At 59.4% G+C, this 57,671-nt stretch carries 40 protein-coding genes and 15 pseudogenes (2 of these 55 running past the window's edge); 34 read left to right on the top strand and 21 right to left on the bottom strand.

The annotated features are described in order from the left end of the window. The 11 genes and pseudogenes from ABVQ20_RS29950 to ABVQ20_RS30000 form a co-directional block, all read left to right on the top strand. Positions 1-1,454 carry the 3' portion of a trimethylamine methyltransferase family protein gene (locus ABVQ20_RS29950; RefSeq protein WP_354463308.1) on the top strand. It extends 100 nt beyond the left edge of the window, so 1,454 of the gene's 1,554 nt are visible here — the last part of the coding sequence; the start codon falls outside the window, past its left edge; it ends in the stop codon at positions 1,452-1,454. Positions 1,455-1,511: 57 nt separating this feature from the next. Continuing rightward, on the top strand, positions 1,512-2,618 hold the full coding sequence (locus ABVQ20_RS29955) for a mandelate racemase/muconate lactonizing enzyme family protein (RefSeq protein WP_354463309.1): 1,107 nt from the start codon (positions 1,512-1,514) through the stop codon (positions 2,616-2,618). Positions 2,619-2,693: 75 nt separating this feature from the next. Further along, positions 2,694-3,821 (top strand): alcohol dehydrogenase family protein, encoded by a 1,128-nt coding sequence (locus tag ABVQ20_RS29960; protein WP_435528451.1) that lies wholly within the window; start codon positions 2,694-2,696, stop codon positions 3,819-3,821. A 10-nt stretch (positions 3,822-3,831) separates the two neighbouring features. Beyond that, positions 3,832-4,947 (top strand): mandelate racemase/muconate lactonizing enzyme family protein, encoded by a 1,116-nt coding sequence (locus tag ABVQ20_RS29965; protein ID WP_354463310.1) that lies wholly within the window; start codon positions 3,832-3,834, stop codon positions 4,945-4,947. Between the two features lie 1,177 nt (positions 4,948-6,124). Then, on the top strand, positions 6,125-8,005 hold the full coding sequence (locus ABVQ20_RS29970; RefSeq protein WP_354463311.1) for a CehA/McbA family metallohydrolase: 1,881 nt from the start codon (positions 6,125-6,127) through the stop codon (positions 8,003-8,005). An 886-nt stretch (positions 8,006-8,891) separates the two neighbouring features. Continuing rightward, positions 8,892-10,109, top strand: a complete 1,218-nt coding sequence (locus tag ABVQ20_RS29975) for an arginine deiminase (RefSeq protein ID WP_354463312.1) — start codon at positions 8,892-8,894, stop codon at positions 10,107-10,109. A gap of 200 nt (positions 10,110-10,309) precedes the next feature. Next, entirely contained in the window at positions 10,310-11,194 is an 885-nt protein-coding gene (gene ctlX / locus ABVQ20_RS29980) for a citrulline utilization hydrolase CtlX (protein ID WP_354463465.1), read from the top strand. A 215-nt stretch (positions 11,195-11,409) separates the two neighbouring features. Continuing rightward, the gene (locus tag ABVQ20_RS29985; RefSeq protein WP_354463313.1) at positions 11,410-11,571 is read left to right on the top strand and encodes a DUF309 domain-containing protein; all 162 of its coding nucleotides are present in this window, start codon (positions 11,410-11,412) and stop codon (positions 11,569-11,571) included. Next, positions 11,549-12,115, top strand: a pseudogene (locus tag ABVQ20_RS29990) (nucleotidyl transferase AbiEii/AbiGii toxin family protein); the annotation flags it as partial. The gene ABVQ20_RS29985 and the pseudogene ABVQ20_RS29990, both read left to right, overlap by 23 nt. 468 nt (positions 12,116-12,583) lie before the next feature. Beyond that, positions 12,584-12,838: pseudogene (locus tag ABVQ20_RS29995) on the top strand (transposase); the annotation flags it as partial. A gap of 237 nt (positions 12,839-13,075) precedes the next feature. Continuing rightward, entirely contained in the window at positions 13,076-14,443 is a 1,368-nt protein-coding gene (locus tag ABVQ20_RS30000) for an IS110 family RNA-guided transposase (RefSeq protein ID WP_354463314.1), read from the top strand. An 84-nt stretch (positions 14,444-14,527) separates the two neighbouring features. Here ABVQ20_RS30000 and ABVQ20_RS30005 read toward each other — a convergent pair whose 3' ends face one another. The 4 genes and pseudogenes from ABVQ20_RS30005 to ABVQ20_RS30020 form a co-directional block, all read right to left on the bottom strand. Then, positions 14,528-15,709, bottom strand: coding sequence for a hypothetical protein (locus ABVQ20_RS30005; RefSeq protein WP_354463315.1), 1,182 nt, complete (start codon positions 15,707-15,709; stop codon positions 14,528-14,530). An 81-nt stretch (positions 15,710-15,790) separates the two neighbouring features. Continuing rightward, positions 15,791-16,141 (bottom strand): annotated as a pseudogene (locus ABVQ20_RS30010) (integrase core domain-containing protein); the annotation flags it as partial. Between the two features lie 41 nt (positions 16,142-16,182). Next, positions 16,183-16,865 (bottom strand): annotated as a pseudogene (locus tag ABVQ20_RS30015) (IS6 family transposase). 620 nt (positions 16,866-17,485) lie between these two features. After that, positions 17,486-17,986, bottom strand: a pseudogene (locus ABVQ20_RS30020) (IS3 family transposase); the annotation flags it as partial. 19 nt (positions 17,987-18,005) lie between these two features. On the opposite strand from ABVQ20_RS30020, the pseudogene ABVQ20_RS30025 reads away from it, so the two are divergent. From ABVQ20_RS30025 to ABVQ20_RS30040, 4 genes and pseudogenes are all read left to right on the top strand, one after another. Continuing rightward, a pseudogene (locus tag ABVQ20_RS30025) lies at positions 18,006-18,083 on the top strand (nuclear transport factor 2 family protein); the annotation flags it as partial. A gap of 693 nt (positions 18,084-18,776) precedes the next feature. Continuing rightward, positions 18,777-20,963 (top strand): tetratricopeptide repeat protein, encoded by a 2,187-nt coding sequence (locus ABVQ20_RS30030; protein WP_354463316.1) that lies wholly within the window; start codon positions 18,777-18,779, stop codon positions 20,961-20,963. Between the two features lie 195 nt (positions 20,964-21,158). Continuing rightward, positions 21,159-21,510, top strand: a pseudogene (locus ABVQ20_RS30035) (Spy/CpxP family protein refolding chaperone); the annotation flags it as partial. A gap of 91 nt (positions 21,511-21,601) precedes the next feature. Beyond that, positions 21,602-21,787 (top strand): annotated as a pseudogene (locus ABVQ20_RS30040) (response regulator); the annotation flags it as partial. Between the two features lie 57 nt (positions 21,788-21,844). Here the strand turns inward: ABVQ20_RS30040 and ABVQ20_RS30045 are convergent. Then, positions 21,845-22,461 (bottom strand): annotated as a pseudogene (locus ABVQ20_RS30045) (alanine dehydrogenase); the annotation flags it as partial. A 443-nt stretch (positions 22,462-22,904) separates the two neighbouring features. Between ABVQ20_RS30045 and ABVQ20_RS30050 the strand changes: the two are divergent. The 3 genes and pseudogenes from ABVQ20_RS30050 to ABVQ20_RS30060 all read left to right on the top strand — a co-directional run. Then, positions 22,905-23,249 carry an NUDIX domain-containing protein gene (locus ABVQ20_RS30050; protein ID WP_354463317.1) on the top strand — a complete coding sequence of 115 codons (345 nt, stop codon included), beginning with the start codon at positions 22,905-22,907 and terminating at the stop codon, positions 23,247-23,249. Next, complete coding sequence (locus tag ABVQ20_RS30055) at positions 23,246-23,983, top strand: isopentenyl transferase family protein (protein ID WP_354463318.1); 738 nt, start codon at positions 23,246-23,248, stop codon at positions 23,981-23,983. The genes ABVQ20_RS30050 and ABVQ20_RS30055 overlap by 4 nt, the downstream gene beginning before the upstream one ends. 33 nt (positions 23,984-24,016) lie before the next feature. Continuing rightward, positions 24,017-24,103, top strand: a pseudogene (locus ABVQ20_RS30060) (SMC-Scp complex subunit ScpB); the annotation flags it as partial. Positions 24,104-24,220: 117 nt separating this feature from the next. On the opposite strand, the pseudogene ABVQ20_RS30065 reads toward ABVQ20_RS30060, so the two are convergent. Beyond that, positions 24,221-24,506: pseudogene (locus ABVQ20_RS30065) on the bottom strand (5-methyltetrahydropteroyltriglutamate--homocysteine S-methyltransferase); the annotation flags it as partial. Between the two features lie 805 nt (positions 24,507-25,311). On the opposite strand from ABVQ20_RS30065, the gene ABVQ20_RS30070 reads away from it, so the two are divergent. After that, positions 25,312-29,037, top strand: coding sequence for a Ulp1 family isopeptidase (locus ABVQ20_RS30070; RefSeq protein ID WP_354463319.1), 3,726 nt, complete (start codon positions 25,312-25,314; stop codon positions 29,035-29,037). Between the two features lie 132 nt (positions 29,038-29,169). On the opposite strand, the pseudogene ABVQ20_RS30075 reads toward ABVQ20_RS30070, so the two are convergent. The 3 pseudogenes from ABVQ20_RS30075 to ABVQ20_RS30085 all read right to left on the bottom strand — a co-directional run. Further along, positions 29,170-29,304: pseudogene (locus ABVQ20_RS30075) on the bottom strand (IS1595 family transposase); the annotation flags it as partial. 54 nt (positions 29,305-29,358) lie between these two features. Further along, positions 29,359-29,510, bottom strand: a pseudogene (locus tag ABVQ20_RS30080) (IS6 family transposase); the annotation flags it as partial. A gap of 46 nt (positions 29,511-29,556) precedes the next feature. Then, positions 29,557-30,642, bottom strand: a pseudogene (locus tag ABVQ20_RS30085) (IS1595 family transposase). A 600-nt stretch (positions 30,643-31,242) separates the two neighbouring features. Here ABVQ20_RS30085 and ABVQ20_RS30090 point away from each other — a divergent pair. The 5 genes from ABVQ20_RS30090 to ABVQ20_RS30110 all read left to right on the top strand — a co-directional run bounded on the left by ABVQ20_RS30090 (position 31,243) and on the right by ABVQ20_RS30110 (position 37,504). Further along, on the top strand, positions 31,243-32,409 hold the full coding sequence (locus ABVQ20_RS30090) for an MFS transporter (RefSeq protein ID WP_354463320.1): 1,167 nt from the start codon (positions 31,243-31,245) through the stop codon (positions 32,407-32,409). 234 nt (positions 32,410-32,643) lie between these two features. Next, positions 32,644-33,705: a saccharopine dehydrogenase C-terminal domain-containing protein gene (locus tag ABVQ20_RS30095; RefSeq protein WP_354463466.1), complete on the top strand. Its 1,062-nt coding sequence runs from the start codon at positions 32,644-32,646 to the stop codon at positions 33,703-33,705. Next, a complete protein-coding gene (locus ABVQ20_RS30100) occupies positions 33,596-34,954 on the top strand; it encodes a SidA/IucD/PvdA family monooxygenase (RefSeq protein ID WP_354463321.1) in 1,359 nt (452 codons plus the stop codon). Before ABVQ20_RS30095 ends, ABVQ20_RS30100 begins: the two co-directional genes overlap by 110 nt. Next, a complete protein-coding gene (locus ABVQ20_RS30105) occupies positions 34,918-36,948 on the top strand; it encodes a class I tRNA ligase family protein (protein WP_354463322.1) in 2,031 nt (676 codons plus the stop codon). Before ABVQ20_RS30100 ends, ABVQ20_RS30105 begins: the two co-directional genes overlap by 37 nt. Before the next feature lie 214 nt (positions 36,949-37,162). Next, positions 37,163-37,504, top strand: coding sequence for a hypothetical protein (locus ABVQ20_RS30110; protein ID WP_354463476.1), 342 nt, complete (start codon positions 37,163-37,165; stop codon positions 37,502-37,504). Between the two features lie 184 nt (positions 37,505-37,688). Here the strand turns inward: ABVQ20_RS30110 and ABVQ20_RS30115 are convergent, their stop codons facing one another. Together ABVQ20_RS30115 and ABVQ20_RS30120 are read right to left on the bottom strand one after the other, a co-directional pair. Then, positions 37,689-38,357, bottom strand: a complete 669-nt coding sequence (locus ABVQ20_RS30115) for a DUF2278 family protein (protein ID WP_354463323.1) — start codon at positions 38,355-38,357, stop codon at positions 37,689-37,691. Positions 38,358-38,367: 10 nt separating this feature from the next. Then, the gene (locus tag ABVQ20_RS30120; RefSeq protein WP_354463324.1) at positions 38,368-40,038 is read right to left on the bottom strand and encodes a phospholipase D-like domain-containing protein; all 1,671 of its coding nucleotides are present in this window, start codon (positions 40,036-40,038) and stop codon (positions 38,368-38,370) included. Between the two features lie 493 nt (positions 40,039-40,531). On the opposite strand from ABVQ20_RS30120, the gene phoB reads away from it, so the two are divergent. The 6 genes from phoB (at position 40,532) to ABVQ20_RS30150 (ending at position 45,171) form a co-directional block, all read left to right on the top strand. After that, positions 40,532-41,221: a phosphate regulon transcriptional regulator PhoB gene (phoB, locus tag ABVQ20_RS30125; RefSeq protein WP_354463325.1), complete on the top strand. Its 690-nt coding sequence runs from the start codon at positions 40,532-40,534 to the stop codon at positions 41,219-41,221. A gap of 75 nt (positions 41,222-41,296) precedes the next feature. Next, positions 41,297-41,629 (top strand): ArsR/SmtB family transcription factor, encoded by a 333-nt coding sequence (locus tag ABVQ20_RS30130; RefSeq protein WP_354463326.1) that lies wholly within the window; start codon positions 41,297-41,299, stop codon positions 41,627-41,629. Positions 41,630-41,640: 11 nt separating this feature from the next. Beyond that, positions 41,641-42,147 (top strand): arsenate reductase ArsC, encoded by a 507-nt coding sequence (locus ABVQ20_RS30135; protein WP_354463327.1) that lies wholly within the window; start codon positions 41,641-41,643, stop codon positions 42,145-42,147. Positions 42,148-42,152: 5 nt separating this feature from the next. After that, a complete protein-coding gene (locus ABVQ20_RS30140; RefSeq protein WP_354463328.1) occupies positions 42,153-42,842 on the top strand; it encodes an aquaporin in 690 nt (229 codons plus the stop codon). Then, complete coding sequence (arsC, locus tag ABVQ20_RS30145; protein ID WP_354463329.1) at positions 42,839-43,261, top strand: arsenate reductase (glutaredoxin); 423 nt, start codon at positions 42,839-42,841, stop codon at positions 43,259-43,261. Before ABVQ20_RS30140 ends, arsC begins: the two co-directional genes overlap by 4 nt. A 560-nt stretch (positions 43,262-43,821) precedes the next feature. Further along, positions 43,822-45,171, top strand: a complete 1,350-nt coding sequence (locus ABVQ20_RS30150) for a DUF7986 domain-containing protein (protein ID WP_354463330.1) — start codon at positions 43,822-43,824, stop codon at positions 45,169-45,171. A gap of 85 nt (positions 45,172-45,256) precedes the next feature. On the opposite strand, the pseudogene glyA reads toward ABVQ20_RS30150, so the two are convergent. From glyA to ABVQ20_RS30165, 3 genes and pseudogenes are all read right to left on the bottom strand, one after another. Beyond that, a pseudogene (gene glyA / locus ABVQ20_RS30155) lies at positions 45,257-45,484 on the bottom strand (serine hydroxymethyltransferase); the annotation flags it as partial. A gap of 118 nt (positions 45,485-45,602) precedes the next feature. Beyond that, the gene (locus ABVQ20_RS30160) at positions 45,603-46,064 is read right to left on the bottom strand and encodes a phasin (RefSeq protein ID WP_354463331.1); all 462 of its coding nucleotides are present in this window, start codon (positions 46,062-46,064) and stop codon (positions 45,603-45,605) included. Between the two features lie 157 nt (positions 46,065-46,221). Next, positions 46,222-47,673: a CYTH and CHAD domain-containing protein gene (locus tag ABVQ20_RS30165; RefSeq protein ID WP_354463332.1), complete on the bottom strand. Its 1,452-nt coding sequence runs from the start codon at positions 47,671-47,673 to the stop codon at positions 46,222-46,224. Positions 47,674-47,867: 194 nt separating this feature from the next. On the opposite strand from ABVQ20_RS30165, the gene ABVQ20_RS30170 reads away from it, so the two are divergent. The 3 genes from ABVQ20_RS30170 to ABVQ20_RS30180 all read left to right on the top strand — a co-directional run bounded on the left by ABVQ20_RS30170 (position 47,868) and on the right by ABVQ20_RS30180 (position 49,008). Further along, positions 47,868-48,053, top strand: coding sequence for a hypothetical protein (locus ABVQ20_RS30170; protein WP_354463333.1), 186 nt, complete (start codon positions 47,868-47,870; stop codon positions 48,051-48,053). Between the two features lie 228 nt (positions 48,054-48,281). Continuing rightward, positions 48,282-48,515 (top strand): hypothetical protein, encoded by a 234-nt coding sequence (locus ABVQ20_RS30175; protein ID WP_354463334.1) that lies wholly within the window; start codon positions 48,282-48,284, stop codon positions 48,513-48,515. Between the two features lie 280 nt (positions 48,516-48,795). Beyond that, positions 48,796-49,008 (top strand): hypothetical protein, encoded by a 213-nt coding sequence (locus tag ABVQ20_RS30180; RefSeq protein WP_354463335.1) that lies wholly within the window; start codon positions 48,796-48,798, stop codon positions 49,006-49,008. A gap of 458 nt (positions 49,009-49,466) precedes the next feature. On the opposite strand, the gene ABVQ20_RS30185 is transcribed toward ABVQ20_RS30180, so the two are convergent. Both ABVQ20_RS30185 and ABVQ20_RS30190 read right to left on the bottom strand, forming a co-directional pair. Further along, positions 49,467-49,778, bottom strand: coding sequence for a hypothetical protein (locus ABVQ20_RS30185; protein WP_354463336.1), 312 nt, complete (start codon positions 49,776-49,778; stop codon positions 49,467-49,469). A gap of 776 nt (positions 49,779-50,554) precedes the next feature. Further along, on the bottom strand, positions 50,555-50,806 hold the full coding sequence (locus ABVQ20_RS30190) for a helix-turn-helix domain-containing protein (RefSeq protein ID WP_354463337.1): 252 nt from the start codon (positions 50,804-50,806) through the stop codon (positions 50,555-50,557). Positions 50,807-50,975: 169 nt separating this feature from the next. Between ABVQ20_RS30190 and ABVQ20_RS30195 the strand changes: the two genes are divergently transcribed. After that, positions 50,976-51,416, top strand: coding sequence for a hypothetical protein (locus tag ABVQ20_RS30195; protein ID WP_354463338.1), 441 nt, complete (start codon positions 50,976-50,978; stop codon positions 51,414-51,416). Positions 51,417-51,572: 156 nt separating this feature from the next. Here the strand turns inward: ABVQ20_RS30195 and fni are convergent, their stop codons facing one another. The 5 genes from fni to ABVQ20_RS30220 form a co-directional block, all read right to left on the bottom strand. Next, a complete protein-coding gene (gene fni / locus ABVQ20_RS30200) occupies positions 51,573-52,655 on the bottom strand; it encodes a type 2 isopentenyl-diphosphate Delta-isomerase (RefSeq protein ID WP_435528457.1) in 1,083 nt (360 codons plus the stop codon). Between the two features lie 52 nt (positions 52,656-52,707). Further along, positions 52,708-53,610 carry a terpene synthase family protein gene (locus ABVQ20_RS30205; protein ID WP_354463340.1) on the bottom strand — a complete coding sequence of 301 codons (903 nt, stop codon included), beginning with the start codon at positions 53,608-53,610 and terminating at the stop codon, positions 52,708-52,710. Then, on the bottom strand, positions 53,607-55,157 hold the full coding sequence (locus ABVQ20_RS30210) for a hypothetical protein (protein WP_354463341.1): 1,551 nt from the start codon (positions 55,155-55,157) through the stop codon (positions 53,607-53,609). The genes ABVQ20_RS30205 and ABVQ20_RS30210 overlap by 4 nt, the downstream gene beginning before the upstream one ends. 307 nt (positions 55,158-55,464) lie before the next feature. Further along, positions 55,465-56,460: a polyprenyl synthetase family protein gene (locus ABVQ20_RS30215; RefSeq protein ID WP_354463467.1), complete on the bottom strand. Its 996-nt coding sequence runs from the start codon at positions 56,458-56,460 to the stop codon at positions 55,465-55,467. Between the two features lie 156 nt (positions 56,461-56,616). Then, positions 56,617-57,671, bottom strand: partial view of a cytochrome P450 gene (locus tag ABVQ20_RS30220; RefSeq protein ID WP_354463342.1) — the 3' portion only. The gene runs 289 nt beyond the window's last position; only the last 1,055 of its 1,344 coding nucleotides appear in the window; the start codon falls outside the window, past its right edge; it ends in the stop codon at positions 56,617-56,619.

The following is a 57,671-nucleotide window of genomic DNA, read 5'->3' on the forward strand; positions in this document are numbered from 1 at the left end:
GCAAGCTCCCAGTAACTGAGCTGATGGATGACGAACACGTGATCCGTATAGACGAAGCTTCGATGGCTATACTCGAGGAGGTCGGCGTGGTCTTTCGCGACGCGATCGCTCTCGAGGACTGGAAGAGAGCGGGGGCCGATGTCCGCGGGGAACGTGTTCATCTCGACCGCAACCTTGTGCGCGAACTGATTTCCACTATTCCCTCCAGCTGGACTTATCGCGCTCGGAATCCGGAACGCAGTCTACCATTCGGCGGCAAGCATTCGATTTTCGTCCCCATGACTGGCGCGCCGTTCATCCGTGACCTCGAAGACAAGCGCCGTTGGCCCACGATCGCCGACCTGAACATGTTTCACAAGTTGGCTCACATGTCCCCGGCCTTGCATTCGACCGCGCACCATATCGTCGAGCCGATGGACATGGTTGTTAGCCACCGCCATCTGGCGATCACCTATTCGTCCATGAAGTATTCCGACAAGACGTTCATGGCCATGACCACGTCAGGCAAGAACGCCGAAGACGTTATGGACATGTGCGAAATCCTCTTCGGCAAGGAGACGATGGAGGAAACTCCCGTCGTGACGGGAAACTGCAATGGCAACTCTCCCCTGGTCTGGGATGAGACAATGCTTTCAGCAATGCGCGCTCTATGTCGCCGAAATCAACCGGTTTTGTGCTCGCCGTTCGTGCTTGGCGGGGCGAATACACCGGCTTCAGTCGCCCCGGCCGTCGCCCAGTTGAATGCGGAAGCCCTTTCGGCTCTTGCATATACGCAGGTTATTCGAAAGGGCTGCCCTGCCATCTATGGGCACTTCCTCTCTACGGTGTCCATGAAATCTGGCGCTCCCATGGCCGGGACCCCCGAGATCAGCCTTATGAACTATTTGATCGGTCAGATGGCGCGGTACTACAACGTCCCCTGGAGGACGTCGAACCTGCTCGGCGGCGCGAAGACCTTCGACGCGCAGGCAGGTTACGAGAGCGCGATGACAATGAACGCCGTCCTGCATGCAGGCGCGAACTATATTTGGCACAGCGCGGGGTGGAACGAGGCGGGCATGCATTGCTCAGTCGCGAAGTTCGTTGTGGATGCTGAAATGTGCGCGATGGGGTACCGGCTGGCCGAGGGGGTCCGTTGGGACGACTTCGATGAGGCCTTGGCCGCCATTCGCGATGTCGGCCCCGGCGGGCATTACTTGGGCCACCCCCATACGCAGGCAAACTTCCAGCGCGCGTTCTTCATGCCGAAAATGTTCAACAACGACTCCATCGAGCAGTGGCAAGCCGAAGGGAGCGTAGAGATCACGGAACGCGCGCTCCAGCAGGCCAAACGGCTTCTCGGCGAGTATCAGGAGCCGAAACTCGACGAAGGCATCGACGAAGCCCTGCGCGACTACATGGAGCGCCGGAAGCGCGAAATCCCCGCAGTCGACGAGCTGAATCTCGAACACTAATTACATCATTCTCGCAACTGGCGTCTCTCGCCACCGGCCACTTTTTGAGGAACCCTCATGAAAATTGCAGAGTTGCACATCTATTCCCATGACATGCCGGTCAAGAACGGGCCGTACACGATCGCCAGCAGCACAGTCTATTCGCTGGACACCACGCTGGTGAAGGTGGTCGCTGACAACGGCCTCGTCGGTTGGGGCGAAACATGCCCGGTCGGCACGACGTATCAGCCACATCACTCCAAGGGCGCAGTCGCCGCCTTGCACGAAATGGCGCAAGGTCTCATCGGGACTGATCTTCTAAAGCCCGTTATGCTTCGCCGCAACATGGATAGCCTGTTAAACGGCCATCGATACGCAAAGGCAGCAATCGACATTGCTGGTTACGACATAATGGGAAAGCAATTCGGGGTCCGCGTGGCCGACCTCCTGGGTGGTGCTGTCACCGAACGAGTTCCGTCGTATTACGCGTCCGGCATCGGCGAGCCTGATGACATCGCTCGCATCGCCGAGGAAAAGGCTGCCGAGGGCTTTCCTCGGCTCCAGATCAAGATCGGTGGGCGCGACGTCGCGATCGACATCGCCGTCGTCCGGAAGGTCTGGGAGCGCGTCGGCGGGCGACTGCGGCTCGCCGTGGATGCCAACCGGTCACTGACGACGCGGGATACGTTGCGATTGAGCCGCGAATGCCTCGACATCCCGTTCATCCTCGAACAGCCATGCAACACGATCGAAGAGATCAAAGCGATCCGCGGGCAACTTCATCACGCCGTCTTTCTCGATGAAAACGGCGAAGACCTCGCCACCGTAATCCGTGCCATCGGCGACGGCGTATGCGACGGCTTCGGGATGAAAGTCACCCGCATCGGCGGCCTTCACGCGATGGCGACGTTCCGCGACATATGCGAGGCGCGCTCGATGCCACACACGTGCGACGACGCGTGGGGCGGAGATATCATCGCAGCCGCTTGCACCCACATTGGCGCGACCGTCCAGCCACGCCTCAACGAAGGCGTATGGTTGGCCCAGCCGTATATCGAAGGCAATTTCGATCCGGAGAACGGTATTAAGATCGAGGGCGGCCACATCAAGCTTCCGACCGGCCCAGGGCTTGGTGTGGTTCCTGACGAAGGTTTATTCGGGGCACCCGTAGCCTCGTTTGGTTGATCCACAAACTACCCGGGAGATCGGCAATGCCGTCCCCTGCCGCAAGCAATTCCGCATTGCCTCAGGAGCGCAATCGTGAACATAGAAGACTCCCACCGATCGGCACCACTACATCCCATTCCACCGACGATGTCGGGAGTTGTCCTGGTCGGACATGGCGGCTTTGAGAACCTTGAATTCAGAACGGACCTCCCAGTGCCAAAGGTCGGAGCGGGCGAGGTCTTGATCCGGGTAGCTGCCGCGGCGATCAACAACACCGACATCAACACGCGCATCGGCTGGTATTCGAAAGCGATCCGTGAAGGAACCTCGGAAGGCGGCCTAACTGGCTTCGCCGCGACCGAGGACGATGACGCAAGCTGGACTGGGCAGGCACTGAAGTTTCCGCGTATACAGGGTGCTGACTGCTGCGGCCACATCGTCGCTGTCGGCGATGGCGTCGATCCCACCCGTATTGGTGAGCGCGTCGTCGTTCGCAATCTCTTACGGACATATGTCGATTACCGACCGTGGGAGTGCTGGACATTCGGCTCCGAATGCGACGGAGCCTTCGCCCAATACGCAAAAGCTCCTGCCCGCGAGACTTTCAATATCACCTCCGACTGGAGTGATGTGGAACTCGCTTCAATCCCCTGCGCTTATTCGACAGCCGAGGGCATGCTTCACCGAGCGGGTGTCAAGAGCGGCGAGACCGTTTTGATTACCGGCGCGTCAGGCGGTGTAGGGTCCGCCGCAGTTCAGTTGGCGAAGCGCCGCGGGGCGACCGTCACTGCGTTGGCGGGCCAAAGCAAGGCAGACCAGGTTCGCAGACTTGGAGCCGATCGCGTCATTTTTCGGGGCAATGACCTCGTAGACGCGCTCGGGAAGGACTCGATCGACGTCGTGATTGACGTGGCTGCAGGCCCGCAGTTTTCGCAATTGTTGGATGTTTTGAAGCGAGGCGGTCGCTACGCCGTCGCCGGGGCGATAGCTGGACCGATCGTCGAGCTCGACGTCCGTACGCTTTATCTAAAAGACCTCAGTTTTTTTGGATGCACCTTCCAAGATGACGTCATCTTCGAAAATCTTGTTTCCTACATCGAGCGGGGCGAAATCCGCCCGCACGTTGGAAAAACCTATCCGCTCGAGAACATTGTCGAAGCTCAAAAAGATTTCCTCTCAAAAGAGATCAGCGGCAAGCTCGTACTCATCACCCCGAAGTGAGAAATGTGAAATGTCCACCCTTCGCATCGAAAAGATCGACGTATTCCAAGTGAACCTCCCGTACTCGGGTGGGGTATACCTCCTCTCGGGAGGTCGCGAGTATCGTGGCTTCGACGCTACGATCGTTCGGATGACGACACAGAACGGGATAGAAGGGTGGGGTGAGAGCACTCCGTGGGGCTCGACCTATATCGCGGCCCATGCCCGCGGGGTCCGTTCTGGTCTCGCTGAAATCGCGCCAAGTCTGATCGGTCTCGATCCTCGCCGCGTTGACCGCATCAACGAAGCGATGGACTTCGCGCTCGTTGGTCATGAGCATGCGAAAACGGCTCTCGATGTCGCTTGCTGGGACATTTTCGGGAAGTCTGTCGGAATGCCTGTATGCGAGTTGCTTGGAGGTCGGACGAACGTCCGTATGCCGATCATTTCCTCAATCTACGTAGGGGATCCCGACGAAATGCGAGACCGCGTCGCCGAACATAGAGCTATGGGCTATATCGGGCATTCCGTGAAGATCGGCGACGACCCCATGATCGATGCGGAGCGTATTGCAGCTTCGATGGCAGACAAGAGGCCCGGCGAATTCTTCCTGGTAGATGCGAACGGCGGAATGACGGTGGAGTCCGCACTACGCATGCTACGCCTGCTTCCTGATGGGCTCGACTTCGTGCTCGAAGCGCCCTGCGCCACATGGCGTGAATGTGTGTCCTTGCGGCGACGAACGAATGTTCCGATCATATTCGACGAGCTCGCCACCAACGACGCGTCTATTGTCCAGATGATCGCCGACGACGCCGGGGACGGCATAGGTCTCAAGATTTCTAAGAACGGCGGTCTAACCAAAGGTCGCCGCCATCGCGATTTTTGCCTTGCAGCAGGCTACACGGTCAGTGTCCAGGACACAGTCGGATCAGACATTGCGTTCGCAGGCATAGTTCATCTCGGCCAGACGGTCCCAGAGCGAAATCTCCGATGTATTCTTGAGTGCCGGGACATGGTGACGGTCCGGACAGCAGACGGAGATTTTGAGGTAAGTGGAGGCCGCGTCACAGCACCAGATGCGCCTGGATTGGGGATTGCGCCCCGCCTGGACGTGCTTGGTGAGCCGGTGGCCAGCTATTCTTGACGGCGGCGAATTGTTCAGCTCCTCACCCATGCGAGGAAAGAACACTCCGGCCGACCAAGCGGAGTATGATGGCTGGCTGGAACTCGGCCCGATGGCTCGCAGGCCAAGGGTTTCCTGGTCGAGGTGGTCGCGACGGAAGGGCTAGGGACATCCGTGAATTCGGTGGTTGGCGGGCCCATCTTTCGGCGAGTTGATCATTCCCCCGTGGAATTGTGCCAGGCGACAGCCACCCACGGGTCATTGCCGTTGCTGAAGCGACTGGTGGGAAACTGCTGGAAGTGGCAAGGATGATGTCAACGACGCCTCGACAAATAAGGCGGCCATTTTGAAGGCAGCCCGTTATCAAGCAAATAAAACGCGGGCCGTCTACTAAAGGCGGACAAGTCGCTGCTAAATCGGAGGTGAAATTGTGATCACGCCACCCTCACCGCATTTCAAGCCAGTGGAACTGAGTCATCACTTCAATGCGAAACGAAAAGACCTAACAGGTCTTTTCGCTAGAAAACCAAAGGATGATGGCTGGAGCGATTCGATTGAAGGGCTTCAATCTCTCCGAGGTATACCGTTTCTGTTTGGAAAGACCGAGCGATCGGACATACTTATGCTTCATCCCCAGGGTCGGTCCATAGTTGTCGGCATTGAGCCGACCATCCTGACCTATGTAGTTTTCGTTCAACTTGTGACGGACCGTCCAGATGCAGTTCCTCCTGGATTCGGCGATACAGTTCCGGTAGGCCCCGCAAGCGCTGAATCGATCGCGGGTAACTCATTGGGGGAATTGGTGTCTACCTATTCCCTTCAGTACGCCGACGGCACTGAGATCGACGTACCGGTCGTTCGCCGCTTCGGCATTCAACAACGTCATGTGTGTTGGGGAGCCAGTCCATTCGCCGCGATGCCCGCTCGGGGACCGCACGTGTATGCAACGCACGGGGAGGACATTGCTCTCGGACGCAGTCCTCGGTTCGACTATGGAACAGCCGAATTTCGCACGGAATCTGGACGGCTCTATCAGAAAGAAAACCTGTGGCTTTACGCTCTTCCGAACGAGCACCCGGACAGAGAGGTAGTGGGCATTCGGTTACGCGCGGAAGCTGAGAGCTCCCTCATTTATGCTATAAGTACGACCGGGCTCCGGGAACATCCGCTACGCCTCCAAAACCGGAGAAAGTTGCGAATGCGGCTCCCTCCGGGAGTGAGTCTGAATGCAATAGGCGAACTCGATACCGATGATCGCGGTGACCAGATCGGAATCGACCTAGGAACAGTAATTTCGGCTCGACGGGTACTGGACTACAAGGAATCTGACTGGCTGAGCCACCTCCCAGATGCGCAGCCCGCGCCTTCTGACTCGGAAGTCATTGTCGAATATTCTGCCCATCCAGACGCTCGAATATTTCTGCGAACGGAAGATGGCACGTTGCTGGCAGAAGAGCTTGCCTCATTTGACAATACTTCCGCCAACTCTGACCAGCGCAAGTTGGAAGCGATGCTTATCCCTTCGACCATGAAGCCTGTGAAGTTTGTCATAGTCGAGAAAGGGACAACCGTGCCCGTTGCGGCGAGGCTTCACGTTCATGGTCCGAATGGCGAATATCTTCCACCCAAAGGCCATCATCGGAAAGTGAACGTTGGTCTATTCGAGGACAATTTTGCCGAATTTGCCAACGGGCTAAATCAATATGCGTATGTAAACGGCCAATGCACGATCGATCTGCCATTCGGTTCTGTGTTCGTCGAAATATCGAAAGGACTTGAAGTACAGCCGATCCGTCGGATCATCGACATTAATGAGCATACCGAAGCAATTACCTTCGAGCTCGATAAGGTACTGCACTGGCGCGAGCGAGGATGGGTAAGTTCCGATACCCATGTCCATTTCCTGAGCCCTCAAACCGCATTGCTCGAAGGTCAGGCGGAAGGCGTTAACGTCGTCAACCTGCTCGCGTCGCAATGGGGCGAGATGTTCAGCAACGTCGGCGATTTCGACGGCCGGACTACCCTCGGCGCCAAAGACTTCGGAGGCGATGGTGAGTTTCTCGTGCGCGTGGGTACAGAGAACCGGCAGCAGGTCTTAGGTCACATATCGCTCCTCGGATATGAGGGCGCTATGATCGACCCTCTGTGTACCGGCGGCCCAGACGAAGCGGCTATCGGGGACCCTCTTGAGACCACTATGGCGGAGTGGGCGGAACGTTGCCGCCGGCAGGGTGGGTTAGTGGTGATGCCTCACGCGCCGAATCCACAGGCGGAGCGCGCCGCGGATATTGTGCTCGGCTTGGTCGATGCGCTCGAAATCATGAGCTTCAATCCAAGGCGATGGCAGATCAGCGCGTTCGCGCTTGCTGACTGGTACCGATATCTCAACATCGGCTATCAACTGCCCCTGGTCGCCGGTTCCGATAAAATGGATGCCGCGTCACTACTGGGCGGTATCCGAACTTATGCCAGGCTGGGAGCAAATGATTTCACTTTTCGGACTTGGATGGATTGCATTAGGGGCGGAGACACCTTTGTCACCGTCGGCCCGCTGGTGAATGTCACGGTCGAGGGTCGACTGCCCGGGAGCAAGATTTCGCTTCCGGCAGGAGGCGGAACGATTGGGGTGCATTGGGAAGTTGAGGCGGTCAGCGTGCGTGCAAGCGCCGTTGAAGTGATCCGCAATGGGCTCGTGGTAGAACAGGCCAAATACGACGACCTCTCGCTCTCCGGTCAATGCTCGTTAAACATAACGGAATCCTGTTGGGTGGCAATTCGGATTCGGGGGAGTGTGGCCGGACGCGACACGGACATCGCAGCCCATACGAGCGCCGTTTTCATAGAGGTAGACGGACGCGCGATTTTCGCGACCTCTGACGCAGTAGCGGTTCTCGCGCAGATTGAAGGATCAATTGCATACTTAGACACGCTTGCCCCCAGGAGCAGCGAAGCGAAGCAAGCGCGAATGCGGGCTGCACTCGAGCTCGCCCATCACCGCTTGCATCATCAGCTGCACCACCATGGTGTGGGCCACCAACATACTCCGGTGCACTCAATCCATATTGCGCACGAGCATTAAAGGTGCGAATGGTTTAGCACCTGACACGATTTAAAGCCCGGGCCAGTAGGCGAGGAGCTGAATAATTGTCGCCGCTATGATGTGCGACGCTCTTAGAAGAAGTGTTGTACCTGCGTAATCGGTGCTAACATTGTTATATTATATAATCTAAAAAACTTCACCCACCTTCCGTGCCGCAAGATATTGTTATCAGAAAGCTAATTTGCTGCGATCGGTCGAGGGGGGAGACCCTTGGCGAGATCATCGGAGATCAAACTCGATCGCGCCGGATATTCGATGACAGCAGAGCCGCTCTCAAATCCATCAGGGGCGGGGCTCGTTGTGCTTGCCTTTCGTCAAACGCCGGCCGGAATTGCTCCCTTTTGCACCCTCTGCCAAAATGCCAAACTGTGCCTTTCACAACCCAATTAGCTTCTCTATGTCAGAAGCCCGACAAATTTTGCCCGTAACGGACAGGCAGAAACGGCCGCGAACAGGCAAAATTTTGAAATCAAACCATTTTTTGGCTCGGTATGGCTTTTGCTCTCTAACCGGTGACGTATACCTAGGAGCAGGGCCGTTCGATGTCTGTACCGATGATTTGCTTGAGGGCCTCACTAGCAGAAAATTGTTCCAACAGTTGCAGGCGACCGCCAAATCCCGTGCCTGCGGGTCTATATTCTGCGGCTCGTCGGCTACACCCGACGACGTGCATTTTGTTTACGTCTCTATGTGCGATGTCCTCAATCTACGCCGCATCCTCTTCCAACTTTGGGCGGGGGCGCGAGCGGGGTGAGCGCCTTCGTTCCGGCCGATCCCTCCATGACCGCTCTCTTGGCGCGATGGCCTTGCCGCCAACGAGACAGAACCTCCGCCATCGGCCCGCTCTGTTGGCAACGCAACTCCCATGATGAGCTTAGGTGTGCATTCCGAGGTTGCCCGGCTGCGAGAAGTACTGGTGCACCGGCCAGGCCCTGGCCTCCGCCGCCTCACGCCGGGGAACTGCAAGGGCCTTCTTTTCGACGACGTGCCTTGGGTGGAGCGCGCCGGACAGGAGCACGACACGTTCGTGGAGGCCCTGCGCGACCGTGGCGTGTTGGTTCACCCGTTGGACGAACTGCTTTCTGCAACGGTGGCCTTGCCCGAAGCGCGCCGTTGGCTCCTCGACCGTCGCGTTCAATCCTCCGCTGTCGGGCAAGATATGGTCGATGAACTGCGCGGCTGGCTCGAGGAAATTCCTTATGACCAGCTTGCGACCTATCTGGTGAGCGGGATTTTGGTTGCGGAAATGCCGTTCAAACCGCGCAGCCTGACGGGGCAAACGCTGGAGCCGGAGGATTTCGTCCTCCCGCCTTTGCCGAACCAGGTTTTTACACGTGACAGCTCCTGTTGGATCTATGGTGGTGTCTCGGTCAACACTATGTATTGGCCCGCAAGACAGCCAGAAGCTTCGAATGTCGAGGTGGTCTACCGGTTCCATCCGCGGTTTCGGGAGGCCAGCTTCACTTACTTGGGGCCCGATGGACCTGACCCCGCTTCCAGTCTCGAGGGCGGGGATGTGATGCCGGTCGGCGGCGGTGTTGTGCTGATTGGAATGGGTGAACGAACATCACCCCAGGCAGTCGAGGTTCTGGCGCGACGCTTGTTCTCGACGAAGGATGCGACGCACGTCATTGCAGCACTGATGCCGCGGAATCGCAGCTCTATGCATCTTGACACGATCTTCACCTTCTGTGACCGCGACCTCGTGACGATTCACCCGCAGGTCATTGAGCTACTCAAGACGTTTTCGTTACGACCGAACAATGCTGAGGGTGTGCTCGATGTCACCAAGGAGACTAGGCCATTTTTATCGGTAGTGGCTGAGGCTCTGGGATTGAAGGCTCTCCGCACTGTCGAGACCGGTGGTGACAGATTTGCGGCAGAGCGGGAGCAATGGGATGCCGCTAATAATGTGATCACCGTCGAGCCGGGCGTCGTCATTGCCTACGAACGCAACGTACACACGAACACGCTGTTGAGGCGCGCCGGCGTGGAAGTGATCACGGTCGACGGTGCTGAACTCAGCCGTGGCCGCGGCGGCGGACGCTGCATGACTTGCCCACTTGTGCGCGATCCGATCTGACCAAAAGGCACTTTGACATCGACCCGCCAGGCACAGCAAGGCCATCCGCGATCTCAGCGATTTCCGCCTCAACGGGATCGCTGACCCGAATGCCCCGGGCGGTCGCTGCAGCATACTTCAATGCACTCGCTAACCCGATCGGAGGCTTTCCCGTGGCAGCACGTACAGAATGCTCGGTTCAGGCCCCTTCCGCGGTGGTTATGGTCCGTCCGCATCGTTTCGCGGTCAATATCGAGACTGCGGCCGACAATCGCTTTCAAATATCGAACGTTGATGCTGGTGATCTGTCGCCGCTTGCCTATGCGGAGATCACCCGTGCCGCTGCGCTGCTCCAAGAGCAGGGTATAACGGTGCATTTGTTCGAGGGCGAGGACAGCGACGCTCCGGATTCAGTGTTTCCGAACAACTGGTTTTCAACCCACGCTGGCGGTTACGTAGCGATCTACCCCATGAAGGCCTTGAGCCGCCGCCGTGAGCGCCGGAGCGATATTATTGATATGCTGAAGCGACGATATAGGGTGCAGGAGGTGATCGACTATTCTGGCCTTGAGCCGGACGGCCTCTTCTTGGAAGGTACCGGTTCGATGGTGCTCGATCATATTGATCGGGTCGCCTATGCAGTGAGATCTGAGCGCACCGATCCAATCGCACTTGAAAGGTTCTGTACCCAGTTCAGTTTTGAGCCGATGGTGTTCTCGGCGAAGGACCCCGGCGGGTTCGACATCTATCATACGAACGTGTTGATGTGCGTCGCGACCGATTTCGCCATGATCGGGCTCGACATGATCACTGAATCAGGGAGACGACGCGAAATCGTCAACCGCTTCGAACGCGCCGGCCGTCGGGTGATCGGGCTCACCAACGCACAGATTGAGAAGTTTGCAGGCAATGCGATTGAGCTCCTGGGCGCGGACGGGCGCATCTTGGTCCTGTCGACGACCGCACTCTTGGCATTGACGAAGGAACAGATCGACATCATCGGCGAAAGCGCGCGGCTGCTGCCGCTAGCAATTCCTACGGTCGAGCGGGCCGGCGGTTCCGTGCGATGCACGATCGCCGGCGTGCACCTCACGCCTCGGGTTTAAAAGCGGTCCGTCGGCTGCGAACCAACCCCGCGGGAACAGGAAGACGCAACTCGCCGATGCTCCACTGCCGCCGGGCTGCCATCCAGGCTTGGAGCTACCCCTTATCCGAGCAGACAGAGTTGCCGATTGCCGAGATCGCAGTCGCCTATGGCCTCTCGTAGGCGTCGCACCTCTCGTCGAGCTTTCGGCTGGGTCACAGTTACCAAAGCGAGCCGGTGACAGTTGTTGCCGTCGAGGAAGCACTTAGCTCAAACGCATTCCGATGGGGAAGCGACCTTTTCAACCATGGCTATTACTGGGAAGCTCATGAGGCTTGGGAGCCTCTATGGCACGCTGCGAAACAAAGCGCTCAGCTATCCGACCGCGACGCCTGTTGAGGCGTATGTCCGTCCGGCAGTAAAGATTGAGTCAGGCGCGAAGTCGGCACTCGATCCGAACACACCGCAGATCATTCGACCCTATGTCGATGAGGACGTGCCAGGTCTCGATCTGAGCGTGGCCAACGTCACTACGGTCGATCCGGAGCGGACTTTTTGGGACAAGGTCGTGATCCTTCATGGCCTGCGGCGCTGGTTTGAGCGTCGGGGTGAACTGCGCGGTGGCGGACAGCGGATTTCACGCCACTATTATGACATTCATCGGCTCATGGAGTCCGAAACTGGCCGCCGGGCAATCGCGAATAGGGATCTTGGCGCCGACTGCGTCGCTCATGCTCGCATGTTTTTCAACCGCAAGGACTACGACCTTGCATCAGCCGAACCGCCGACCTTGCCCTTGCTGCCACATGACGAAATGGTTGACGCCCTGCGGCGAGATTATGTTGCCATGGCCGCGATGATCTTTGGGCCTGTGCCGAATTTCAACTTGGTGCTCGAAAGCGTCCGACAATTGGAAACGCTGTTGAACGCGCCAAAAGGTTGACGTTCAGCCTGCTGTATGTTCGCCATTTGCGCTCGAAAAGTCGCATAATTGGCAGTCTGGTGTGATGTCCGGAATTATTTGTCATCTGTGAGACTCCGAGTCCAGAATTATCTGTCGTCGGCCAGCCTGTTAAGTGGCTCATATCGCACCGCTTTCGCCAGAAGAGGTTCCCAATGCCCTTCGGTCAACAGGTTACCAATGTGCCCCAACGACAATTAATTCCGGACTGGCGCTAAAGGGCTGTCTTCATTAAGCTTATTGCGGTCCTGATTGGGAACCTAAGGTCACACAACACGCGAATTGGTAACCCACCTGGACAGGTTTGGTAACCCATATCGAGTGAGTGCCGCTCGCACTTCTCGGCGGTTTCGTTCCAGTTCTAAGCCCGGCTTAATTCGGGACAACTGGCCTGCTGCCGGTTCCATGGACACCGAGTTAAGGTGTTGAAGATGGAACCGGAGTTTTCCCATGGAGAGAAGAAAGTTCAGCCGCGAGTTCAAGCTTGAGGCTGTGAGGCTGGTGAAGGAACGAGGTGTTGCGGTCGCGCAGGCGGCTCGGGATCTGGACCTGCACGAGAATGTGCTGCGCAAATGGATACGTGATCTATCGGCCGATCCGCAGCATGCGTTTCCCGGCCACGGCCAAATGAAGCCGGAGCAGCTCGAGATCGACAAGCTGCGTCGCGAAGTGGCCAAGCTCAAGGCGGAGCGCGACATCCTAAAAAACTGTCACGGGCCGTTGCCCGCCTGCGCGCGGTAGTAACAGCCTATGCTACCCTAGCACCTCGGAGGGTAGCGGCCGTCAGCTTATTGGAGGCGCAGTCCCCGTAAAAAAACGTGGTCCATGGGTGCATGCGAACTTGAGAGTGGTGACGCCGCTCTAACGGCGATCCCGATTAGGAAGATGAAGATAGGCATAGCCCAGACCCTCCCGCCCACAATTTTTGATGGAGGATTTGCGATGCCCAAGATGACGACCGGCGACCGCCCGGAGTTGAAGCCGGTCAATGTTGGTGCCGCTGGCATCGACATCGGATCAAGAATGCACATGGCAGCGGTCGACCCGGCCTGCACAGACACGCCAGTGCGAGCGTTTGGCACATTCACGCAAGACCTGCATGATCTGGCGGACTGGTTCACAGCGTGCGGCGTGACCAGTGTCGCGATGGAATCCACCGGGGTCTATTGGATCCCGGCCTACGAGATTCTCGAGCAGCACGGGTTCGAGGTCATTCTGGTCAATGCGCGTTACGCAAAGAACGTGCCTGGGCGCAAAACAGATGTCAGCGATGCCGCGTGGCTCCGCCAGCTTCATTCTTACGGTTTGTTACGCGGGAGTTTCCGTCCTGATGCCGAGATCGCAACCCTGCGCGCCTATCTGCGTCAGCGGGAGCGGCTCGTGGAATACGCAGCCGCCCATATCCAGCACATGCAGAAGGCCCTGATGGAAATGAACCTGCAACTTCACCACGTCGTCTCCGACGTCACCGGCGCGACCGGTATGCGGATCATCCGAGCGATTGTAGCGGGCGAGCGCAATCCCGATATATTGGCTACCTACCGTGATGTGCGCTGCCATTCCTCTGTCGAGACGATCCGCGCTGCACTGGTGGGCAACGACCGGGACGAACATGTCTTCGCCCTGACCCAGTCGCTGGAGCTTTACGACACCTACCAGGCCAAGATGCTCGACTGCGATCGCAAGCTGGAATCCTTGATAGCGGCGCTGACTGACAAAGGGACCAAGCCGGTCGGCAAGCTCTCCAGGCCGCGGGTGAAGACCAAGCAGGTCAATACACCATCGTTCGACGTGAGGACCGCTCTATACGGCGTGCTTGGCGTTGATCTGACCGAGATCCATGGATTGGGTCCGTCACTCGCGTTGAAGCTTATCGGCGAGTGCGGCACGGATCTGAGGGCTTGGCCGAGCGCCAAGCACTTTACCTCCTGGCTGTGTCTCGCGCCGGGGAACAAAATCTCCGGCGGCAAGGTGCTCTCTTCACGCACGCGGAGATCATCCAGCCGGGCAGCAGCGCTCTTGCGGTTGGCGGCCACGACTATCGGGCGGAGCGATACGGCGCTCGGAGCATTCTATCGTCGGCTGTCCTCTCGTGCGGGCAAGGCGAAGGCCGTGACGGCGACCGCCCGCAAAATTGCGGTCCTGTTCTACAACATCCTCAGGCACGGCATGACCTACAGGGATCCGGGCGCCGATCACTATGAGGAACAATATCGCAGCCGTGTCCTCGCCAATCTGAAGCGGCGCGCCAAATCGCTGGGCTTCGTTTTGCAAGCTGTTCCATACGAGACTGAGGCGGCTGTTTCTTAGGAAGGCCGCAGCCTACTTCGCGAGGGAAGTGACATGAGGTTCGCTTTCATCGCGAAACACCGGAGCATCTGGCCGGTGCCGACTTTACTTTTCGGCATCGCGCCGAGGCAAGGAATTAGGAAGTTCCTTTGGGATTTTGTCTGTCGGGGGAGCCAACTGATACATCAAGGAATAGGCAAATACATAGAGAAACAGGAATGCTGAAAAAGCCAATGGTGCAGTGCCTGCTCGGCTCACCCTCAATTGCCTCCTCGCGAAATTGCCATGTGCAGTCGTCGCAACGCCATCGAGAATGATAACCACAAGCGCCAGGATAATCATGAGGTGTCCAACCGCATCGATCTTTCCGAATTCAGCAATTGCCGAGGTGAATATCGCCAACAGCACTATTGAAGCCAATATCTGGCTCGCTCTGCCGAACAGAACGAGGAAGGCTGCGACGAACTCCACGAATCCAGCCAAAATGATGTATTCATGATGGTCTATGCCGAGAGCTAGATGGCTATGCTTCTCCAGCAGCAGCATGGTCCAGGACCAATAGAGCCACTTCTCAACCGCAGCCCAAAGGAGCGTGGCCGATAGCGAGACGACAAGGATCATGTCAGCATGGCGGTAGAAACGTTCCAGGCGGGCCGACTGGATGATCAGATAGACCGCGATGCCGAGGAACAACGGATAATCCATCATATGGAACACCCCATAATCATGGATGCCATAGGCGTACAATCCAATCAAACCTGCGCCAGAGATCAGGGTCGTTGGCCAGGTCAGGGTGCACAGGGCCAGGAAAAATTGCAGCCAGCCGATATAGGTGCTGCTGATCCTTAGCTCAGGCGTGAGGATAATTCCTCCAAGCAGCCACAGTGCCCAAAGAAATAGCCCTAGCCCGATGCGAAGGAGATCTGGCGATGCCCTCCGCCAATGTTCAAACCGACGCATGTAGTCGGCGTAGGCAGGCCAGGAGGCGAGCCAGGCATCGAACCAGAACATTACGATGACAAAGCACATCGAAAGCAGTACCGACCCGATGAACAGCGGGTTGATGAGCGACGTAAGCGGCTGAGGGGGCATGCCCAGGTCGTATGCAGAGAACCACTTCACATGGGCAAAGGCGGGATCGGTGCCTAGAGCTACTAAAAAAGCGACCGCGTACAAAAGCATAATCCTGGCTGCGCAGGATCTACATGCAGCGCCGGAAGGCAGGATTTTTCCCCTGCCCGGATAAATCCAATTGAGGAGCATCGGAAAACCGAACCCATCGATCATATGTTGGACCTTTAGACTTGAACTCACTGCTGCTCCGATACCATTTTCTGGACCGCCGGAAGGTAGAGTTTCCCGGCTTTCTCACGATCGCGGGCTGGCGGCGCCATCGGGATTGAGCAACGAGATCGGGGCCTTGTGCCCGATCGCCCCATGCGGGCGCACCTCGTTGTAGTATCTGCGCCAATCCTCCAACTTTTCGGCGGCGTCGGCAAGGGTCAGGAACCAGTGGGCGTTCAGGCACTCCGCCCTGAAGCGACCGTTGAAGGCTTCGATGTAGGCGTTGTCGGTGGGCTTTCCCGTCCTGCTGAAGTCCTTTCGCGTACGCCCATAGGGGTCGCGGGAGACGAACTCGGAGCCTTGGTCGACGCGGATCGTCTTGGGATAGCCGATCTTCGGACAGACCTGTTCCAGTGCCCTGACCGGCGTTGTCCCGTTGTTTGAAATGTGGCCGCGCGAGGCCGACACCGCGCTTTTCAGGCAGGCCGTGCACTCACGGCTTCCCACGCGGCCATTGCCTGGCGTCGATGGGTTCGAATTTGTGCTGCGGAGCGGTTGGTCTGGATGGGATGGGACGAAGAGATTTCGGAGATTTCGGACGGCGGAGAAGATCGACACGAAATGCTGCAATGAGCCGACCGACCGGAAACCCTGTCGCGTTCGTTCCCGTTTTCGGAACGGCAGGTGAGAATCTCCACCCGGTTGTTCAAGCCTTTATGCGAGCGGTGTTCCACGTTCGGCATGACTTGGCGTTGGGCCGCCCCGTAGGAGCGCAGTTTGTCGGTGATCATACGCTTTGGCGGCAGACCCTGCTTCTTCAGAAGTCGCGTCAGCAGGCGCCTGGCGGCCTTAGTGTTGCGACGCGTCTGGACAATCTCGTCGAGCACATATCCGTCCTGATCAACCGCTCTCCAAAACCAGCATTTCTGACCGTTGATGCGCACTCGTCTTTCGTTGGTGCCTTGCGGCGTATGCGGCGCGCATAATCAGGGCCGTGCTTTCGGCACCATCGGCGGATGGTCTCGTAGGAAACGACGATCCCGCGATCGAGCAGCATTTCCTCGACATCGCGCAGGCTCAGATTGAAGCGGAAGTAGAGCCAGACAGCACGGGCCACGATTTCGATCGGATAGCGGTGGGTTCTTGTAGGTCGGTGCACTCACGGTCATGGGCGCGCTGCTACGTGTTCTAACGCGGCGCTCTTCGTCGGACATGGCCATGGTTCGGGCGGTCCCTTTTTTAGGCGTCCAGATGTCGCTGAGGTATCCTCCGCCGCAATAAGGTAATGACGCGCCTATAGCCGCCAGCACCACAGCCCGAGTTGCTATGTGCCCGGCAATCCCACTGTTATGCACCGCCGAACGTCGGTTTCCATTTGTGGTTGCGTTCCCGGTGATGGCCTTTGGAATAAAGCTTGACCGCCTCGGTTCCATAAACGATGCTGAATATACCGCCCCCCGGCTAGACAGAGGCAATTCTGTCTAGGGTCCTTATCGAGCCGTCGCAGAACGGCACTTCGAGTGGAACGAGAAGCTGGCCGTCAAGGCCGCTGGTTGGGGAGGAATCCGAGAATGACATACAAGTCGGTTCAGGAAGCGCTGCGGGCAGCTGGAATTGTCATGAGCAAGAAGGGGCAAGTCCTCCGTATTAACTTCTTCAGCGGGTTGGAAGACACAGCGCATTACACTGTCAGTCTGGAAGAGGCTTTGGATAAAGGCCTCGCTATGACGAAACGGCGGTCGCACAGAGCCTAGACGGAGGCGTAGAGGAGGACGCGCCGAGTTGGGCCGTCATCTCGGCCTTCATCGACCAGCCGACGACGCGGCGCGAGAACAGGTCGACTACTGCGGCGACGTAGAGCCAGCCTTCCGCGGTCCAGATGTAGGTGAAGTCGGCCACCCACTTCTGGTTCGGCGCCGATGCCTCGAAGGCACGGTCGAGGATGTTCTGCGATACTGACGCGACCAGCCGCTCCCCAGCATCCTTCGGCAGGCCACGCCGACGTGGCCGGGCTCTCAGGCCGTTCTCCCGCATCAGCCGTTCGATGCGATGCAGGCCGCAAGAGAGCCCCTCCGCCAGGACATCGTGCCAGACCCGGCGTGTGCCGTAGGTGTGGTCGCTGCTCTTGGAGCTTCGGTCTATTTCGACAAGAAGAGCCTCATCATACCGGGACCGGGCGCTGGGGCTTCGGTTGAGCCAGGCATGGAAGCCGGAACGGGACACATCCAGTGCACTGCACAGCCGTGCCATTGTTTCAACATCCCCTTTGATGAGGTGGATGAGGCGTTGTCCCGTTGTTTGGCTGCGCAGCTCGTATTGGCCCGATGCGCACGACAATCATGGCGTTTATTCCGGCTCCGCCGAGGGCTTCATCCAGTCCAGGAAGATATCGGCCAGGACGCTGGACGTAGTCCGGGTCTCGCGTCGGATCGCTTCGAGACGTGAGATGTCGACACGCGCCGCAGGCACTCTAAGAGGCGCCGGCGATACGGGAATGCCGGGCGGCTGAATTCCGACGGGAATAACAAGGGGAAGGTCGTCATTTCCGTCGCGCGGCTTTCCCTGTGGCGCAACACTCCCATGCAGTCGCAAAATACAGAGAGGTTTCGTCCAGATCCATCAGCCTGAACAGCTTCTCGAGCTGCAACACTTCTCGTGCGTGAAGGGAATCCGCGAGGTTTTTGAGCGAATGGCACCGGCGCAACCTAACCAAGATTGTCCAACACACGACAATTCTGTCGCCCTGTGGGTTGAGGCCGGAGGCTCATGCGGGAGAAACCTAATATCCAGAATCAATTGAGAACGCTATGTAATTTCTGTGTCTCGAACACGCTACATAAAGTGGCACCAAAGTTGCTTTTTATCGCTTGCAGGGTGCTGACAGCAAGCGGGCGTACGGCAGCATGACTGGGAGTGGCATCCGCCATACAAGAAAGGAAAGCACCATGAAGAAGAAGATCGCAGAAACCACCACGGTCATCCGTACGACCACGCCGTACACTGGCACGGTCTAATGACCTGGGAGGGTGGCAATGCGCCACCCTCCCTCAATCAAAAACAGGGGAGCAACATGGTCGATTTTGTACAGTCGCACGCGTTGGCGTTGATTTCGGAGGCGGTTGGCGCCTCAACAATAACCGTGCTCAAGGCTGACAAAGGCATGGCTCCTCAAGCCACCATCGCGACAGCTCTTGCAGACTGTGGATCTGATGTCGAGTTTGTCGATGGAGATTGGCAACGTGGCGGCTATCTCGCGGGATTCCAAAACCTGGTTGATGCTGCTTTGGAATGGACGACCAAAGAATGCCCGGACCTGATCGAGAAGCACCAGCAATCGCTTAAGCGCTTGTTTCCGCTTCTGTCCAGTTCCGCCTTTACCGTTCCAAAAGACCTCACCAACACATCGAGCAAGGAAGAGCGAACACGGTTTTATCATCACGAATATCAGAACAAGCTGCTCGTCGGGCTCGCCGAGTATCTGCTCGAATATGCTAGCCGAAGCGGTCTCCGCTTTGTGCTGGTCATCGATCGAGCTTCAGAAATGTCACCTACGGCCCTCAACCTAATAAAGGTCTTGCGGCGGTTCGACAGCGAACGCCATTTCCGCTTTGTTCTCGTGGACCATTCTAACGCAGTGTTTATCGAAGGGGCCCGTGAAGTCGATCTCGGCTGCTATCCGATCGATGAACTGGTCAACCTCTTTAAGCCTAACATGGCCCCCCAGAAGCGGCGGTCAATTTTTGAGGCGGCTCGCGGGAATCCGCTACTCGTTCGCGCCCTGATCACCTGCGAGGAGGCCGGCATTCCAGTCGTTGGCTACTTGAGCTCCAATGCTGCTATCGACTTGCACCTCGCGAGCCTGAGCCCTGAGGAACGCAGCGAGATGCTGCGATCTTATGTGGAAGCAGACTGCAACCCGGCCGATCTGATCGCCCAGCGCAATTATGAGACCTTCGATCACGAGTATGCTGATGGTCTGCATGCAGAAATGCATCGGGCCGCATTTGAAAAATATCTCGCCGGAAAGTCACCTTTGGTGACATTCCACGCCTTATCTGTTCGCAACAAATTCAAGCGGCTCGAGCTTGTTGTGGAGCCAAGTGAAATTCTAAAGAGCATTGGGCTCTACGATACTTGGTTCAGCTATTTCGGCGAAATGTTTGCGGATCCCGAGCTGCGCGTTTACGGAACGGGAAACGATGCGGTCAACGCTGTTTTCATCAATGCAGCCTTTGTTCTTTACAGCTTGGGATGCGGCCGCGTCTCTGTTCCCTATCTCGATCTTTTCTACTCAAAATTCCCATCAAGCCGCTACACGCCCACGGTCCTTTACGCTCAGTCAATGACCTATGCCAGATATCAACAGCCAGTGAACCTTCCCTTGGCGGAAGAATACGCGCTGCGAAACCTCGAGACGATTGAGCGTGATTTCAGAGATTACGACAAGTATCACTACATAAAAGTTTTTGCGGAAAATGCCTATGCATATATCAAGGCAAGGCAGGGGAAATTTGATGAAGCCCTCAAGCTTTGCACAGAAGGCAAGGCGAGAATGTTGGAGATATATGGCGACAATCGCTTCGAACTCCATCAGTCGATTTTGATTTATAACACAAGTCAGGTCTACGAGCTTGTAAACGACCTTTCACGGGCGGAGAAGCAGCTTGGCAAGGTCATCGCCTATGATCCCTGCTACGGCGAATACCAGAACGATCTGGGCAATCTCCTCAGCAAAATCCCGGGCCGTGAGGTTGACGCGTCAAATGCATATGCGCGCGCGATCGAGCTCTGCCCGCCTTACTATGAGGCGCATTTAAACCGAGCAGGTCTGCGTAAACGTCTCGGTGATACACAAGGTGCGCTTTGGGATCTTGAGCGCGCGCTGTCAATCAAGCCCGAAGAATGGCGAGCTCTGCTGGAGAAAGGCAATATCCTTCTCTCAATCGGAAACCCTTCTGATGCAATTGAAGCTTACATTGCGGCCGCTGAGGTCGTTCCGTCACATGCGGACCTGCAGAGCAACTTGGGTCTTGCGTATTCCGAGTTGGAGAAGCCTGAGCAGAGCATCGCTCATTATCAGAAGGCTCTCGATATCAATCCCCGTCACGCGCCGGCGCACAACAACCTTGCAATTGAGTTGTTCAACGCCAAGCAGCCTGACGCGGCCTTGGAGCATGCCAATCAAGCGGTCGATTTTGCCGGCGATCCCGACTACGAGGCCACGCGCAACCATATCCGCATGGCATTGGCCAGTTAAACAAACAGGTGGGCCTGTCGCAAATTTTCGGTAAGAGGCTCCGTGGGCATTTCTACACTAATATCCGCTACAATCAACAAGGATGCTGCGTGCCGTAGGCGCAGGAATTTCCGCGGCGCTTGCTCCCGCGCTTCCCCGCCGCAATAGCGCCTTGCCGGCTTCACACAACTTTACATTCGCCCGCAACAGCCGAGCTTCGGGGGCGGGGGCCACGGCGGCGGTTTTGATTGCTTGCTCAAGGAGATCGACGCCACACCCGAGCAGGAAGACCAGTTGGAGGCGATCATGGGCAAGCTCCATTACGACGTCCGCCCGATTATCCGAGGCTTCCGCGACACGCAAGACGAAGTCGCCGAGCTGCTCGGCGCGGCAACCATCGACCGAGAGGCAGTGGAGAAGCTGCGCGCCGAGCGTATCGCGGCGGCCGACGAGGCTTCGCGCAAGCTGACGACTGCCCTGCTCAATGCCGCCGGAGGTATTGACGGCTGAGCAGCGCGCGGAGTTGGTCGAATATTTCGAGGATCGCAGTTGGCACCGACGCGGGTAAGCTCTGTACCGGCATAGGTCCGAATCGGAGCAGACAAACGAGCATGGCGGACGAGGTTCTCATCGTCGACGACGACAAGCGCCTATCCGCCATGCTCGCGGAATATCTGACGGGCAACGGTTTTCGTGTGCGAGCGGCGGATACGGCTGGCGCAGGCATTGCCGATATCGAGCGGCTGTCGCCCGATGCCGTGGTTCTCGATGTCATGCTGCCCGACATGGACGGCTTAGAGGCGCTCAAGCGCATCCGCGCGAAGTCCGACGTGCCGGTTGTGATGCTGACGGCGCGAGGCGACGAGACTGACCGCATCCTGGGGCTGGGAATAGGGGCCGATAAGCTGGCGCAGCCGCGGGATCGAGCGGTCGATGATGGTGACGTCGGCGCCAAGATCCGCCGCCATCCTGGCAGCATGCCGGCGACGACGCCACCGCCGAGCACGGTGACCTTGCCGGGCAGAACGCCGGGTACGCCGCCCAGCAGCACGCCACGGCCGCCATTGGCTTTCTGCAGTGCCGTGGGGCCGGCCTGCATCGACACCCGGCCGGCGACTTCCGACATCGGCGCGAGTAGCGGCAGGCCGCCACGGTCGTCAGTCACGGTTTCGTAGGCGATTGCCGCCACGCCCGAAGCGAGCAGGCCCTTGGTCTGCTCCGGATCCGGAGCCAGATGGAGATAGGTGTACAGGATCTGGCCGTCGCGCAGCTGCACCCACTCATTGGGCTGCGGCTCCTTGACCTTGACGATCATGTCCGACTTGGCAAACACATCGGCAGCAGTCTTGGCGATGGTGGCGCCGGCAGCGCGATCGGCGTTGTCATCGGGGTCGATGCCGGCACCGGCGCCGGTTTCGATCAGCACTTCGTGGCCATGGGCGACATATTCGCGGACCGAGCCTGGCGTGAGGCCGACGCGGTATTCGTGGTTCTTGATTTCCTTGGGCGCGCGCCACAATGTATAATACTCTTAATAAAACAAAATATTTGTATGGTTACATAGCATGATACAGTTCAAATGTCCTTCTGCGCTCGGTAAGCCGCGAGTTATATCGCCGTCCTAGTGAGCGACGGTAGAAACCATAACGACCGGCGGACGAAAACTCGGCGCTTGGCTTACCTCGCGCCAAAGGTGCGGTAGTGCAATGCAAAAAGTATGCGCACGCCAGAGAGTTCGTCGACCACAAGGATAACGAAATGGCCAAAACCGAAGATATAGTCGTCGAAACCGTCTACTTCCCGGCATTAGACCCTGCCAAAGCCACCGATCGGCTCCGTGCCGTCGCCGAAAAAGGCGGGCGAGCAGTCGACCGGAGTTCTTGTCGAATTCGCGTTGGGCAACACCTTGGGTGAAATCCGAATGCAGCGTCGTGCAGCGGTGAATTATCACTCGCCGGGTTGTTGTCCAACACGTGCTGCGATCATCCCCTACGAGGTGAGGCCGCGTTGGCTGCCCCTCACCGCCGGCTCGAAGAAGAGATGGGATTTGATTGGGACTGCGGCCAGCCGGGGTCTTTCATCGGGCGCGTCGAGCCTGGACTGATCGAGCACGAGATTGATTATTTGTTCGTCGCTGTATGCAACGAAATTCCAGTGCCCAACCAGGCTGAGGTGAGTGACTGGACCTACGTTCCTCCTCCGACACTCTCGCGATGTCTGAGCGAGAACCCTTCCGAATTTACTGCTTGGCTACCATACGCCTTTGCGCACGTCCGAAATCATCTCTCTGTAGTTACGCAGTTATGAAGCCACGGCTCCACCTCATCATCGGACCGACGACGACCGGCAAAACCGCCGGGTCCATCGCGCTCGCTCAGCGTACGGGCGCGCCGGTGCTCGTTCTCGACCGAATTCAATGCTATCCCGAACTCGCGGTAGGAAGCGGCCGACCCTCGGATGCTGAACTGCGGTTGACCTGTAGAATCTACCTTGCCGAGCGGGCGGTCATTGCTGGAGAGATTTCCGCCTCAGAGGCGAACTCCTTGCTGCACGATCATGTAGCGCAACTTGGTCGGCGCGCGCCGCTGCTTATCCTGGAAGGCGGCTCGGTTTCATTGCTGCGGGCAATGGTCGCCGATCCGAATTGGAAAGCGCACCACTGGACTTGCGAGCGCCTCCACCTGACGACAAGCGCAGACTACATCGCGAAAGCTAGGTCGCGCGTCCGTGAAATGCTAGCTCCCGTAGATGGTACCCGCTCGATGCTGAACGAGATTGCTCAAGTGTGGTCTGATCCGCGCTCGCATCCGTTGGTCCGGGGACTGGATGGCTATCGGACGGTCATTGCGTATGCCGAAAGCCTAGGAATTCCCGTGGACGCACTCCCGCGTGCGATCCAGCCACCTCAGATCGACTACCTCTGTCAGGTGATCGCTCTTGAGTATTTGGCGCATGCTCGCTGGCAAGAACGCGAGTTTCCCTGCGTTCCTCCGGAGTGGACGAGCGGGACCGTGAAGGGTATCGAGCTGAGGCGCAGTTGAAACAAATTCAGAAATATAGAACTAACCGCGAACGAGCTCGCCGGCCGGCCCTACGAGTTGGTCGCCGTCGCCGGCGGCTGGCAGCATCGTACCGGGCCGGCCTTCGCAGACGCCATTCGACCGCGACTCTCGGGCGGAGCGCGTATGTTTTTCGTTCATAGGTTATGAAATGGATGCTGGGGTGGAATATTAGTTGTCCTCTCTGCAATACCCTCAACAACAGGTTCCAATAAGCAAATGAATGCCATAAACGGCTGGCCCGATCTGGTTCGGATATTTGTAGCTGCGGAAAGCGTCGAGCAGTTCCATCTTCGAGCGGGACGTCTCGATGGAGATGAAATCCGAGTCCATCGCTGCGATGGCGTCGATGATGTCGTTGAACTCATCTGAGTGGCACATATGAGTGTGGATCTGCTCGCGTCCGCCACGCCCGAAGATGTGAGCCGGAAGGACTCGACCGCCCAGTCGAGATAGGTTTCCCATCGGCCATGCGGAGCGGCAGACCCTCCCGAAGTGCTTTTTCTGACTTACCGTTGAACTGATCCAAAAAACCGCGCGCCTTATCGATCGCATCCGCGCTGGCTGCATCGGTTAATACCTCGATCCTCTGGAAACAATCGAGTTTCTAAACTTCCCCGAAGCTCTTTGCCAGAACGGTTATGCACGAAGGATGCTATCCTAGGAATACGTATTCTGCGCATCGCAAGCGGGACAACCGGCCGAGCCGCAGCAAGTAGCAGGCGAAAGACCGCAGATCCCCGCGCACCTTCCCTTCGAGTACTGTTGCCTCCGATGAAGACGAGGCCCTCATCGAGGCGGCGGCTCTGGTGGCAGCGGAGAGCGGGACGCACACGGACATCATCAAAAATCATCGTGCGCGTCTCTGTAGGTTGTATGTGGCGCTCCGGGCTGACGGGCTGAGTCTTGCTGCACTTGATCCCAAGACGCTGCGTGATGATACTAAAGAGCGTCTCCCGCACAACGTGGGTGCATTGGGTATGCTTCAGAGATACCGTCAGCACCTCGCCGGGGAGGGCAGCTCTTCGCGAGTGAATCGGCGCCCCAGACATATTGTATCCGCTGAAGAAAACGCCTCATCAACAATGCGGCGGCTGCCGCGAGCGAGAGCGGCCTGGACGGCGTTCTCCGTGCGTTGTCTGAGGCGCTCGGGCGTTACGGGCTGAGTCTTGCTGTTTGATGACCAAACGCTGGACCAATATGCTGAGAATTGCTTAGCGGGCACGTTGTCGTCAGGTTCTCGACAGCTTCCTCTATGTCAGATGCAAGCCCAGCTTCAAACTGGCTTATATTGCTGAAAGTGTGAACGGATGGATTTCGCCTCGACCAAGCGGGTGCGCGGACAATCGAACAGGGCCGGCCTGCAAGATAGCTCACGGGCGGCTCTGTCCGCAGGTGCGGCCGCGTTTGAGCAGCAACTGAGCGAGATCCGCAATTCAGGTGGAGGTGGTGGAGCAATGCCGGCCGGCTCGGCGCCGCAGCCGGCTCAGTTTGTGAAAAGGCTCAGCAAGCGCCCTCTTCATTTCAGGGATGAAGACTTTATCCTCAGCCTTGAAAAGGCCCTCATCAAGGGGAACGCCGCCGAGAACACCGCCAGGGTCTATGTAGATCTTCTTCTCAGCTTTGGCCGCTGGCTCTTCGCAAACAACAAAGACCCCATTATGGATCGGCTCGACCACGAGTCGCTGACCGATGATGCGCGCGAGTTCGTTGGAAAGAGTAACGCCGCGAAACTCTTTACGGCGATTGGTCATCTCAGGACCGCGCAGTCGACCGGCGGAATCGTGCCGATCGCAGGCCGCGCTGAATTCACTCCTCACTGCGAGGATGTAGCCCTCATCAATGAGTACAAAAACGAAGCAGCGATATCGACCAACAAAAGAAATGCAATTGCTCTTCGCAGCTTCAGTGACTATCTGCGTCAAAATAACAAGAAGGGCATTGCTGGTCGACTTTCCGGCAAGGCATTAGATGGAGATGTCAAGGACTATAAGAAGGAGGCCGGTGGTGATCCAAAGATCGGTTACGCACTGGCTTGTCTCCGAAAATCGCAGGCCGGCGCTAAAGCGATGCAGCACGAGCGCCATATTCCCCTCGTTCCTATTCCCGAGGACGCGGCACTGATGCAGCCGAGGCGGGTCGGCGAGGCGATTGCGCAGCACAGCGCGTCGCAGGAAGCTGTCAGTTGGCCAAAGGACCTTGCTGCGGCAGCCCACGTTCAGGACGTGCTCTTGGAGCTGATGGACGGACCGGGCCCGTTCTCGGCGCCGCAGCCGACTCAGTTTGTGAAAAGGCTCAGCAATCGCCCTCTTCACCCCGGGGATTCTGCGTCTATTTCGGCCCTTGAGGCGGCCCTCATCAAGGGCAACGCCGCCGAGAACACCGCCAGGGTCTATTTAGGTTCTCTTCTCAGCTTTGGCCACTGGCTCTTCGCAAACAACAAAGACCCCATTAATGATCGGCTCGACCACGGGTCCCTGACCGAAGATGCGCTCAGATTCATCGGAAACCGTAAACCCAAGACACTCCTTGCGGCAATAGGTCATCTCCGGACCTCGCAGTCGACTGGGGGCGTCGTGACGATCGCAGGCCGCGCTGAGTTGACTCCGTATCCCCATGACGCGGCTCTCATCAACCAGTACAGCGACGAAGCCCTGAGCAGAAGCACTGTAACGGCTCTTAGGAGCTTCAGTGACTACCTGCGCCAAAACAACAAGGAGGGCATTGCTGATCGGCTTTCCGGCAAGAAGCTGGATGGAGATGTCAAGGGCTATAAAGAGGACGCCGGTGGTAATCCAAAGATCGGTTACGCACTGGCTTGTCTCCGAAAATCGCAGGCCGGCGCTAAAGCGATGGAGCTCGAGCGCCGGGTTCCCCTCGTTCCTATTCCCGAGGACGCGGCACAGATGGAGCCGAGGCGGGTCGGCGAAGCGATTGCGCGGCACAGCGCGTCGCACGAAGCTGGCAGTTGGCCAAAGGAGCTTCGGGCACAGCAGGATGATCAACCAGTCCCGTCATTTTTCATCGCTCCAGGGAAGTTGCCCGCTGGACCGGATAACCTCAACAGCATCGGGGCGGGCGCTTTCGGAGCAGCCGGCTCTGGGCACGCTGGGGTTCAGGCCGCCGCCCGGCCGTTGTTAGCGCTTAGCGAACAGCAGATTCGCCGCTCGCCTGGCGCTGACAGGGGCAACCTCCTGCCGACCGAGTGGGTCATCATCAACAATGAACATTCCACAGCGCTGTTGAGGCCAGCGAAGCGGCAGAGGAACCTGAATGCGCCGCCAGCCGTCGCCATTCAGCAGCAGCTGAACGGGATCGGCGATTTAGGCGGCCGCATGCCGATCCAGCCCTCCACCTACCAGGTGGGCGCATTGATGACGGGGAGCGAGTCCGAACACATCCCAAGGCTGCAGTCGGAGATTAGAGGCATCGGAGGCGCCACTGCGCAGCACAGTGCCCCGCATGACGCTATCGTTTCGCGATTCGTCGTTCCTATGGAAGATTACGATCAGGATCTACTTTGGGAGGGAGTGGATAAGGCCGGCCCACTGCCATCTCTAGGGTCAAGTGCGAGCCATTATCAGCCGCCGGCTTCTGCAGGAGCCGTTCATGCTTTGAACGGGCGCCACGACTACCAGTCGGCCGCGGACGAGTTGGCCGGGAGCAGCGTCCTGCCGAGGCGGCAGGACGGCGGGTTCGAGGCAATGGTCCATCAGAATCCGCCCACACCATTCGAGCTCAATGCTTGGGTTCCAGCGCCTGATTTTCCGCCGCCGTTTACCGGGCCAGTACCGGTTCATCACCAGGGCGCTCGACAGCCCGGCTCGCCGCAGGAGCTTTCTCCCGTGCCAGCGTCCTCGGACGATGAAGGTTTGGCTTGGTTGAGCGAGGAGTTGGTGCGGCGGCGGATGCAAGAACTGGCGTCACTATCAAGTGCCGGAGCTCAGGATCTCTATCCTGGCTTTGAGGCATTGGTTGCTCCAGATCCGGCTGAGTTGGGTTACAATGCTCACTTTGCGCCAACGCCTTCTGCCAGAGCTTCCTCAGACATCTACGGCGGTCTTCAGTCTTTCGTTGATCTGAATGCGCCCACGCCGTCCGACATGCGCGACGATGCTCATTCCGCACCGGTGCGTCCGCGCGGGCAGATGCTCGGCGAGTGGCAGTCCACGATGCAACGGACAGGGTCCGCCGCCATCTTGAGGTCGGGAGGGCCCGACGACACCCAGCTCATCCCTCACGGTCAACTTTGGGCGATGGGTGAACCTACGCCAGCGGCAGAGGTACCGGCAAGGGCTCCACAACCCGCCTCGCCAGTGACCGCCGGGCCGTCAGACACCTATCGCGGTGTTCCCGTGGTTGATCTGACCACCTCCTCCTATGCTGAGATCGAAGCCTTGGATGCGACCGCATTGGCCGAGGCGACGGTGCTCGGCACCACCGAACACCTGAGCGACGCCCACATCGGCAGGGATTACCTGTTGCTGGAGCAGGTACTGCAGGGGGCCAATCCAGCGCTCGCCGCCCGCACGCGGCTGCTGGAAGGGCTGATATCCGTGCAACTGCGCTCGCCCCACCTGGACGAGCAGCAGGGGCAAAGCAGATTGAAGGGCATCTATGGTCGCGACAACGACACAGCCGACTTCCTGTTCCTGCCGGTGAACAATGCCAGTCCTGATGATCTTAGGTCCCTCGGCACCCACTGGTCGCTGCTGTTCGTTGATCGCCGCAGCCGGGAAAGAGCAGTCGCCTATCACTACGACTCCGCCGGGCACTACAACCGCAGCATTGCACAACAGCTCGCAGGGCTGCTGAACGCCACCTTCGCGCCAGCCCCCATGGCCCGACAGCCGAACGATTACGATTGCGGCGTCTATGTGCTGGACGCCACGTGGGCGCTGGTTGGACGATTGATCGGCGGGGAGGGACCAGACCACCAGCTGCTGCCCCTTGACGACCTCGTCGCTGATCGGCAGGCGCTGCAAGACCGGCTGAGGAGGCGTTTGCCGCACGAGGAAGAGCCCCTGCAGCTGTGAATGATGAAACCGCCTTCCCATCAATGATGGAATTCGAGCCAGCGGAACTCCGTCGACGGCATCGTAAACTTAACGTGCCAAGGCCAAGGAGAGGGCATCGCGTTGAAAGTACGCCAAACAACGCGGTCTTTATCAACCAAAGACAGCTACGGCCGATTTGGGTGATGCCGCCCTCGGGCTTCGGCGCATCTGACGTCCCGTGGCAGCGCGAAAGACACTCGGCAGTTGCAGCGCTGGCGGCATCCGTGACCAGGGAGTTCGCATGAGGTTTTTGTTGCAATGGCTGAATAGGGGCACAGAGAGGCCCTGATGCGAGGTCAATCAGGCGGCGAGGATTTCGAACTGCTCGGCCAAGGACGATTCGGATTGAAGGCGTACATGGCCTGTCGCTTGCGCCTCATGTGAATCACCATCCTGACCGGCATCGAAATGGCTGCGGTGGCCGTCGATTGGAAGCCGAGCATCGGCCGGATAAACGGGGTCGGAACAAGAGCAGTGCGAAATCGTACGCGGCCTTTATCAACCAAAGACAGCTACGGCTGATTTGATGATGATGCCGCCATACGGGCTTCGGCGCATCTGACGACCCGTGGCGGTGCGAAAAACATTCGTCAATTGCAGCGCAGCGGCACGCGCGACCACAAGGTTCGCACGCTCTCCCGGCCATGCCGGGTTTTGCGAATGACGTTTCCTGTGACGACGCGCTGCGACCATCGGAAGCCGATCTCGTGGAAATACAGGTCGACATGCTGCGGGCTGATATGATGAAAGACGCCGGCGATGGTACGGCGGACGCGGGAGTTGAAGCCCTCCACCGAATTGACGTGGACGGCGTCGCGAACATACTCACCGCTGGAATGCTTCACGGTCTCGTGCTTGGCAAAGCTCTCACCAATGGCCATGACTGCCTTCCACTCGTCGCTCATCAAATGAGCTCCCAATCCGATCTGCGCTTCAATGACGCGTTCGCTTGCTCGCGCCGAGAGACCGGTCACGACCGCGGCACACGCGTCACCGGCCAGGCATGACGTCAGTCGGCCGCCGCACCATCGCCATGACTGGCGTTTTGTCCGTATTCGCTTGGCCTTTCCGGCCGCGGCCCGGAGGCGGGTCGTCGGGATTCTTTCTGGGCCTTCCACCGAGATGGAAATGGTCGATCTCCACCGTGCCGGCGAGCATGGTCTCCCGCGCCACCATGAGACGAAGTGCATGTCCCGTCCGCCAGGCCGTTGGCTGGCTCACCCCGAGCGCCTCGGCCAGGCGCACCGACGACAAGCCCTTGTCGGATTGCAGTAACAGCCACATTGCCTTCAGCCAAACACGCAAGGGAAGCTTCGTGGAGTGCAGAGGCGTGTGTGTCGTCACCGTGAACTGGAACCGGCAATCGCCGCTGGAACATTGATAAAGACCCGGTCGGGCGCGACGCTTGCCGGTATCTCGACCGGCAAGCGCAATCGAGCGTTTGTATCCGCAGGCGGGGCAGATCCGGCCATCCGGCCACACCATGCTTTCAAGCAACCGACGGCAATGCTGCTCATCCCGGAAGGCCGCGATCATTTCTTCAACAGTCCGAATGTTGGAAAGCGCTGCAAGTATTTCAGGCATTCTCACCTGCTTCGGACCAGCCCGAAGAATCGCATGAAAAGCCATAGGTCACCAGGATATTGCGGTCTTTGGTTGATAAAGGCCGCGTACGATTGCGAACCGCTCTTGTTCCGACCCCATTTGGACACAGCACGATGTTCGTGGCTCACCGGCGAGGTCAGAGCGGAGCAGTCTCAACAACGCCATCCGACATCTTTTGTCGGGTTTGTCGAGTTCGCGATATGGCCATTTTCAGTCGATCTCTTGCTTTGCTTCGGGCTAATCGACTGAAAAGCAATCACAAAGTTCCCTCTTCAGCTCAATCAAGCAAGCTGGCATGACTCTTGAGAGCCTTCGTTGCCGGGCGGGCAACAGCTGCCGGCCATAACTCGTGTCACGGGTAGCCACGATGAACAGGCGAAGGACCGCAATGCTTCAGGCTCTCGATCTAAGGCAACGTATTCCTTCGACCATGACAATGGTCGCACCAAAAACGCAAATCATATTTGGATACATAATTTATCTTCGTCCTAACCGACGCAAAGTACAATTTCATGGCGTAACAAAATGAACGCTCGCAGCATCTCGATCACTAATACGCGCCTTTTGTGGTGCAGGCGCATGTTCATTGCTGAACGATCTCTGATTTCCTTCGCGATGGGTGTTTTTGCGCTGTTTCCAGTCTACCTGTTGTCGGTTGGGCGCGACGAGATCTTTTTTGGTTCGATCTCAGCAGCAGGCATGGCGGTCGCTATATTAATAGTTTTGATCAGTCCTACGCTGACACGCCAGTTTAGTGTGCGGAGGCTCGCACCCATCGGCGGCCTTCTCTATGCAGCAGCCTGCGCGACCATACTCTTGAACGAATTGTCGGGGGTGCGCGCGACATTCCCCTACTTCCTCAGCTACATGCTGCAATCAGGCGGATGGGCGCTGCACTTCACTATGGGCTCGATATGCATTTCCGCCCTCTCAAGCGATGCAGACCGGCCATCGAGCTTCATGGCCTATTCTGCATTCTCCACCTTAGGGTTAACCTGCGGACCGCTGCTAAGCAGCCTCCTTACCCGGTACGCCGGCTTGGGCACGCTGGATATGTTCATTCTGGCAATGCTCGCGGCGACGGCAGGGTCAGCGTTGTCATCGTGGGCAGCGCAACGTGCGGCGAACATCCGCGAAGCCGATATTCCGAATAACGCCTCGATTGCGCGCGACCTTTTCGATCTCCTCTTCAGCAAATCTGCTCTGTTTTTTGTTCTTGTACTGTTGTCCGCAAGCATTTACACTAGTTTGATAAACTTTCAGGCTCTATTTGCGAATAATTCAGGTCTTCCGTACGAAATATTCTTTGGCTTTTGGGCCATAGGAGTAGTCGGCTCCAGATTTGCAATTGGTCCGCGCGTAACCCGCAGTGCGGCCGACCGCACCTTGCCGCTACTCCTGGGCGGGATGGTCGTTTCGCTTCTCGGCTTTCACTACTCCCCGGGCCACCCCGTCATTTACGCAATGGCATCGCTGGCGACCGGCATAACTTATGGGCTATCCTATCCACTGATGCAGGCAGAAGCCGTCCGCGTGACTGCGCCGCAGTCCCGGACTTTGGTGCAGATCATCTTCAGCCTTTCCTATTTTCTTGGCCTGTATTTCTTCCCCTTCGCCGCCGGGCTCGTCTCAGTCCAGCTGGGATATGACGCGCTGACGCTGTTGATTGCCGGCTTGGCTCTACTGCAAACGGCTATCGCTCTCCTTGGCTATCGCACGATCCGGCGCAAGCCGACCCCGACCTAAAGGCTGAAGCAGGGCACTATGCGCGGGAGATCACACGTCGTCATCGGAGCCGGGCCGGTCGGTCGGGCAGTGGCGCTGCAACTTGCGGGCCAGCCGGACTCGTTCGTTGTCGTGATTGACAGGAGCCATTCTGCGCTTGCCGTGGCGCAACGGCTTCTGGGCAATCTCGAAAACGTCCGCTTCGACGTGTCGTTGGGTCCATCCGCTCTCTCGGTTCAAGCCCGATCACTGATCATGGCTACGTCTTGGAGAGATTCCCGAGTTTTGGTCGGCAAGCTTTTGCACCAAACGCACGAGGCAGGTCTACACACCCCTATTATTTGCGTCGGCAGGCCGAGCCCTGGGGATCCTGACATTCTCCAGGTACCGCCTAACGGTCCGCCCGTAGTCTTGGGAGCGGGTCTTGAACCAGGACTGGTTGAATCTTTAGTCTCGCTGGTTGCGGCTGAAATAAAGGACATAGAGAGCATAGTAACTCATTGCGGAGGGATTCCCAGAATTCCGGAACCTCCGCTGAACTATGCTATCGCCTTTGGGCGTCGGCTGCCCATGGAGCAGAGGCTCGCGTTGGCTCGAATCGATGGCCAAGCCGTAACGCGAAATCGATTCGAAAGCGTATCTCAGCTGTTCGTGGATGGTGTCGGCCTTCTCGAAGCATACGATGATGCAATGGTTTCGTCGACGGCTGCAGGCGCTCATCCTAGCATTCCAACGCTTCGACAATTGACTGTGCGGTGGCCTGGCTTTGCGGATGGTGTTCGGATGTTGCATCGCCTCGGGCTGCTGTCCGACGAGGAGATCGAAATCGGGAGCGCGCGCCTGCAGGTCAAGGAGGTCACAGAGGCGCTTTTAAGTCGCCGGAGCCCAAATGACGATGGCGACCAGGTCGTCCTTGACATCGCCATTGAGGATCGCCAAGGGCGGGTTGGCCGCTGGACGTGCATCCTGCGCTCCGAGCTTCAGGAGCGAGGCATCTCAAGCATGGCTATCGCCACCGCAGTTCCGGTGGCCGCAGCCGTGGAATGCGTCACGCGTCAACAGTTGCGGGGTCCCATACACCCCGGCAAAGCCGCGCTCGCCGATGTCGCCGCGATGGCCCTCGAGCAACTGAGGAGAAGCCGGATCGCTGTCTTAGCCGAGCGCGCGACCGGGCTGTTGGAAACAAGCACTATTTTGGGAGCCGGTCATGCAAAGACGAAAGACACTACTCGTGGGGAGCGGACCAGCAAACCTGGCACTGCTGACCTGCCTCAAGGAGCGGGGATCCTCAGTTCTGGATTCGCTGGAAGTCCTTGAGCGCCGCGACAGCGCAGAATGGCACCCGGGCATCGCTTTCGCGGATTCGATGCTCCAAGTGTCGTTGTTCAAGGACCTGGCGTTCCTGAGGAATCCGGCAAGCCCATTCACTTTTTTCTCGTTCCTGCGTGACAAGGAGCTTCTCTATCACTTCATCCATACGAACAATCTGTATCCTTCAAGGAAGCTGTTTTCCGACTATCTGGTCTGGGTAAGCCGGTTCTTTGCGAACAAGATTTCTTTCGGCAAGGAGGCGGTGGCGGTCAGGTTCCACGAGAAGCCGTCGGGAACCCAAACCCTTGTCGTCATGACCAGGGATGTCTCGAGCGGAGATGTTTCAGAAATCGAGGCAGACGACGTGGTCGTCAGCCTTGGGCATGAGCCATACATCCCTGAAGAACTGGCCGTCGACTCCGGCCGCGTGGTGCATTCAAACTTCTTCCTATCCCATGCGAACGAGGGAATGATCAACGCTAACGCTCGCGTTGCGGTCGTCGGGTCCGGGCAAAGCGCCGGCGAGATAGTCAGATTCCTGCTCCAACACCGGGAAGTGTCGGAAGTTATCGTCGTTGGTCGGCGCCACCTCTTCGAACAGACGGATGACAACCCGTTCGTAAATGATTTCTATACTTATCCACACTCGCTGAAGTTCGCGGAGTTGCCACTCGAAGATCGCAAGAGGTTTCTTTCCGACACGAGGAACACGAACTTCTCCACCGTCACCAAGGACGTCCTCAAAAGCATCTACGATCTTCGATTCGAGGACCAGGCGTGCGGACGCGACAGGCTCAGGCTGTTCCCGTATACTGAAATCACGGCGGCAAAGCGTCTCGAGAATGGTCTTCGTCTTGACCTTCGCGGAATCGGAGGCAGGCCGGACTCGACGACGCTTGAAATTGAACTCCTGGTATGCGCGACGGGCTTTTCAAACCGTCGCCATCTATCATTCTTCCAACTGCTGCAACCGCGAATGGAAGATGCCGACGTCGTTGTCGACGAGTCCTTCGAAGTGGGACTCGATCAGACGCCAGGATCGTGTCTCACCGGTCCGAGACCTCGCGTTTTCTTGGTGAACCACTCTTTTGGCCTTCGGGGCCCAACGGAGCACACACTCGGCGGTCTGGCCGAACGGGCTGCGGTGGTGGCGAAGGCGCTGCAAGACGGGCACGTGCTTCAACCTGCTCAAGGTCGCCCCGAGACCTTGCCAGCGGCATGGCCAACCGGAAATTCGAGAGTGGAAACGAAATGATGTGTTCGCAAGTAATAGATCTCAAAAATGAAACACGCGCGGTCCCCATCTCGATCGAAGGGGGCATCGTCATGCATGATCCCTTCCCGGAAGGGGGCGACGTTTCCATCCGACTATTGAAGCTCAGTCCAGGCGCGACCACTTGCCGTCACAACCATACGGAAGTCGAATTTTGGACGGTGATCTCTGGCGGCGTTCGAATTCATCTAGACGAAAAGACGTTCCTCCTGCTTGGCGGAGAGAGCATTAGGATGGACCCGCTGAGCAGGCACATGATTGAGGCTTTGGACAGCGGTGCAGTCATGCAGACGGTGTGGTGGCACAGCCGCGCAGCCTTCGAAGAGGCGACTTCCACGAACGAAGCGATAGGAAAGAGCAGACCGCTGCTACTGGTGCCCGCAATGCTTACCCCCAATGGGAATATGCATATAGGTCATGCTTCAGGACCGTTCCTCTACGCGGATGTGTTGCGCCGAATTGCCGAGACCGGCGGCCGAGAGGTTTTCGTGCTGCAGGGCACGCACGGTCACCTTGAGCACATTGCAATTGCGGCCGACGCTGCTGGACTGGAATACTACCAGCTGGCCGAGAAAAACACGGCTTCTTTCCAGGAGGCTCTGCATCGGCTCAATGCAGTTTCGGATATTTTCCTTGGGACAAAGCCTGACCGCCGCGGCAAGGCGGTCGTTCTCGAGGTCTTCAAGCGACTTTGCAGCAAGGGCCTGATCGCTGAAAGAGAGCATTTGGTCCCGTATGACGTCCAAAGTGGGCGCTTCAAGGTGGACGCCTTCGTCCACGGCAAATGTCCATATTGCGGCGGCTATTCCTCCGGTCACGAATGCGAGGATTGCGGCGCGCTGGTCCTCGATGCCGAACTCCAGGATCCGGTCGATCTCGACGGGCGCTCGCTGGAACGTCGTCCCCTGAAGCGCCTTTTCCTGAACCTCGCTCCATTGCATGACGCACTCGAATCCTTCGCCTCGCGGAACTTCCTGCCCATTTACGCCAAGCTCTTTGTCGAGTCCTGGCTGTCCCGGGGGCTTCCGGCAGTCTGCATCTCAAACCCAAACCGGGAGGGAATTCGGATTCCAATCCCAGGATTTGAATGCCAGCGGTTTACCATCACCATGGAACACGTGCCTCGGCACTTGCTCGCCTTAGAAACGATAAGAGAAAAGAGCGGATGCCCCGCCTTCTGGTACCAAATCCCACGGGACGAGATGCCGGAGCTGGACATTCTCTTCGGGGCGGACAACGCCTTTGGACGTCTGTTGGTTATTCCCGGGGTACTTTCGGCGCTTGATCTCCATGAGATGCTCCCCCGACGGATTTTCGTCAACCAGATGCTCACGCTTGAGGGGAAGAAGTTCTCAACATCACGAAATCACGCAATCTGGGTGAACGACATCCCTGCGGAAGAAACTGCCGAGCCGCTTCGCTTCTACTTGTGTCGGTGTCGTCCGGATGGTTCTGTCGAGGACTTCTCCATGGGTGCCTACGAGAGCTGGAAACGGGACTTCTGGGACGGACGGCTGTCGAGATCGGTCGCGAAGGCTAACGAGGTCATCGGGCGGGTCGCGACAGACGAGCTCCCGTGTCCTGGCCAGTGGTCAGCCACCGACATTGCGTTCCTCGCGGACTGCAGACGCTTCAACGCGGAAGTGCGGGCGCGATTCGAAGCGGATTACCCGGACGTACGTCAGCTGACACGCGCAATCGAGGCGTTCGTCGACGCAATTGACCACTATTCATGTTCAGTGCTGCAAGTTCCGGCTGCCCCGAAGGTGAACGAGGCGCTTGCCCGGACTGCGGCCCGCGCGGTGACCTTCGCGCTCGTCGGACTCTGTGTCGCGACATACCCGGTCGTACCTGATTTCGCCATCTCCATCGCAAGGAGTCTGGGGCTAGAGGTTCCCAAGCTCAGCTGGTTCGACCGCGACTGGATGGCCGAGCCAGTCCGTCTGTCTGCAAGCTATTACGCCGGAGGCCGTTGAATAACCGATCAAAGATTTCGGGCGTTCACCGCAGCCACTTTTCCGTGCCGGGTGCGGCTTTGCGGTTGTGCAATCGGTGTGGCAAATCGAGCAGTCAGTGAAATCGTTGGCGAAAAATCGAGGCTGTCGTAGCGCGAGCTCGACAGGATTCTCGACGGTTCGGGGCCAAGACGTGCGGCAATCAACAGGGCCGCGGCCGAGCTGCGCCGCCCACATGGACATCCGCACCCCGACCCACGAACTCACCCGGGCGCACGCGGTTCTGCGAACCCGCCGGCGAATTTTTTCGCAAAAGCCGGACTGGGCGCTCGGCCGTATCGTCCATGCCTACGTTGAGGACGTCCGGCCTCACAAGATCCATAGTCAATCTGGCTCCATCCTGGTGGAAAAGCGCCAGGGCATTGTTCTTTGCTGGAACAATCAGCGCGGCAACCGCGGTTATGATAGCGGTAGGAAAACCGATCCAGTCCTTGGCAAATTTTGCAAACCCGACGAGGCTTTCGCGCTTTTTTTGCCCTGGTGTCTTTTCCTCAATGTCGAGGCGACGATCATCTGAGGGACCTGCAGCGCTGGCGCAGGGCTGGAAAAGAGATGCGCAAGCGCGCCAGCACGCTGCCAACCACGAACAGTCAGTGACTTGTCGTCCTCCTGGCCGAGCTCGTCGACACCGCGATCGGGGCGCTCGGCAAGCGGCTTTTCGGCGTGCCGGATAATCATGATCAGCCTGTCACCCATATCGGCTACTCGATGGGCTTGCTATCAGCCGTCGGATTTCCAAGCGCGTCGGTCGGCACGAGCTGGTGCTCGAATGCTGCGAAATAGCCCGCCCATCGGTCGGCAGATGTAGCAAACAGCACTGCCCCGTCCTGCCAGATGTCGTTGTGATCGTTACGATCGTCGCCCTTGCGGTGGGCAAATTGCTTGCCGGTCGATCCTTGGTTCATATGGGTGTCGTGGATGCCATCGCCTTCGGCATAAAAGCGCCCAAAGACATAGACGTCCCAGCCGTTTTGCGCCGCCTGACGAAGCAGCCGGTTCATGGATGCCACCGGTTCAGCCTCCATGCTTCCGTCCATGGGATCGCTTAAACGCCAGCGTCCGGTCCCCGAAAGGAGGTCGGAGCGCATGAAATCCAGCGCCGGCAAGGCATTCTGGTCGGTCAGTTGGTTGCGTCCCGCCGCCGCCGCGGCCAGGGTCTGGATGACAGCGTGATGAAAATCGAACACCAACTTATATTGCAAGAGGTCGTCGGAGTCGTTGGTCCCGACATTGATGGCGACATCCCAAGCAGCGCCTGCCACATCGAGCGGAACATGAAGATGGTACTGCGTTTCGTGGCCCAACGGCTTTGACTTGAGAACCGGGGCGCCGTTGATTTTTGCCTTCGCGAAGCCATAGCTGGGAGACATCGGCGGAACCTCACGACATCCAGAAGTTCAGTTCCTGGGTGCGGGAGCCTCCCGGCTTCCACCCATCCAGCGGCTTGTACAGCGAATTTGGGTCGCCATCGTTCTGCAGATAGTTGCGCCATGAATAGTGGTCGTAGATGCCGTTCAGGTGCAAGGCATAGGCCTGCGCAAGGGCCTGGTTGCCCCTGATGATCACGAGGTTTTCGTCATTGTTCTCCGATGCGTTCGGAGAGAAATTGTGGGACCCGGTGACCACGACGCAATCAGGGGAGAACGGGTCGATGACAATGACCTTGGAATGCACGATGGCCATCATGTGGTTTTCGAGCATTTCGCGGGCCGTGAACTCCGCTTCCGCCCAGGCAGGTTTGTTTTTGTCTGTGATGCCGGATGGAATGAGCACATCCCGGTGGAAACTGCCTGAGCCGGGCCCTGATTTCACGACCTCGCCCTGAACTTCGACAATGTCACTATTCTTGGAAGTGACCACCCGGGAAACGACACCGCGCACATAGATCTTGTTCTCCCGAGCGCGTTCGAGGAGGGCTTCCAACAAAGGGGATTTTCCCGGCATGAACATGGCGAACAACGCGCCTTGCTTTGCAGCCCCGATGGCCTCCAGAACCGGTTGGAACTCAGCCTGCCCGGTGCTCGCGGCAAAGTAGAGTTCAATCTCCTTATCTGTCGTTGGATTGGAATTCTCTGTGCGCAGGGCAGGCGGCATGTCGTCTCCCGCCTCGACCAGCTTTCTCCACTGCTGAAGATAGCGGTCCGCGATTTTTGGACGCTGGGCGATCAGAACATTGTTGAGCTGTGCACAAAGACCGGTGGTCGTCCAATTGGTGCTCCCGGTCAGCACTGCCGTACCTGTTCCGTCGCCATCGGTGCCACGAGGCACTTCGACGACGAACTTGTTGTGGACGCTTGGCGACGACCTTCCCGCATGAGATAGATCGCGGTGATGGACGTCCAGCCCAGCGCGCTCTAGATCAGGTCCTACTTCCGGGTCTGTTCCGTCGCCATTGCCGATAAGGATATGCCCGCGCGATCCGAACGGCTTCAGCGCATCGATCAGTTCGGCGTCATTGATCTCGTAGATTGCAGCAAAGATTTCACTTTCTCGACGGTCTGCCTCGCTCAGAAAGGTCAGGATCTGATGGCGGGCATCGCCCGACAGATATCGTCGCGCGGGAAACCCCGGCGTCTTGAGATCGTTGGCAAATTTGTGAAGCGATTGAGGGGTGACATCGCCATGCACGAACCTGCTGACGACCTGGGACATCAAGGTGCCGCGATTGAAATAGGCCGCAAGCCCATCCCCCACCTCACCGGAGGCAACCAACGGATCGGTCCATTCGGATACGCTGTTTTCATCTGCACTAAAGCCATCTTTCGCCGCGCGCATGGCCGTCACCCGATAGGAGACACTGTCCGTGGACGCCACTGAATGATCCGTCCAGATGCAACGACGGATCGGCGACTGGTCGGAGGCAATGCCTGCGTCAGGAACCTGCTGCCCGCCGGGCTGAGCCGGAATCCGGTTCATGATCACACTTTCTATGCCTGTCTTGGTGTCGCGACGTTCGAGTTTGAAACCGACCCAAAATTCATCCCAGCCTGATGCGTTCCAGGCAATCAGAACGTCGTCCGCATTCGCGTAGGCTTTGATTACTAGCGGCACTTTTTTCCCCCGATAACAGCAATCTTGTCGGGACAGTAGCAGCCGCTAATTTACAGCTGTGTGACATTCACGCGAAAAACAACTTGTCCCTACTATTCGGGTCGGCAACAGAATGCGATCTCAGTTTGAAAATGATTGTTTTTACTACGATACCACAACAGTGGTTTTAGCAGGCTACCGAGCAGAGCCGCACATGCTCGGCCGCGGATCGTCGTCAAGCCTGATGGCATTGTCCCTGGCCGACGGTATCGCCATGCTTCCGCCCGATGTCGTTTGGATCGAACGTGGCCTGCTGCTGAGCTCCGAATCCTTGTTTTCGAACTGAAGCCCAGCCTCTGCGAAATGCGTGGTGGTGCATCCGCATCCGCATATAGCGGCCATATCGAGGAAGGCAGATATCTAGCTTGTCAGGTATCTGTCATTAAAGTGTTGCAGGCGCTGCCCTATAGCCTCTTGCGAACCCTGCGCGGGGGTTGAGAGCAAGCGTTGATTGATGATCACATCGCACATTCTGGTGGCGGAGGACGACGGGCCATTGGGCGCCCTCCTGTATTACAATCTCGAAGCCGAAGGCTATCAGGTCGAGGTCGTGACGCGCGGCGACGAGGCCGAAACGCGGCTTATGGAAAACGTTCCCGACCTTCTGGTGCTCGATTGGATGATGCCCGGTGTCTCCGGTATCGAACTGTGCCGCCGTCTCAGGGCGCGCCCCGAGACTGGCCGATTGCCGATCATGATGCTGACTGCGCGTGGCGAGGAGAACGACCGGGTGCTCGGTTTAGCCACTGGCGCCGACGACTACCTCGTCAAACCATTCTCGATGCCCGAGCTTGTGGCGAGAATACGGGCGCTTCTCCGACGGGCGAAGCCTCACGCACTGGCAAACGTCCTGGCCATCAAGGACTTGCTTTTGGACCGACAGGAGCATCGGGTATTTCGCAACGGCTGCCCGGTGCATGTGGGCCCGAGGGAATATCGGCTTCTGGAATTCCTGATGATGTTTCCCGGGCGGGTATTTTCGCGCGGCCAGCTCTTGGACAGCGTCTGGGGTGACACGATTTCTACCGATGAGCGTACCGTGGACGTCCATATCGGACGGCTCCGTAAATCCATCAATGCGGGTCGGTCCGCGGATTTGATCCGCACGGTCAGAGGGACGGGGTATTCGATCGCGTATGAGTAACCGCGCGGGAGCGCGTCAGGTTTCCTGGACCCTGAGACGGGTTTGCAATAGAGCGGCAAGCTAAATAGAGACAATATGGACAAAAACGACGCCATATCCACGCTTTCCGCCCTCGGTCAGGACACACGGCTTGAGGTCTTTCGGCTTTTGGTGCGTGCGGGACCGGATGGCTTGCCCGCCGGAGAAATAGGGGCGCGGCTCGGCACGGTTCAGAACACCATGTCCGCGCATCTCAAGATACTGGATCATGCTGGGCTTATCCGCGCCGAGCGTGACGGCCGGATGATCCGCTATGTCGCTGACATGACGGGTTTGCGGGACTTGCTGGCTTACCTGATGGAAGAATGCTGCAACGGTGCGCCGGAGCTCTGTCAGCCCGTAATCCAGGCCGTCACATGCGATTGCTGAAGGAGGATGCGATGAGCGAACCATACAACGTTCTTTTCCTGTGCACCGGGAACTCGGCACGGTCGATCCTGGCCGAGGCGATCCTGAACCGCGTCGGCGCTGGCAAATTCAGGGCATTCTCAGCCGGATCGCAGCCGAAGGGCGAGGTCCATCCCTACGCCCTCCAACTGCTGAAGAGCCTCAACTACGACACCTCATTTGCGCGTTCAAAGAGCTGGGAGGAGTTCGCCGTTCCCGGCGCGCCGGAGATGAACTTCGTCTTCACGGTCTGCGACAATGCGGCCAACGAATCCTGCCCGGTCTGGCCGGGGCAGCCGATGATGGCGCACTGGGGTATTCCTGACCCGGCAGCCGCGGAAGGCACGGACGCCGAAAAGCACCTGGCGTTTGCGGAAGCCTACCGCATGCTCAACAACCGCATCTCGATCTTCGTCAGCCTGCCGGTGAACATGGTCGACAAGCTCGCCTTGCAGAAGCGCCTGGAAGAGATCGGCCGCAACCTGCCGAAGGCCGGCTGAACGCCGTGGCGGACGACTTGCCACGCCGCATCGTTGCGGAAGCCCTGGGAACCGCGCTGCTTGTCGCGACCGTGGTCGGCTCCGGCATCATGGCCGCCCGGCTGACGCACGACGTCGCCGTTTCGCTGCTGGGCAACACATTGCCGACCGGGGCGATCCTCGTCGTGCTCATCACGATACTGGGACCGATCTCGGGCGCGCATTTCAATCCCGCCGTCACACTGGTCTTCGCGCTCCGCCGCGAGATCGAAGCGAACGCGGCTCTCGCTTACATCGTCGCCCAGCTGGTGGGCGGCATCGCTGGCACGCTTCTGGCCCACGCCATGTTCGAGCTGCCGATCCTCGAGGTCTCTGCGACTGTACGAACCGGAGCCGGGCAATGGATCGCGGAGGCAGTCGCTGCCTTCGGCCTCATCTTCACCATCCTGGCGGGCCTGCGCTTTCGCTCCGACGCGATCCCCTGGCTGGTCGGGCTCTACATAACGGCCGCCTACTGGTTCACCGCCTCGACTTCATTCGCCAATCCGGCCGTCGCGATCGCCCGCGCTTTTTCCAACACGTTTTCCGGCATTCGCCCGGTCGACCTGCCGGGCTTCATAGCCGCCGAATTGATAGGGGCACTGCTGGCCATGGCCCTGGCGGGCTGGCTGCTCGCCGAACCGAAACCAATCAGACAGATGAAGGCCGCCGAATGACCATCACCATCTACCACAACCCCGACTGCGGAACCTCGCGCAACACGCTGGCCCTCATCCGGCAGTCAGGCGAGGAGCCGGAGGTGATCGAATACCTGAAGACGCCGCCGTCGCGCGAAAAGCTGGTTGAGCTGATCGCGGCTATGGGTATGACCCCGCGCGAACTGCTGCGCGAGAAGGGTACGCCTTACGCGGAACTCGATCTGGGCAATCTCAAGTGGACCGACGATGAAATTCTGGATTTCATGCTGGCGCATCCGATCCTGATCAATCGACCGATCGTGGTGACCCCGCTCGGCGTCGTTCTCGCGCGGCCTTCGGAAGCCGTCCTCGACTTCCTTCCCAATCCGGACATCGGCCCCTTCACCAAGGAAGACGGCGAAGTCGTCATCGACGCCGGGGGCAAGCGCGTTGCCTGACGCAAGCCGGGCGTCGGAGGACACATTCCCAAACATCGACGAGGAACAGTTCCGGCCGATCGATGGCCTAGGCGCTGTTCGACGCGCCGGATTGGCTACGCCCGTGTGAGTAAGGGGACGAGCAATCGAACAAGGCGTAGGCGCGCGCTGTCCGAGGCCGGCCGTATGCGCGTGTTGGAAGAAGGCATCGGGCGGGTGCTGGGACCGGCCCGGCTGCGTCGTGTCCTCGATCACTTGCGCGATGGCATACGGTCGTCGTCTGGAAACTGGATCGTAAACTGAAGGTGCCGGGTTCTGGTTCGCAGGTCGTATGATGATGCAGAGGGTGGACTCGAACGTGTCATGATCCGGGAAAGGACCACGCGGTCTCGCCAAGGCACGGGCCGAAGTCAGGATCGGGGGACGGCCCCAGAAAACTCGATCCGAAGAAACGCGGGGAAATTGCCGAAAGTGTCTTGTCGGGTCGCAAAAGCGGCGCCGAAATGGCTAGACTTTACGACGTGAGCGGACCGACTGCCTCACGTATCGTCGCCGAACATCGCCTAACCTGGAGATCCTCCATGCCGACCAGTCATGACCTCAAAGGTCTGATGAAATTCCTCGCCCGCGATGAATGGCGCGAATGTTTCAAGGAGGTGTTTGAGGATCATTTCGGGCCGGCCCTCGATGCAGGAGACATGGAATTCGAGGACGTCGCCGAAATCCTCGGCGACGATTGGGCCATGACGCTGTGGGGCTGCGCCTTCGAGGATTTCCTGACCCAGGACTTCGAGGTCCAGGGCGGCAACATTGTCGATGAATATCTCAAGCGTCGCGGCTGGAAGGAAACCGCCCAAGCGAAGGCCTATATCAAAGCGCTGCGAACTTCCATCATGAGCTTGTACGAAGTCAGCGAGGTGATTCCAGGGACGTCGCTCATGGCGCGCGACCTTATCCGCGGCGGCGAGCCGATCGCCGTTAGCGAGGGGACGGCCACGAAAACGCTGAAGCAGTGGGACAGGATCGCCGCTCGCATCGTGCCCCTCGGGGGTAAAAATGTCTTTGCAGGGGGATTGTTACCGTTCACACTGCAGGCCGCCGACGCGCTGTTCGATGGCCTGCGCCTGCTGTTCGGCAAAAAGAATGCGAAGAAGCTGCCGGCCATCAAGGATGAAGACCTGCAGGCAGCGGCCTCTATGTTCACTCTTTCATGGCTGTCCGACACCTTTGAGCGGACGATGGGGATGCCGTCAGTCCAGAATGCGGACGGGGACGATCTCGTATTCCACGATGTCCGGTTTCCGCTGGCAGCGGGGGTAGCGCAGAAGGACATTGCCTTGCAGGTGAACGCCATTCCCGGCATGTCGCAGGAAAACGGAAAATTCTGGAACTGGCTAGAAGAGAAACCCATGGGCAAGGGCGGACACGGCGGCACGCTTTCTCTCGACACCACGATGGATAACGGTTCGCGCGTGCTGGGAAATGTCGAGATGAAGGGACGCTTCCTGCACCTGGCGACAAATTCAGCAGAGCGCGCGGAAAAGGGAGCAGCCCTGATCCGGCAGGCTCTGGGTGATCTCGTCCGAACACCCCTCACCGAAATCCGCACTGTGAAGCAAATGATGGCTGATCCTCCTGCCCGCATTCAGGCGGGCGCTCCATCCGATATCCCGCCCGAAGTCGCCGAGCAGGTCGTCCATCAGTTCCTGGATCGCCAATATCGTGAAACCCTTGACCAGCCGGTCGGCATGCTCGGCAACAAGACGCCACGTCAGGCTGCAAAATCAGCAGCCGGCCGCCAAGAAGTCGCCGAGTGGCTCAAATATCTCGAAAACCAGTCCTCGAGGCAACCCGATCGGGCCAACCCGATGGCCACATATAGTTTCGAGTGGATGTGGCACGAACTTGGCGTCTTCGACCTTCGCCAGTAACCGCTACTGTATATATGCGTCGCAAATAATGTACTGAGGCTCGTGCGTATTCAAAGACAAGCGGATAAGCAGTTCCGCCGACTCAAATGAGCTTCGGCCGTTCCCGGTTAGCCGTTTCGCGCACGGGGTTATAGTCAATTTGCTGCGTCTTTTCGTGCAGTCCATAGGGGACGCACTGATAAGCAGTCTCGGAAAAGTTGATTGCCCAACCGTGAGTCAGATGGCCCCCTTCCGGAATGGGCAAGCCCATGACTTTGTCACCGGGGCTCAAAAGCGCGTGATAGACAGCCTGATTGGCGGGCGAGCCTGAAAACCGTGAGGACTCTCACTTCTATGCGGTCGGGCAGACAAAGCCGTCCGACCAATGGAAGAAGACCGGCATCAGGTTCTCAATAGACGAGGTACTGACGGTCTCGGGTTGCCTCAAGCAATCAGGCAGCCTTGCGTTCCTTCAAAGCCTTCTCAAAGGCATCCCTGATCGGCTTGGACATGTCCTCGCCAGCCCTCATCATCACAACCTGGAGGCCCTTGGCCTGCTCGGCGGACTTTTCGACCTGCTTGCGCAGGAAAGCGGTCTGCAGTTCGATGAACTCGGACGGCGACTTCACTGCAACCAGTGCTTCGAGGTGCGTGAAGCTCGCTTCGGCATTGGCTCGCAGTGCGGCAAGCATCTTCAGGGACACGTCATTGCCGGTGGTCTTGACCGTTTCAAAGGTCGACTCAAAAGCCCTTTGTGTCGTTTCGGCGTCCGAACTCAATTTGGAAAATGCCTGCTTCGACTGTTCAAGGCCCTGGTCGACAACAGCGTGAACTTGCTCGGTAGCCTTGGACGGGTCGAAGGCAGGGAATTCGACGTTCTCGATCGTTTCGGTCTTGCCGGGGATCTTGGACATTTTTCCATCCTTTTCCAGGGGGCGGCTTCAAAACAAAGCCGTGGCCTTCATGTACGAAACCGTCGCAACGGATTTATGAAGCCCACATGAATTTGCGTGAGCGGGCTGCGCCCGGCGTTGCGCAAATAGGGGTCGCCATTGTGTTCTGCATGCTGCCTCAACGCCAGAAGCGCCTCGTGTTGACAAAGACGCCGTGCGCTTCCGCGGCGTCCTCAAGAAGCTTGGACTTGTCTTCGGCGCTGAAGAGATCCTTCGCACCAGCCACATCCGAAAGCTCCAGCGCTGCCAACATATCGGGCGCGGTGGCGATATCGTTGAGGCTGCCGAGCTGATCCTGCAGGCCCTTCATCGCCTCGATGAACCGTCGATGGCGTTTGGCTTTCGCCTTGCTGTTGAAAAGCGGCTCGAAGAACTCCGCCGCATATCGCAGTTTCTTTGCGGCGATGCGAACTTCATGGCGGGTCTCGTCATTGGCATCGATGAGATTATTGCCGCCCTTCGCCACCTTTTTCCAAAATTTATCAAATACACCGGAGGCGAAATCCCTTGACGACAGCTCGTGCAACGCTGCGTCCGATCGGTCGGTTCGCCAGTCCCTGATGGAAATCCACTCGGCGGCATCGATCATCAAGGAGCGGGCGCGCACCGAGGAGAGCGATGCTTCGACCGCCGCATAGGCGTCGTCGCGCGCGTCTTCAAGGCGGCTCGAAAGAGCGCTGCCGGAAGCGCGGCCGATCATCACGTCGATATTGCGTGCATCGCCAAGTTCCAAGGCGAGCCATTTCAATTCTTCTCGCAGTTGGTCGAAACGGCTGTCGTCAAACAGCGACTTGCAGATCGAGCAAAGGGAGCGCAGCCGTCGCAGCGACACACGAGCCTGGTGCAGGGCTTCGGCATCGCGGGACCACCCCAGTGCCGTTTCATTGAGACGAAACTGTTTGAGACAGGCCGCTGCGATGCGCGCGAAGGCCGTTGCCGCGTTCATCTTGGACGTGAGCGCGGTCGATGCCGATTTCTCAGCACCGGGCGCCGAGCCAAGCAGACGATAGCCCCGTTCCGCTTTGCTCAGCACCCCGAGATGCGCCGGCGTGATCAGGTCGACTTTCCGGGCGAGCGCAAACAGCGCTGTTGGAGAGCCCGCCTTCGTTTCCAACTCGATTTCGCAGAGCGGCGCCTCGCGATCGGCTGCAACGACCTTGCCAAGATCCAAAGCGACTTCGATCGTGGCGTCGCCATCAATCACATTCCAACGATGCCGTTTGACATGAACCTCGAACAAGGGCGCGAGCTTTGGGCCAGCCCCTGCAAGCAGGTCTCGGATCTGCGGATCGTCAAGTATCGGCGTATCGCCGGCGACCGGTCGCTCCCATTCGTCGCGTGTGAACGATCCAGCCGCGGCGCCATCGCCGGCTTTGACGGTTTGTGTCCGTTCATTTCCCGATTGCCGAATGCGAAGCGACAGGCCGCGCTTGGACAGTTCCCATCCGGGGGTGTCGAAATAGATGGATCTCTGCTGAAGAATGGCGGGCGAGGATCCGAACGGATTTTTCTTCAGGAGCGACCTCGCACCCGACCGCGAAAGCTCGAGCTTCAGTTCCGTTTCCTGCATGATGATGTCCTCGGCGCAGCGTCGCTTCACGGCAATCGAAGGAACGCCACCCGCATGGTGCGTCACGAGACTGTCACAATCAACCGCCCGCCTCGACCAACTGCGGCCGGACCTCAAGCCGGCAGACAATGCGCGAGCCGGAACCACACTTCTCAGTCCTCGTTCATCCGATGATGCACGAGAAGGACACAGAGATGGCCATCAAAGAAAAGAAAGAAAAGAAGGAGGCGAGCCGCGTGGTGAAGGGGCAAGAGCTGGAGGTAGAGCACCTGACGGAAATTGCCGACGTCTGGCCGAAACAAGCGCGCGCTTTGTTGCGTAAACATGGTGCCGACTGGACCAAGCTCAAAGACGAAGCCGAAGATTTGAAGGAAGACTGAAACTCACGGCGCGGTTTCTTCTCTATCTCTCCGCTCCATTGCGGATCGGCACTGCCCCACCTGGCTGGTTAACACCCTTCTGGCGAAGGCCGCTTTCGCCCGTATGAGACAGCCGGCCTGCCGGAACGTGCGCTGGCGAGGCTGCCATGTAACGTGAATTTAGTTTCAGCTAATAAAGGCGCTCTGCTAGACATGCTAGTGGGGAGCCAAGGGACGGAGCGTTTCCTGATGGATGCAACCGAATTGCAGGCGATCGGCGACACTCTGATGCGGATCGTGGCGCCTGATATGACGCCCAGGCAATTGATCAAGGCGGCACGGAAAGAGCACCCGAACGCGTCAAAGAAAGACATCGCCCGCGCGGCGTTCTTTTCGATTATCGCCAATGCCGACCAGGACCACGGAAAGGTCAAAAACCTACAGGCGTTCGCCATAGCCGAGCGTGTAGACGACGGCTCTTGATCAGAGCATGGCGCTTTGCGTCCAACCAATGCCGACCGAAGAGTAATCCGCGAACAACAGATTGAGGTTTGCCGCGACATGATCGCATGGGAAGCGTCACACAATTGGGGCGATGCCGTTCCACTCGCGCATTTCTCTGCCGATATCATTGAGGAATACAAGCGCCTGATCGCAACTTATCGCGGACGGGCTGAGAAACCTCGACACAGCGAATGAAACAGGCGTCGCGCGAGAGGCCGAACTCTTATACGCGTTACCGCAATGCATTGGAGAAAGCCGCGTGCCGTCGATATCCTTCAAGAAGGACATTCAGATACCGCTACAGCATCTTGCTGCCGCGACCTTGGTCCATTGGCAGGAGATCCCCGAAGCGGTGCGCAGCGCGATTGTCGAGACGGCGAAAAGCGGTGCATTCCCCGACCTGCCACGCACCACCTCATTGCAGGAACAAATCGCGCGGCTTGTCCGCTACAGCGGGGAGAACCGCGACTAGTGCCACCCGACCTAGAGGCAAAAGAAGCGCCGGCTGCCGCATGCCTAATCCAGCGCTACAGCAAATGCGCTGTTCAGTATGGTAGAGAAGGCACTTTTCTGCACCAGTTGCGGCCATGCCGGGCCGGTCAGGCTGAAGATTCACAAGCTGCCAAGAAAATTGCAGGGGCAAGATTGCGATTAGTGAGCGATCTGGTTAGGCGGTACTCACCAAAAGCGCGAGAATGACGGAAAATAAGGGCATCTAGGGATTGAATTGGCGGAGCGAGTGTCAGCCGACAGTCTGTGTCTGCTTTGGGTCTTGGTCGTTAAAAAATCGTATTTACGCGGGAGTTGCGCAGAATCTCTTGCTACGGCTGCCAAAGAACCTCGTCTTGCTGCAGTCGGATCCTACGACGTGATGCAATCTTGGAAGATGTCCTATCTCTCTGCGACCGGTGCGTTCTCAAACAGCCAGGATCAAGGGTTCCCTACCCCAGACCGCATCCGCCCAACAATTCGATGCTCATCGCCTGAGAGCATCCCGGCAACGCTCTTCACGCTCACAATGGGATTTGCAACCGCTGAAGTCATGGCTTCTGCTCTCAGATGATCGGCAATCAACGCCGAAATCTCGCCTGCCGGCTTCGGCCTGCTGATGAGGAATGACGGGCCGTCGTGGATGCGAATGAGGTCACGAAGGGTAGTTACACCTTCGCTTGCATTGCCGGCGGGATTCCACAGGCGATGCCCCTTTTCCGATAGTACGCGGATCCGACGCAGACCTGACATGCTGCTTTCCTCCCGTCGTTCCATTGATCGCGATATCACCCACCACATGAGGTGTTGGTCGGCAGTTCCTGCCGCCTCGCTACGAAGTGGTTCAAAACTCGTGCCAATTTGGCTGATCGAGCCGAAAAAGAAATGATGTGATTGCTTTTCAGCTATTTACCCTGAGGCCCAACAAGGATGGCTAAATAAGCCTGTGTCGCGGATCCGACAGGAGGTGTCCCGAAGGAGTTAAAAGAAACGACATCGTAAAGTCATCGCGTCGGGCATGTCGATGGCCAATGGGGTCGCGAATTTCGGCAGCAGCCGTGAGGTGAGCGTATCACCAGTGAGGTCCAGCCAATCTCGGGCGCTTCGATTACACCATCGGTAAAGAGCGTCAGCATGTCGGTGAAGGTGATTGTGCAGGCTGAGGCCTTCGTCGATTCAGGACAAGATCAAGTTCATTTGTAGTTGGATTTGCGTAGATTATAGGGGCCCTTGTTGGTCAACCCGCTGTGATGTCCGGAAATATTTGGCATTTCGCGGGGTTTACCAGTCCGGAATTTTGGGTCGCTGGTGGCTGGCCTATGCGATTGAAAACAGGAGAGTTTTTTGGCTGAGGGCAGGGGTTTCCGATCTTAAGACCGAGTTTACCAATGGCCTCAATGACAGTTTATTCTGGATTGGCATTAAGTGATTGGATTTGCGTAGAATATAGGCGCCCTGTTGGTGAACCCGCTCACGGTCGGCAACGGATTGGTTAACCCAAGACGACAGATTGGTAAACCGGAGCAGCCCTATCGACCAAGGTTCATCTCTGCGCTTTCACTGTCGCCATTAAGCAGGTATTCGAGCGACAATCGGGACCAGCGTGCGACGAATATCGCTTCCCTATATGGAACTGAATTTGCGCGCCTTCGGTTGGACAGGCTCTGACGTGAAGTTCCCAACCACCATGCTAACTCAGCATCGGTTTCGCAACCCATAGCCTCCTCAATCCGGTCGAACACGCTCGACGCATTAAGGTGCTCCTTTGGCCAATAGCCCATCTACAGCCTCGCGAAACGAATTGCGGCCAATGGCTGGGGCTCCATAGGGCTTCCTCAGGCTGCGTGGCGATGCAAGGTGTGGTTGTCACGACAGATATAATTCCAGCTGCTAGTCGGTGGTTTCCGTTCCGCCGCTAGGGACTAGCGCACGATGTCGAGGAAAGAGTTCGTGCCACTCAATTTGCTCGCCAAGTTGGCAGGAATCTCTCGGCAGGCAGTTTGGAAGGCCTGCCAGTGTGGCAACTGGCGAGGGCACTCCCTGGAGGTGCGCGTTGTTCAGGGTAAGGGTGGCAACGCGGCGGGGAAGCAGTATCTCGTCAGTTTGACTTCCCTCCCACCCGAGTTGCAACTCCGGTTAAAGCCCATTGAAACGCCGGTTCAAAACCGTCCGAAGCCGATTGCCAGCCGAAGCCGGCACGGCCGAGCGGATAAAGGCAAGAAACGCGTAGTCATCAGTCGGCAGTGGGATGCTTTGGTACCGTTCGACGCTGGCACAAAGGCCAAAATTGCAGAGGACCTAAAACAGGAAATCCGAGGGCTCTTGGCAACCGGCGCAGTGGAACTCAACGGCGACCTGTGCCGGGTTGCCCCATCCCATCACAACGTCTGACAATTTCACTACTCTTTCCTTCGCGGGCCGCCCAACGCCCAACGGCAGCTCCCGCGCATCGAACCTCCTCGCCAAGGTGGATCAGTAGTCTATCTTTGGCATAGGTATTTCAGCAGCCTGCTGGGCGCCCGCCGCCACGTGCGGGCGACGCCGGCATCAACCGGCGGGCAGATGCGCCGAGGGCAACAAGCGCGCCTGACGCAACGCCGCCAGATCAGCCGAGCCGGTGCAGAAGCAGGCGACGGCCAACTGGTGGATGACGACCTCGAAATGCGCGACAACCGCCTCGGTGGACACCGTCGCCGCGCGCAGCACGCCGGCCGCCTGCCCGACGATGTCCGCGCCCAGGCGGATGGCCTTGGCCACGTCGACGCCGTCGCGGATCCCGCCCGACGCGATCAGCTTCACCGTTGGCAGCGCCCGACGTACCGCCTGCACGCTGGCCGGGGTCGGAATCCCCCAATCGGCGAACGCCATCGCCACTGCACGGTCGGCGGCATCGCGGGCGCGCTCGCCCTCCACCGCGGCCCAACTGGTGCCGCCGGCGCCGGCGACATCGATCACCGCCACGCCCGCCTCGACAAGCGCACAGGCCACCGAGGCGGACAGGCCCGACCCCACTTCCTTGGCCACGATCGGCACGCCCACGCTGCGCGCGGCGCGAGCGATCTGCGCCAGGACGCCGCGCCAGTCGCAGTCGCCCTCCGGCTGTACCGCTTCCTGAAGCGGATTGAGATGGACGATGAGTCCATCGGCCTCCAGCGCATCCACCGCCCGGCGCGCCAGGTCCAGGCCGTCGGCCTCGCGCAGTTGCGCGGCGCCGATATTGGCCAGCAAGGGAATGTCTGGGGCCAGGCGGCGCAGCGCGCGCGTCAGCCCCTGGGAGTTGCGGGATCGCAGGCTCACGCGCTGCGAACCGACGCACATGGCGATCCCCAAGGCTTGCGCTGCCTCGCTCAGATGCCGGTTGATGGCCTCGGCGCGTGGCATGCCGCCGGTCATGGAGCTGATCAGCAGCGGCGCGCGCATGGTCTTGCCCAGCAGCGAGGCGCGCAGGTCGATCTGCGTCAGGTCCAACTCGGGCAATGCGCAGTGTTCGAAACGGATGTACTCCCAGCCGGCGGCGACCGTGGCCGGCGCCGTTCGCCGATCCAGCACGATGTCCAGATGGTCGTCCTTGCGCCGGCTCAGGGCGGTGTCGCTCATGCTCGCTCCATCCGTCGCATCGGGCGACGGCATTGCGTCGGATCGGACCGACGGCAGCGCGCGCACGCCGCCGCCGCCCGCGCGTTCAGGCCGGCGCACGCTGGCCTCCCCCCGCAGCGTCGCTGCGGTAGCGGCTGGTCGAGGTCTGGTAGTACTGAGCGCGGATCGCCGCCATGGCCTCGATCAACGGTCCCCACGGCGCGGGAAAGCGTTCTTCCGCCATCACCCGGTGCAGCATGCGCGTATGGCCGGCCAGCTCGTCCTTGAGGAACTCCACCACAGGCATAGCCGGATAGCGCTGCAGCAGCAGGATCGCCGCGTTGTCGGCCTCGCCGGCCGACCTGTCCTTGTCGCGTCCATGCAGATCGTTCTGCAGGCGCCCTATCGCGGAGATAAGCCGCAGGACCTGGCGAAACGCCGGACGCGCGCGCAAGGTCGCCATGTCCAGCCCCCACAGCAACGACAGGCAACAGAACACGTTCGCGTAGGCGATCGAATCGATGCCGTTGTGCAGGTACTCGGCGTAGGACCAGCGTTCCGCCCCTGCCGCCTGCGCGTGTCCGGCGCGCAGCGCCGCGCAGTAGCACCGGGTATCGTCGAGAAGCTGAGCATAGTCGCGACGATCGTAGGCGAGCGCGGCCAGCGAAGCGCGCAGCGCAGCGCAGCCCTCGAAACCGGGGAGCGCGCACGGCACGCCCTGCCCCAGCGCCTGCTCCACCGCGGCGAGCTGCTCCGGCGCGATCAGGCCAAGGTCGTTGCAATCGTCGAGCCAGAACAGCAGCGCCAGTTCGCGATAGAACGCCACGATCAGCGTTTCGTCCTGCGGATCGCGGCCGGTGCGGGCGCTGGTGTCGCGCAGGCTCGGGTGGATGCGCTGCAGGATGTACTGGCCGCCCCTGACCGCTTCCACGGCATGCTCGTCGGCGAACCCGGGCAGGGAACGCCCCCACTCCAGCACCTGCTGCAGCGCGCGTTCGGTCTGGATCATGGCGCCGCTCCTGCTCCCTCGGCCAGGACACGCCGCCCCCAACGAAGCGCCAGCCACAATCCGGCGAGTTCGGCCACGCGCACGACCCGGGTGGGGCAATACAGTTCCTTGCCGATCCACAGCGGCGTCTGCGGCAATGCATGCGCCGCATGGCGGGCGAGCATCCACTCCAGCGCACGCGCCACCGCCTGCGCGATGCGCCGGCGCCCTGTCGGCTCTTCGCTCCCGTCCATCACGTGCAACGTGAACAGCGCATAGGCGGTTTCCTCGAATGTGGACGCGCGACCGGCGCCCCAGCCGCCGTCGTCGCGCTGCGCCTGCAGCAGCGCCGCCAGCGCGCGCTCGTCGCGCCACTGGGGCTTGCCTTGCGCCAGCGCAGCGACCGCATGCGCGGTGGGATACAGCCACGAAACGTGCCATTTTTCGTTGTCCCATAGACCGTGCGGGTTGCGATTGGCCTCAACGTAGGCGCTGGTGCCGGCGGCGGGCTTTCCCAACAGTCGCAACGCATGCAGGGCATGGATGTTGGTCGACACCGAGGCATTGCGCTCGCCGGGGAAGGTGACGAACAGCTCGCCGATTTCGAAATGGCGCAACGCATCGACCGCCGGGTCGCGGCCTGCAAGGCGCAGGACGCACAACGCAACAGCGGTGTCGTCCGCATCGGCCGCGAAGTGCAATGCCGGGCCCAGACCGCGCACGCCCAGGCGGGCGTCGAGCTGCGCGACGATCACGCGCACCGCCTCAGCGAGCGCGGGATGCGCGAACAGCCCGGCCAGATGCAGGGTGTACAGTGACCAGCATGGCTCGAACACATTGATCGGCCAGACGTTGGGAACGACACCTTCGATGCCGCTGCGCGTCGCCCGCGATGCCGCCCGCAGATACGCGTCGGCGCGCCCGACCTGCGGCGTGCTCCCCTGAGTCACGGCGTGCGCACGCCACGCGGCGGTGGCCGCCGGACTGATGCCGATGCTGCCGTCGTCGTCCGGGCATGCGGTGGTCGGCGACGTCCCCCAGGCTTCCCAGGAGTGCAGCAACGGATGGCCGCTCGGCAACGTCGCCACCGCCCCCAGCTTGACCAGGCACGCTTGCCGCAACGGCAACAGCGCCGGGTGGCGCGGAAACGCCACGCCGCCCAGCACGGATGCGGCCTCGCCGCACAACTGCGGCAGGATCAGCTCCGCGCCGATCGGCGCGTCTTCCGGCACCGCATGCGCGTAGGGATCGGGCTGGCGCTCGAGGAACCGGGTTGCAGCCTGGACTGCGTCGGCAGCGCCGGGAAGAGGATCGGCACGCTGCAATGCCAGCAACGCCGCCCACGTGGGCGCATGGCGGAACAGTGGGAAGTCCGCGCTTCCCCATCCGCCATCGGCCTGTTGCTGCGCGATGAGCCACGCGTATGCGTCCTGCCGACCGGTGAGGTTGCCGTGGAACTGCAGAGCTCGCGCCGTGTCGTAGACGGACGGACCGACGCTACCGCCGTCGCTCATCTCGCTCAGCAGGTGGCGCAATTCGGAAAGGATCTGTTCGGACAGCGCGTTCACGCGGGATGTTCCTTCTGCAGACGGTTGACGAGAACCAGGATCGGGCAGACGCCGCGCACGTCGCCGCAGTCCCGTCGCGGCCCGGCGCGCGGGCAGCGCCGGACGGCCGCCCTGCTCCGGCGCGGCGACGCGCCCCGATGCTGGCGCCGGTCCGCCGCATAGGCTTGCGCGCAGCGCGCCGCGTGCGCCGCGGCCGTGCTGGGCAACCGCTGCGATCGGCGCCGCGGACTCGGACACAGTGCAGCATGCACCGCTGCCGCCGGCCGATCGCAGCGGCACAGGGAGGCCTCCATGCGGACGGGCGCGCTCATGCGCATGGCGCGTGCTTGAAGAGATACGCGTTGGCCCGCTGCAGCATCTGCGCCAACCGTTCCGCACGCGGCCCCAGCGGGGCGATGGCCTCCCCGGCGTCGCGCAACAGATCCAGCGCGAACTGGCGCGCTGCCTGCAGCCCCATGATCGACGCGCAGGTCGGCTTCTGCGCCGCCGCGTCCTTGCCGGGGGTCTTGCCCAGCGTCGCGGTATCCGCTGTCGCGTCGAGAATGTCGTCGACCACCTGCAACGCCAGGCCGAAACAGGCGCTGTAGCGATCGAGCGCACAGTACAGCGCAGCGTGCGCGGCATCCTCCGCGATGGCGCATAGCGCGCCCATGCGAACGGACGCGCGCACTAGCGCTCCGCTCTTCATCCGGTGCATCGCCACGATCCTGTCCAGCTCGACGTGCTTTCCGACCAGCGACAGATCCATGGCCTGCCCGCCTGCGGCACCCTCGGCGGACACCGCCTGCGCCAGTTCGCGCACGAGCGCGATACGGTTGTCGCCCGGCGCATCCAGGCTCGCCAGGGTCAGGAAGGCGTGCGCCTGCAGCGCATCGCCGACCAGGATCGCAGTGGCTTCGCCGAACTTGACGTGCACGGTCGGAAGGCCGCGGCGAAGCACGTCGTCGTCCATCGCGGGCAGGTCGTCGTGGACCAGGGTACAGGCGTGCATCATCTCGATGGCGGCGCCGACGTCGTCGAGCATGTGCGCCGGCGTGTCGGCCAGTGCGCCGGCAGCCAGACAGAGCAAGGCGCGGGTGCGCTTCCCGCCATGCAAGGTGGCGTAGCGCATCGCCGCCATCAGGTCGGTCTCACCGTCGTCTTCGCAGAGAAGACGCGCCAGCGCCTGTTCGACCCGCTTTGCGCCGTCCTGCATCCAGATCTCCGGCAGCAGCCTGTCGGATGCGCCGCGCGCCTGCGCGCCCGATCCACCGAGCGCGCAAACGCCAGTTCGGTCGTCGTGTAGCGTGGAACCGGTCTGCATGTTGTTCATGCCCTTGTACCTGACAGGAGACGGCCACGGCGAGCGGCGAGCCGCCGCGGTGTTGCCGGCGTCGCACCGAGCGCGCGCGCGCTGAGTGCAGCAATGCCGCGCGTCGCCGGCGCCGCTGCCTCGCCACACGGGGCATGCGATGCCAGCTCATGAGAATCCGATGCGGATTGTCATGGACGGATGTGCGGTCGGGTAATAGCGGCGGCCTTTTTCGGCGCCGCTCAGCAACCGCGGCCGCACCCCGGCCTTGTGCATGGTCAGCGCCAAGGCGATGCAGAACTGCACCAGTTCCAGCCATACCAGGTGGTAGCCGATGCAGACGTGTGGGCCGGTACCGAACTGCAGCATGTCCACCGGCCGGATCGGCTCCGTGCGTTGCAGCCACCGCGCCACGCGGAACTCATCAGGCGCCTCGTGCAGCAGCGCCGAGGTCGAGAAATGCAGCAGCGGGATGCACAGATGGGTGCCCGCGGGAATGCGCCGTTGGCCGAGTTGCAATTCCTGCAGCGCGCGACGCGGCAGGAGCGTGGTCGTCGGATGCACGCGCAGCGTCTCGCGGAACAGCGCCTCGGCGACCGGACACTGCGCCAGGTCCGCGTGCCGGGTTGGCACCGCGCCCACGCGTAGCGCCTCCTCGACCAGGGCGTCCCACAGCACAGGCTGCCGCGCCAGCTCGATCACCATCCAGGCCATCGTCGAGGCGGTGGTGTCGTGACCGGCAAGCAGCAGCAAGCGGATATTGGCGACCAGGACGTCATCGGAGAGCGCACCGTCGCTGCGATCGAAGGCGCTCACCATGTCGCTGATCAACCCGGTGCGCACGGCATGCGCGCGCGCGTCGCGGACGAACTGGCGCAACTGCGTGTCGATCCAGTCGCGGGCGGCGCGGCCGCGCCGCAAGGGCAGTCCGGGCAGGTCGACCGGGGGCGCGACAATCAACTGCAGCAGTTGCCGGTACTTGCGATGCCATCCCGGCAGGTCCTGCGCGGGGATTCCCATCAGGCTGAAGATGAGCTTGAGCATCAGGTCGCCGGTTTCGCGCAGGATGGCTACGTCGCCGCGGTCGCACCACGCCTGCACCCGCGCCCGGATGACGGGCGCGAACAGGTCGCCGATGCCGGCCTGGGTAAGCCCCTTGGGCAGGAACGCCGCCTTGATCGCATCGCGCGCCTGCCGGTGCGCGCCGCCGTCCTTAGCGACCA

The organism is Mesorhizobium shangrilense, from assembly GCF_040537815.1.
GTDB classification, from domain to species: domain Bacteria; phylum Pseudomonadota; class Alphaproteobacteria; order Rhizobiales; family Rhizobiaceae; genus Mesorhizobium; species Mesorhizobium shangrilense.

What these genes read in the sequence shown, in the direction of transcription:
- ABVQ20_RS29955 (WP_354463309.1), top strand. Translation starts at nt 1,512, where the DNA reads ATGAAAATTGCAGAGTTGCACATCTATTCCCATGACATGCCGGTCAAG.
- ABVQ20_RS29965 (WP_354463310.1), top strand. Translation starts at nt 3,832, where the DNA reads ATGTCCACCCTTCGCATCGAAAAGATCGACGTATTCCAAGTGAACCTC.
- ABVQ20_RS29970 (WP_354463311.1), top strand. Translation starts at nt 6,125, where the DNA reads ATGCGGCTCCCTCCGGGAGTGAGTCTGAATGCAATAGGCGAACTCGAT.
- ABVQ20_RS29975 (WP_354463312.1), top strand. Translation starts at nt 8,892, where the DNA reads ATGATGAGCTTAGGTGTGCATTCCGAGGTTGCCCGGCTGCGAGAAGTA.
- ctlX (WP_354463465.1), top strand. Translation starts at nt 10,310, where the DNA reads ATGGTCCGTCCGCATCGTTTCGCGGTCAATATCGAGACTGCGGCCGAC.
- ABVQ20_RS30000 (WP_354463314.1), top strand. Translation starts at nt 13,076, where the DNA reads ATGCCCAAGATGACGACCGGCGACCGCCCGGAGTTGAAGCCGGTCAAT.
- ABVQ20_RS30005 (WP_354463315.1), bottom strand. Translation starts at nt 15,709, where the DNA reads ATGATCGATGGGTTCGGTTTTCCGATGCTCCTCAATTGGATTTATCCG.
- ABVQ20_RS30030 (WP_354463316.1), top strand. Translation starts at nt 18,777, where the DNA reads ATGGTCGATTTTGTACAGTCGCACGCGTTGGCGTTGATTTCGGAGGCG.
- ABVQ20_RS30055 (WP_354463318.1), top strand. Translation starts at nt 23,246, where the DNA reads ATGAAGCCACGGCTCCACCTCATCATCGGACCGACGACGACCGGCAAA.
- ABVQ20_RS30070 (WP_354463319.1), top strand. Translation starts at nt 25,312, where the DNA reads ATGGATTTCGCCTCGACCAAGCGGGTGCGCGGACAATCGAACAGGGCC.
- ABVQ20_RS30090 (WP_354463320.1), top strand. Translation starts at nt 31,243, where the DNA reads ATGTTCATTGCTGAACGATCTCTGATTTCCTTCGCGATGGGTGTTTTT.
- ABVQ20_RS30095 (WP_354463466.1), top strand. Translation starts at nt 32,644, where the DNA reads ATGGCTACGTCTTGGAGAGATTCCCGAGTTTTGGTCGGCAAGCTTTTG.
- ABVQ20_RS30100 (WP_354463321.1), top strand. Translation starts at nt 33,596, where the DNA reads ATGCAAAGACGAAAGACACTACTCGTGGGGAGCGGACCAGCAAACCTG.
- ABVQ20_RS30105 (WP_354463322.1), top strand. Translation starts at nt 34,918, where the DNA reads ATGGCCAACCGGAAATTCGAGAGTGGAAACGAAATGATGTGTTCGCAA.
- ABVQ20_RS30110 (WP_354463476.1), top strand. Translation starts at nt 37,163, where the DNA reads ATGGACATCCGCACCCCGACCCACGAACTCACCCGGGCGCACGCGGTT.
- ABVQ20_RS30115 (WP_354463323.1), bottom strand. Translation starts at nt 38,357, where the DNA reads ATGTCTCCCAGCTATGGCTTCGCGAAGGCAAAAATCAACGGCGCCCCG.
- phoB (WP_354463325.1), top strand. Translation starts at nt 40,532, where the DNA reads ATGATCACATCGCACATTCTGGTGGCGGAGGACGACGGGCCATTGGGC.
- ABVQ20_RS30130 (WP_354463326.1), top strand. Translation starts at nt 41,297, where the DNA reads ATGGACAAAAACGACGCCATATCCACGCTTTCCGCCCTCGGTCAGGAC.
- ABVQ20_RS30135 (WP_354463327.1), top strand. Translation starts at nt 41,641, where the DNA reads ATGAGCGAACCATACAACGTTCTTTTCCTGTGCACCGGGAACTCGGCA.
- arsC (WP_354463329.1), top strand. Translation starts at nt 42,839, where the DNA reads ATGACCATCACCATCTACCACAACCCCGACTGCGGAACCTCGCGCAAC.
- ABVQ20_RS30150 (WP_354463330.1), top strand. Translation starts at nt 43,822, where the DNA reads ATGCCGACCAGTCATGACCTCAAAGGTCTGATGAAATTCCTCGCCCGC.
- ABVQ20_RS30160 (WP_354463331.1), bottom strand. Translation starts at nt 46,064, where the DNA reads ATGTCCAAGATCCCCGGCAAGACCGAAACGATCGAGAACGTCGAATTC.
- ABVQ20_RS30165 (WP_354463332.1), bottom strand. Translation starts at nt 47,673, where the DNA reads ATGCAGGAAACGGAACTGAAGCTCGAGCTTTCGCGGTCGGGTGCGAGG.
- ABVQ20_RS30170 (WP_354463333.1), top strand. Translation starts at nt 47,868, where the DNA reads ATGGCCATCAAAGAAAAGAAAGAAAAGAAGGAGGCGAGCCGCGTGGTG.
- ABVQ20_RS30175 (WP_354463334.1), top strand. Translation starts at nt 48,282, where the DNA reads ATGGATGCAACCGAATTGCAGGCGATCGGCGACACTCTGATGCGGATC.
- ABVQ20_RS30185 (WP_354463336.1), bottom strand. Translation starts at nt 49,778, where the DNA reads ATGTCAGGTCTGCGTCGGATCCGCGTACTATCGGAAAAGGGGCATCGC.
- ABVQ20_RS30190 (WP_354463337.1), bottom strand. Translation starts at nt 50,806, where the DNA reads ATGGGCTATTGGCCAAAGGAGCACCTTAATGCGTCGAGCGTGTTCGAC.
- fni (WP_435528457.1), bottom strand. Translation starts at nt 52,655, where the DNA reads ATGCCGTCGCCCGATGCGACGGATGGAGCGAGCATGAGCGACACCGCC.
- ABVQ20_RS30205 (WP_354463340.1), bottom strand. Translation starts at nt 53,610, where the DNA reads ATGATCCAGACCGAACGCGCGCTGCAGCAGGTGCTGGAGTGGGGGCGT.
- ABVQ20_RS30215 (WP_354463467.1), bottom strand. Translation starts at nt 56,460, where the DNA reads ATGCAGACCGGTTCCACGCTACACGACGACCGAACTGGCGTTTGCGCG.